This is a genomic window from Methanospirillum stamsii, assembly GCF_003173335.1.
Lineage (GTDB): Archaea > Halobacteriota > Methanomicrobia > Methanomicrobiales > Methanospirillaceae > Methanospirillum > Methanospirillum stamsii.
The window spans coordinates 228,524-285,182 of record NZ_QGMZ01000018.1; the positions used below are offsets into that span (position 1 = coordinate 228,524).

Below are 56,659 nucleotides of genomic sequence, written 5' to 3' on the forward strand. Positions count from 1 at the left end.
CCTGATATAGATATTCAGGTCCGTGACATTGAGGCAAAACCAGGGTCTGCTGTTGCAAGTATCGGTATATCCAATCATTCAGAGAACGGAATACGTGTTGAGGATATGGATATCGGGGCTGGTGGTTTTGGGATACTCCCCGTCGAATTATCTGAACCAACAGACGATGCACCTGAGGTCGTTCTCCCTCTCCGAATACTCATAAGCGGTTCTGAATTCTTAAAGAACATTTCAATACCCTATAATCGTGGTGTTGCCCTTCTTGCCCGTGGAGTTGTAGAAAAAGCATATGAATATTTCAGGACCTTGTTGCAGTCTGACCCGGATAATGTTGAAGCGAATATCAATCAGGCTCAAATCCTTTTAAAATGGGGATTGGAGGAAGAAGCCGCTTTATTGCTGGAAGAAATCCTGAAATCAGATCCCTCAAATGAAGAAATTCTTGAAGCAATAGAGAGGATACGGGAAGCGAATAATCGAAAGAAAAAGAAGGCTGAACCTGAAATAGTGAAAAAAATTCCCGGGTATCCGGATGAATTACTTGACCGATATACTCCTATCCGGGTGCTGGGAGATGATCCTTTTGCTACGGTTATTCTTGTAAGAAGGAATGATACCGGAGAATTACGGGCTTTAAAAATTCCACGAACAACAGAAACAATTAGTTCATCATTGTATACGGAAATTTCACTGCTTTATCAACTAAAGCATCCGTATGTACTCCGGATGTTCAGGGCAGAATTTTCACCGATCGTCATGCTTGAACTGGAGTATGTTGCAGGAGGGTTTTATGACGGAAAACAGAGGATGAATCTGTTTGATCTCCCGGTGCCTCTCCCTGAGGATATCTGGTTTCCCCTTTTAGAGAAAATTTCAGAGGGTCTTTTATATCTACACAAACAGGGTGTTCGCCACTATCATTTATCTCCTAAGCACATTCTCCTTGATGAACCGATGGTGCCTAAAATATCTGGTCTCATCCGGGAATCGCTCAGGGGTGCCGGAGGAAGTGGGAAAGAAGAATTTTTTGCTCGTGCTCCTGAACAAATAGATCCTGAATTTTTTGGAAAACCCGGGAAAAGAACCGATATTTTTTTACTTGGTGCCATATGGTTCTGGTTTGTCAGTGGGAAAATTATCAATCCTGAAGGGGTTGATGTCGATTCCGGAGATGATAAACTTCGTCTGTCATCAATCGATATGCATTATGCCCGGTATGATTATTGTTTTCAGAAACTTGTTGCACGGTATAAACGCGATCGCTATTCTTCTGTTGAAATCTTTTTACGCGATATCCGAGAAATGAATCAGTTGCCGCATGAATCTGATGATTTGTTGATTTCTGGAGACGAGTCATGACCGGAAGTAATGAATGGTCTTATTTATCTCCGATTCTCTTTTTTCTGCTCATTTTTTCAGTCTTAATCTCCGGAGTATGTTCTGATGTTACCGGAGGAATACCTGGTATTTCCTACTATGGAGGTGAGTTCAGTACAGATACTATTCCTCGTACCCTGATCACAGGGCAGGAAATTCAGGTTATGATTGAGTTTCGAAACTCTGGCATGACTGCATGGGAATATGATGTAGAAAAGTTTGGTGTTCAGTATTCAGGAGATAATAGTCTTATCAATGTTGATCCTCTCATCAGTCCTCTTCAGAAAGGTTCACGTGTCCATAGCGGACAGAGTTACCAATTTCCGTTCTTGATAACTGCATATAATCCTGGCCATGTGGATCTTCAGTTTGCTGTTGTAAAAATCCTTCCTTCAGGAAAAACAACTCCTGTCTCCGATTTTACTGTAATCCCAGTGGAGATCAGTGAAGGCGTTGTACAAACAGGTGATTCTGGCACAATACAGGTATCCGGAGGTGATTCACATTTTCCTGTTGCGTTGGATGGGACTCATGTAGGGGTTACCCCACTCACAATCCCTGGTATTTCTGTTGGTTATCATACCATCACGGTTGATGGAAATGAAGGTGTTATGGAGCAAAAAGTTCAGGTCCTTCCGAATTCGATAATCGAAGTTACCTATAGTCCTGAAAGATCATTCATAACCATAGAAACAAAAAAGTCTTTTTTACTTGACAACCCCGACCCCGTTCTGACCCTCATTCTCTCGAATTTTTTTATTATCCTGGGACTTGTCCTGACTCTTACCGCTATAGGTGTATGTGCTGTTGTAGTTATGACCGGGAGGCTTAAGCGGGTGAAATATGTAGTTTCGCAAATAATACCTCCTTCTATCTCAAAAAAAGGGAAAAGGTATGTTTCGATTGTAAAGAAAAGAAACATGAGTAAAGAAGAGGTTAAGTTTGATCCAATAGCCGGTTTGTTTCATCAGGGAGAGAAAAAAATTCTCAAAGTCAAGGTTTTCAATAAAGGATTAAAGGAAATAATCATAGATAATCTTTCTATTCCTCCAGGGGAATTCAGGATCCTAATCCGGGAGTTAATGGATGATGATCCTGGAGATAATGCCACTGAAATTGATTTCACATTCACCGGTGATGATGGAAAAGAGAAAAACCGGGTTGTTCATTTCCAATATCGCATCCTCTCCAAAGTGCCTGATTTATCCTGGATATTTGATAAATTTTACCAAAAAAATGACAAAATAATTGCAGTTATAAAAATAAACAATAAAAACCTCTTTGATCTGACTGCAGATACCACTACGATTAAAGCAGGAGAAGAGGAGCCTGTCGAACTGGAAATGGAGGATCCTGATAACGATGCATCATCAATTTTCAGAAAAATATCTCTCTCTTTTAAAGAGAGGTCATCTCTTATTATTCCTGTCAGGATTCCATATAATAAGGGAATTTATCTCTACTTTTCTCGTCAGTTCACAGAGTCACTGGAATGGTTTAAACAGAGAATAGAGGATGGTGATTCTGATCCGGTACTTCAGAGGTACAAAAATCTGGTAGAGAAAAAATTATCCGACACTAATAACGGAGGCACTTTAAAATCTTCTGTTTCTGATAATGATTCGAAAACTGCGACCATTATAAAAAATCAATCTCCTTCTATTGATGTCACTGGTAGTAATAAGTCTGCTATCCCCACTTTTTCAGAATTCCCTGATTCATTACTTTCCCTGTATCAACCAGTATCACTCGTTAGTACTGACCGGATGGGAACAATTTATCACGCTATAAAATCTTCAGATTCAGAATCTGTAGCTCTTCGTATCCTTAATCCTGGCAATGTCCCCATTTCAAGTGTAGAGTTGCAAATTCAGGCATGGAGGTCACTAAAGCATCAGAATATTCTGCAAATAAAGTATTGGGAACGTGATCCGGTCTATTTTTTGGAATTTGATCTGCCTTCCGGAGCGATTCAGAAAAAAAGACGGGTGTATACTCTTGCAGATCTAAAGGTGCCGATTCCTCCGTCTGCTGCCTTACGGATTGTCCGGGGTCTTGCCCACGGTATTGCCTATACTCATCGTCAGGGAGTTAGGCATTATTTACTAGAGCCTTCTGTAATCCTCCTTGATAAAGGATTGAATCCGAAAATTTCCGGGTTTGATACTTCTGTTTTGATTCAGTCCCGTATCCCTGATAAGTGCTGGATTGCAGCTCCGGAACAGTCTGATCCTGACAATTATGGGAATCCTGGGAAAAAAACAGATATTTATCAGGTAGGGGCCATTTTTTATTACCTTATTACTGGTCTTATGCCTTCAGTTACAAATCCTCTTGCAACATTACCATCGGATCATAAAGCAGGGTATTCAAAATTTGATACCCTCATCTCTAATTGCATGTCTCCTGATAAAAATCAGAGATATGGAGAGATTGATGACCTGATGCAGGAACTTGATCTTTTATATGCGCATTTTTCTCAAAAACAAGAAAAGGTTTCTTACCGTGATGCATAAATCCGGAAGATGGCCGATTATCTATCAGATCAGTCTGATGGTGTTTATTATTATTTTATTGTCCGGGATTGCATCCGGAGTTATCCAAAGTGATTCTGAGGTTAGCCTTACTGAAGGAGTTGTAGCATATAATTCTGGAGATCTTGAGTATTCACTTCAGATTTTTGAGTTAATAGTTCAAAAAGATCCATTGTGGCCAAATGGGTGGTTATGGAAAGGAGAAGTACTATCAGATTTGGGCAGACAGGATGAAGCAGATATAGCATTTAAAACCGGAAGATGTCTACAAAATCCCGGTTCCTGTCAGGTTCCATTGGAAGAAAACACGGTCAAAAATGCAGGTTTCAACGGTCACCATGCAGGAAATACATACTCCTCTCCATCAGTTGAGGATCCGGTTCCTGAATTTATAAGCGGCCATGGAGATCCGATAAGCCATGATGTCAGTTTAAGTCCTTCTAATAGCATCTCACCAGATAATAATCAAAATCCTGCAGAGAGTTATGAAAAACAGGGGGACTATTCTTTTGATAGATCTGAGTGGGATAAAGCCCTTCAGTTCTACAAAATGGCTGAAAAATTGGATCCTGATAACCCGGATTATTCTGATAAAGAAGGAGAAGCACATGCAAAAAAAGGAGACTTAATTTCTGCATTATCTGCATGGAATCGTACTCTTGAGCATGAATCTAACCAAACTCTCCGCGATGAATTGTTTCAAAAGCGAAGTGAGGCATTTTCCAACCTGAATCAATCACTTGAGGCAGCAAAAGAACTGGAAAATATGAGTCCTGCTTCAAGAAATCCACAAAACCTCATCCGGAAGGGAGATCTCTATTCCATGGTCGGTGATCTTCCATCCGCGGAGAAGGCATACCTTGATTCATTATCTTTATTACCCGGGGATGTTGATACTTCACTGAGTCTTGCAAAACTCCGGATACAACAGGGGCGATATCCGGACGCGAAAGATATTCTAAACTCTATTCCGGAAATCTCACTAACGCCACCTCAAAGCAGGTTCCTGAATCAGTTGAAGAAACAGGTTCCTCATGACAGTACTGAAACATCAGATAATCTTTCAGTGCTTTTTTCAAGACCTGAATTTTATATTTTGACTCTGATAGGATTTGGGGTTGTATTTTACTTGAGAAAAAAGATATTCTGATCTTCCTTTTCTCTAAGAACATCCACAATCACTGATGGCTGAACCTGGTTTCGGATGTGTCACCTGAATATTTGTCTTTGCTTTCATTGTGCTGATTACTCCATTACTGCTCTCTTGATCATCCAGGATGAGCCCTATTTCAAGTGAATAAACACCAGGTTGAAGGGAAGGGATGGTAAATGGTATCGTATAGGTTCTTTCTTCCCCTTTTGCCGGAACCGGCCATTCAGCATTTGTGGTAATAAGAGTCCTCGGGCCGAGTGATCCGGTAAACTTTAATGATTCTGCCTGTCCGGGTTTGATATCCCGGTTAACTACAGTTATTATCGGGGAGATATTCATGCCCGGACTCACGATCGTACTATCAGATGGAAGGTTGATACTTGCAATATAAATCTCCGAATTATCTCCCGACACCGGAGAAATAATGGCGATGAATGTGATGCAGAGTGTCAGAAAAAATACTGGATTAAAATATCCTAGCGAACGAGAATGTGTCATATACTCAGATAGTAATTGTTTCGGTTTATATCCTGTCATTGAAATAAAATTCCTGCACATGCACTGACTTTTTATTCCTCTGATAGAATGATACTATGATAATGGATATCATCAGTCTTTCATCACCTGAAAAAACAGGCACGCCATCAGATCTTCAGAGGGAGCTCTATGATGAGGTTCCGACAGCAATTTTCATCAATGGAAAACATGTCTCTACTATCCTTTTAGCGCCCGGAAATCAGGAAGAATATTTCACAGGGTTCTTGTTCACCGAGCAATACATCTCAAAAATTGAAGAGATAGAGTCTATAAGACCTGAAAAAAACCGGATTAGTGTTCTTACAACAAACATCTTCACAAGTCCGGGTCCGAAAAAAACAATCCTCTCCGGGTGTGGAGGAGCAGTTTCATATGTTGACCCCGGAAAACTACCGGTGATTTCATCTGATTTTTCTGTCAGTGTAGAGGATCTGAAAACAGGAATATCCGGATTCAATGCGTTCAATCGTGCAAGTTCCAATAGCCCGTCAATTTCATCTCTCTTTTTGGGGCCGGAGGTTCTTTATCAGCGGTCTGATATCGGTGATGAACAGGTGACTGACCGGATAATCGGTGCTGCTCTTATGGGATCAATCAATTTTTCCACGACCTGGTGTATGAGTACAGTCATCATTACCTCTGAAATTGTGAGAAAATGCCTGATAGTTGGAATTCCCCTCATTCTTACAGCCAGCCACCTAACTAAACTGGCACAGGAGATTGGACAGAAAAACGGAATATGTATTGCCAGTCTCCAAAATGATTCCCTGGTGATATATGCTCATCCGGAACGAATAATCCGCTGATTATTTGGCAATAATCTCTTTTAAAGTTGCGATAAAGAGGTCAATGTCATCTATTGTTGTATAAATACCAAGGCTTACTCTTACGGTTCCGTTCGGAAGACCAAGAGCATACATTAAGGGATGACAACAATGGAGTCCAGACCTGACAAGGATGTCATGTTCATCAAGCTGCTGAGCCATTTCATGAGGGTGCATTCCTTCAACCGTGAATGATACAACACCTATACGGTTTTCTGGAAGAGGAGGCGCAAATACCGTTATTCTGTCCAGAGTTTTCAGGATGCTGATGAGATGGGTGGTAAGGGTTGATTCATGGTCATGGATCTTTTCCATGCCGATTTTCCGAAGATAATCAATTGCAATGCCAAGAGCTATTCCCCCGGAAATATTCGGGGTTCCTGCTTCATACTGCTCATAGCCCTCAAGCACGGTGATATCCTTTTCTGTAACCGATTCAACCATACCTCCCCCCATCATCATTGGTTTCAGGATTGGATCTCTCATCCAGAGAACACCGGTTCCGGTAGGCCCGAGCATTTTATGCCCGGAAAAACAGTAAAAGTCACATCCTATTTTTGCCACATCAACCGGAATATGAGGAGCTCCCTGTGCTCCGTCCACAAGGAGTAATGTCCCGCATTTTCTGCAAATGTCTGCTATCTCTTCTACTGGAAGAAGTGTTCCAAGTACATTTGATGCATGAGTAATTGCGACCAATTTTACCGGAGTTACGAGGGCATTCCTGAACGCTTCCATGTCCAGCATAAAGTCCGGAGTAATGCCAATTACTTCAACGATAACGCCCAGTTTTTCAAGAGCCTTCCAGGGAAGGAAGTTTGAATGATGTTCGAGTATCGTTGTAACAATCCTGTCACCCGGACTCCAGGAAAGACCATAGGCAACCATATTAATTGCTTCGGTGGTATTTTTAGTAAAAACTGTGATACCTGCTGTTCCCCCGATGAATTTCGAAACCTTCTCATGGGCATGCCAGTACCGCTGGGTTGCTATCCGGGTTAGCCGGTGAACTCCCCTCCCTACATTGGACCTGTACTGATGTTCGAATTCCACCAATGCCTGGACAACCGGTTCAGGTGAGCAACTAGTAGCGGCATTATCAAGGTAGATGACATCACCAAGAATCGGAAAATCGTGCTTAATATCCCTGAAAATATCCTGCTCTATTTGTAGAGGCTCTCTTGTAGGGATATTTTGAGCAGAAACCTGTTCTTGTTTCTTTTTTGTTCGCGTCCCCTTTGCAAGGGTAAAGTCATCATGTACCAGGACTCCCATATTCCTACATAATTCCCGCATCTTGGGAGGAAGAGCCCGCCATCGCCAGAGCCCCCAGTCGGTGTATGCATCAGGCATCTGTTTTTTCTCTGCCCATTTATCCAGGAAATCATCCCACCTATCAGTCATCTCCGGATGGGTTTTTTTAATTCCCTCGTATTCACTTTCCAGCATAGCCGGACAGAGGTAACAGCCTATCCGCTCAATTCCTCTTTCATAGAGGGGGTTCATCGGGATTTTTTTCCACCAGAGGTAGAGGAAGACTTCGAATGCTCTCCAACTTCTGATGGGTGAGATATTCAGTTGAAGGGGATTTGCCGGGTTCTGGCTGGTTTCATCAAGACCGGCCCGGTTCCAGGATTCATACCAGCGGTTCCCCTGAATAGTGACGCATGGTCCGACATCAGCAAGATATATCTTCAGGGGATGGAGTTTAAGCAGTTTACAACACCACCGGTTGTCTTTGCCCGGTGGACCTGCTTTCTCCGCTGCCTGAAAAAAATCACCGCCTTTCCGAATAATTTCAGCCCCCTGTTCCTCAATAAACCGGATAGTCTCGGGAAATTCAAGTCCGGTATCGATAAAAAAGGATTTTGTAACTCCTGCTTTTTTTGCCAGATGAAGTATTGCAGTACTGTCTTTTCCCCCTGAAAACGATACATTTGCAGTCGGCCGGTCATTGATATGACTCTTTATGGTCCGGATTGCATTTCTTTCAAGGTTTTTCAGATGATACTGATTCTGTGCAATCACGGCCTCCCAGTCAGGGTCAGGATATGTCCGGGGAGTTACCTGAAGGAGTTCTTTAACCCGGATATATCCTTCTTTTACAACTCCGGTCCCATATTTTCCATTTGCGGTGATAATTACCGTTCCGTCAGAGAGAGGCTCTGATAATTTGAATCTCTTCCCGCCTATCCTCCCCTTTTCGGATTTCAGGTCAACTATTCTGGTAAGATCTACAATCCCTCTCTTGATGTGGGTCAGGAGAAAAGGGAGGGCTTCGGGAGTGATATCCAGGGAAAATTTTCTGGTAACCGGATCAAAGGTAAGCCATCCAAACCTTTCTCCGTTTATAATGACCAGTTCTGCCCGGTCATATCCTCCGGTTTTATTGAGGAGGATGACTTTTGGAAGAGGGATCTCTCCAAACTGTGATGCAATTAATTCGTAGATGAGATTCCGGTCTGCAGAAAGAGCTGGCCGGAGGTCGTATGGCTGAAGAAGAGGGATGGTTTTTCCCTCTCCCCCGCAACTACAACTCCGTGCGATGAGTGGAATATTGCAGTGTTCACACCAATAAAGAGTTTTTTTCACAGCCGGCTCGTGCATTTCACTGAATAATAGGGGTTGTGGGGTAAAAAGGTACAGGCAGATGAAAAACGGTGATGGTTTTTTTTTATTTTCTGGTATTTTGCGTTAGGTATTGTTCAATCTGTTGTAAACGCAACGTGATATCAGAATATCCTGCTTCCTGTCTCTCAATGGTTGCCTTGAGCAGATCAAGTTTTTCTAATATCTCTCGATCAGCCTGAACAATTGGTTCCTCTTCTTTTTTCGATGAAAGAAGTTTATTTGCAATGTATCCGGCAAATGTGGCAAATATCCCTACGCCGGTTGTCATAACCAGGATCCCAATGGCTTTTCCTGCATTGGTCACCGGGTAATGATCCCCATATCCTACGGTTGTAATTGTTACATAGACCCACCAGATGGCATCAGTTGCATTGATAATATTCGCATCTTCTGCTCCTCTTTCAGCCAGGAGAATGAAAAACGATCCAAATTCAATAATGAGAAACACCATCAGAACAAGGATGTAAATGGCTGTTTCAGCACGGTTTTCTAAAAGATGTCGTCTGATATTATGTAATCCAAGGTTGTGTATAATCCGGTATGCTTTAAAAATCCTGAAAAGCCTCAAAAATCTCATAACCGGAACACATGCAAGAAGATCTGCCCAACCCCAGTTCTGAATAAAATACTGTTTCTTTGACCTTGCCGTAATAATCCGGAAAATAAAATCCAATAGGAAAATTGCGGTAAGTCCGGTATTCATGATGAGAATGAGAGAGTGGGTATCTTCATCAAGTCCTGGAATCCAGAGTATTCCCAGGTTAAAAATGGAGATGATGGATACAATTGCGATGAAAATTTCATATCCAGGATCTTTCATTTCGGTTGAAAAAGTATGATTGACCATAGACTATGGTATGATTTCTTCTCCATGACTAATAGGTTAATACAGGTATGACAGGTATTCCTGAAATCAGGTGATATATCATTTGATTTATGAAATCAAATCGGAAATTTCTTTTTTAGAACTAGTGATCTTATTTCTGCATCTTTTTGGATTAGATGCCACGATCGGTGAATTGGATGAAAGTAGGAATAAATAAAAATCAGGTTTACCTGGGCTTTGTCCTGGTAATCCTCCTTCTGATGGTTGGACCTGTTATGGGGTCTGGTGAAATTCTATTTGAAGGTCCGTTGTCATTGTCTGATAATACTGTTGAAATTTCATCATATGTTTCGGATGAATCATATGAAATCCCTGCCAACACCCCTCTTGGAGCTTTGGCAACAGTAGTTGATCTTCCATTGAAGATCACGGACAAATCCTTTGAAAAAAACGGAATATTGATGCTTGATGCAATCGGCTCTTTTGAATATGACAAAGCCCAGGGAAAAACCTGGGTTTGTGTTGTAAATGGAGCAACCCTTGATGATTACGGGAGTCCGGAAACAGACGGACTGAATATTAAAGTTCTTTCTCCAGGTGATGAGGTTTCATTTTTCTATGGGGAGAAACCCGTAAGTGCCGATAATGCAGAAGCTTCAGTATTATTCAGCGATGAGAATTCTGGTTTGGTTCAAGATCTACCGGATAATCAGGATCAAGGTTTAGTATCTGCCGGAGATCAAATTGAGGAAGGAAATTCTTTGCAGATTGATGCAGATGAATGGTCTATCAGCCTTACCGGAGCCATTTCTGATGAAATCAACCAGACCTTCTTTGAAGAATCAGCATCCTGCCATAAAGGCTCCTTTACTGATGAAGACGGGAATGAGTACACCGGGATTCCCCTCTGGAGACTGCTTGGATGGGTAGATGATGAAGTGTCTCATGGCTCTGAAGGATTTAATGATGCTGCTTTCGAATCCGGGTATGTGGTCGTTGTAAAAGCCGGAGACGGATATTCGAGAGAATTTTCAACGAAGGATCTTACAACTTCTGATGAAATTATCATCGCCAACAATATGAATGGAGAACCTCTCGCAGCAGATGGAGAAAAACCTTCATATCCATTGAAACTTGTCGGGCCTACCATCACCGGTGGTAATTCTGTTGGTAATATTGTCGAAATAGAATTAATCGGATTGCCCGTTTTCTCTGAAAAATCCGGTTCAGATAGTACCGAGCAATCTGAACAAAAAGAAATTCCACAGATACATATCGTGAAGTACGAAACGGATGGAAAAACCATCATCAACGAGACAACGGTTGATTATCAATGGATGGAGGATAATCTAGAAGTTATTGGTGATGGAAAAACCACCTATAAATATGAAGGGATTACGAATAATCCTGAAGATCTTTGGAATAGTAACCAGTCATTTTCGAATGGTTTCAAGATTGAATCCGCAGTAAAAGGAACTCTCCTTCGCGACCTGGTAAACCTAGTTGGTGGGATGGAACCGGGAACATTGGTAAAACTGGTTGCTTCGGATGGGTATGAAACAAAACTAGGGTATCCCTCTGTATATCCCAATCCTGCTGCACTTGACCTTGCCGGAGATCCATTTCTGGCCTTCGCAAAAGGTGACAAGGTAGTCCCTGACTTTAAAGAAGGGTACCAGTTATTCTTCACCGGTGGAGATGACCAGGTCTTTTCAAACTGGGATATGCATGAGACCATGGACTCTAACCACTGGCACTATTACTGGGAAAGCGGAGTCCAGTACCCTTCAGCTGGTGGCCTTGCAGCAAAATATATTGAGACTATTGAGGTTTATTCAGAGCCGGAATCGGAATGGGGACTTATTCTTGATGGGACACAGATCGGTGGGGTGAAAACTGATATTTCCAGTGGCTATTTCGATTCAGCTCTCGTCTGCCAGTTTGGCTCTAACCATGTGGCAACATATACCGATTCTGATGGAAAAACCTGGAAAGGTATGCCTCTCTGGTTCCTCTGTGGATTTGTAGATGATGCCGATCAACATTCGAATAATGCATACAATGAGTCTCTTGCAGATAGCGGATATCAGATTGTCATTACCGGAACAGATGGTACATCAATCACCCTTGAGAGTGCTGATGTGAAACGTTCCGGCGATTATATCCTCGCCTCTATCCGGGACGATATACTGATTCCAAAGGACGATGCATCCTGGCCACTCGTTCTCACCGGATCTGGTGTCTCTGATCCGGTTATGGCTGTAGAGAAGATAGAACTCAAATCCCTGCAATAAATGGGTGATGTCTGATTTCGCATACGAATCAGTATCTGACGGGGAAGTGAAATGAAAAATTCAAATCCTCTGTTTTTTTATGAATCGTCCTGATCTTTTTACTTCAGTTTGTATTTTTGCCGGATCTCTTCCGGTTTTGCTCATCATTCTTGGTCTTCTGGTACTGACCGGGCTTCAGGTTGCAGATCCGGAAACATTTATTGATGCGATTTTGGATCCTTCTGTTATTGATTCGATTCTCCTGACCTTTACCGCTGCTGCCTGTTCTACTCTGATATTATTCGCAATTGGTACCCCCCTGGCCTATCTCCTTTCAAGACAGAAGTTTCCTTTAAAATCCGTGGTAGAAGGCCTGATTGATCTTCCTCTTGTCATTCCACATACCGTTGCAGGCATTATTGTGTATCTCCTGTGTATGAGACAGGGACTTTTAGGTCTGCCAGGATCGCTGGTTGGTATCAGGTTTGAGGAGACTATTGCAGGCATAATTATTGCAATGCTCTTTGTTTCAGTCCCGTATTACGTTAATACCGTCCGCGAGGGATTCAGTCGGGTTCCGGTCAGACTGGAACAGGTAGCACGCTCACTTGGGGCAACACCTGGGAGAGCGTTTGTTCAGATTTCACTTCCGCTGACCACTCGTCACATTCTTACCGGAGGGCTCATGGCCTGGGGGAGGGGAGTCAGTGAGTTTGCTGCAGTTGTGATGATTGCTTATCACCCGATGATTATTTCAACTCTGATTTATCAGCGGTTTAATACCGGAGGACTCTATGCTGCAACGGCGGTTGCATTTGTCATGGTAGTCTTTTCTCTCCTTCTTTTTGTGTTTATCCGGATATTGGGCGGACGACTGCTATCGGAGGTCAGATGATAAGAATAAGAGACCTTCTGGTCAGGGTCGGTAGTTTTGAACTACCAGTGAAAAACCTGGATGTTTCAGATAATGATTGGGTAGTGATAACCGGTCGATCAGGTTCTGGAAAAACAGTATTCCTTGAAACAATTGCCGGGTTTTTTAAACCAGAATCCGGATCAATCATTCTGGATGGGGCTGATATAACTTCTCTTCCTCCGGAAAAAAGAGGAATTTCTATTGTATTCCAGGATTATTCCCTCTTCCCTCATATGACTGCCCGGGAAAATATCGGATATGGTCTTAAGCTCAGGAATAATCCTGAAATTCATAGTATTGTTTCAGATTATGCCCGAATGCTGGGGATTGACTCTCTGCTTGATCGTTCTCCGGCACAACTTTCAGGCGGGGAAAAACAACGGGTTGCTATTGCACGGGCACTTGTGGTAAACCCGAAGCTGTTATTGCTTGATGAGCCTGCCAGCGCCCTTGATCATGAGACCCGGAGATCACTTTGGAATGATTTGTGTTCTCTCCATGATCGGGGGGATCTGACCATAATTCATGTAACCCATGACCGGAATGAAGCAGAAGTACTGGGCAATCGCAGAATCATAATTGATGGTGGAAAATTTGTGGAATAAAAAATCTCTAAATTTAGGTGTCGATATGAGTTTTAAGACAAAAAAGCGGGGAAAAAGCCCTTTCCGGATTCATGAAGTCTCATTTCTTGTGATGACATTTTTCCTGCTACTGAATCTGGTTTCTCCTGCCTTTGGGGCCCCTACAACATCTCTGACCATACAGGTAATTGAAAATAACACTACTGCTTTTGAACGAGTGCTTGATTATCAGTGGATGGAACAGAATCTTCCCGTGATTGGTGACGGAACAACACATTATTATCATCAGGGCCCGGTTTTCAAGGGAGACCCCTGGGATCCCAATGAGACAGTGAATCTTCGTGATATGGGAGCGATAAAAGGAACGGCAGTGGTGGATATCTGCAATCTTGCCGGTGGACTTGCAACAGGAGATGAAGTGATGATTAAGGCATCAGACGGATACCATATTCAGTTCACTCCTGATTTTCTCATATCTCCACCTGATCTTGCCGGTCCGCTGACAATTGCCTGGTATAACGGAGCAGAAAGTGGGGCTGGAGAACGTCAGGGGACGGGTTATGTTCCTGAATACTTCACTGGTATGCGTCTTATGATATGTGCATCAGAAAACCCAAAAACCGGAAAACACGTATTTGGTAATACTGATATGAATATTACGCTTCCTGCAAAAGCCCAGTATTTTTATTCTGGTCTTTATCCTTCAACAAGCGGATTGTCATCAAAATGGGTTGATGAGGTGCGTATTTACCGTGGTGGATATACCGGAGATCCAAGTGCCCCGATAAAAAGTATTCCGGAACCAACAAAGACACCTGCATCGGGTTTATCAGTTTTTTCACTCCTTGTTTCAGGTTTAGTCGGAATAACTGCTTTTTATATGAGCCGGAGGGTTTAATGAATCAGAAGACAGGATGGCTGGCAGTCTCTCTTATTGTGCTTTCTCTTTTTATGTCTGGATGCATTACAGACGATACCGATGAGAATACCGGAGATGAAAACTGGAATCTTACTCTTGAATGGGATGGAAATACTCAACACATGAGTCTCTCTGATATCCGAAAAATGCCTTCCTATACCGGGCATGCCTACCTTGTCTCAACTACAGGAATACGGTATGGCCCTTATATCGGGACTGGAGCTTTATTGTCTGATATCATCGGGCCCATGGGCGAATTGAATGAAACCAGTCGTCTGTATCTGTATGGTTCGGATGAGTATCTCTGGGTGCTAGATAATATTCAGTTAAAAGGAGAAGGATACATCACCTTTGATGAAAATCTAAGTGAAACAGAGAATCAGATTATTACTCCGGTCTTGATGTACGAACTTGATGGGAAACCTCTTTCTGAAGAAGATGGAGGGCCGGTCAGGTTTGCTCTCCTCTCAGAAAACCCTGGAGTAATAACAGAAGGAAGCGGGTGGGTGAAATGGGTTTCAAAGCTGGAGTTACATCGTTAGGAAGTATACTCTGCATCTGTCTCATCATTTTTCTATTTTTTTCCGGATGCACCGATGAGAGAGAAGAAAAAACTCAGGTTCGGGTATTAGCAGCCGGAAGTCTCCTTCTCCCTTTCGAGCAGATTGAAAAACGATTTGAAGAGAAATATCCGGAAACTGATGTTCTTGTGGAGGGTCATGGAAGCATCCAGTGTATCAGGCAGGTTACTGATCTCAACCGGCAGTTTGACATAGTCGCAGTTGCGGATGACTCCCTGATCCCCATACTGATGTACAGACCAATGCCAAAGTCGGAAAAAAACTGGACCGATTCTCATGAATTGTTTGGCCGGACAGAAATGGTCCTGGCATACACGAACAAGAGTGCGTATGCCGGTGAAATAAGTACTGAAAACTGGTATGAAATTCTGATGAAACCTGATGTCAGGTTCGGTTGTGCAAACCCGGTTCTTGATGCTTCAGGTTACCGGGCAATTATGGTTCTTGCACTTGCTGACCGGTTTTATAACCGGACTGATATACTGGACACCATCTACACCGGACAATTTTCACCCGGTATTCCTGTCCGAATGGATGAATTGGTAACACAGATTCTTTTGCCGGATGTAATGAAACCCTCCTCGCGGAAAGTCACTATCCGGGACGGCAGTATCTTTCTGTTATCACTCCTTCAAACCGGTGGGATAGATTATGCTCTTGAGTACCGGTGTGTAGCGGAGGGGGAGAATCTTAAATATATCAGTCTTCCTGATGCTATCAACCTTGGGAACACCTCATATGCTGATAATTACAAATCTGCAGTTGTAGATTTAAATTTTAAAAGGTTTTCAACAATTGATCTGACCCGTATTGGTGCTCCTATTGTATATGCTGTCTGTATCCCGGCATTAGCAGAGCATCCGGAAGAAGCGAGGGTATTTATTGCCGAACTGACTGGTGATAATAGTGATGTCTTGGGAATGCCTTATCCAATTTAGGGATAACCCTTCACATTTTTGAAAAATGAAAACGAGAGTTGTATTCTACTCTGACAACTGCACGTGTATTTCTACTACTTTTGCAACAGACAGTCCCTTGGCAGAGGGATATGCAGTATTATCGGCGGTATTCATGAAAAAGTGCCAGTATTCTTCAGGCAGAGTATTTTTCATGTCCGTGTTACTATAAAGACCGTCAGGGGCGTTAAAGTAGATGCGATATCCACTCTCCTCCGGAAGCAGTCCTTCATCTGCATTCCAGTATGCCAGTATTACTTCTCCCTGATCATCTGGAACCGAGAATACATTTTCTACCGGTAGTTTCTTTGAAAACCCATCATCAGCAACAAAGGTAATGTTTTCAATATCTTCTGAAATCCCTGCATACTCGAGAATCTCACGTACCGGAACTCCGATAACGCGTGTTTTTAAATTGTCAACATTGAGTGTTGCGTCCTCATCCCAGAGATTATCCGGTTTGAAGGTAGGCCCCTGGAATGAGAGTTCTACGCCTCCCGGATCTCCAACGGAAGTCATGGTACTATTAATCTCTTCAAATGAAATTTCAGTCTCACTGACTATTTCTTTTCCGTCGAACGAGTAAGTGATTACTACGATACCCTGCTCTGAAGCTCCGGCTGTTGATACAATGACTATACAGAATATGGTTAAAATGGCGCATAAAGCGATGAAATGGATTTTTGGGTGATTCATTCTTTCATTTCTTCCTGCATCACTATTGAAAATGCATATGAGTTTAGGTGATTGATCCGAATATGTTTATATCATTGGACTTCTTCAGGGAATATTCAAGGACCAGTGCCGAATGGTTTTTTAACATTTTCGTGAGAAGAGATGAGGATACTATGGAAATGCTTGGAAAATTCATCAGTTCTGTAAGGGAAAAAACCCCACTCGTTCATCATATTACAAATTACGTCACGGTAAACGATTGTGCAAATATCACTCTCTGCATCGGTGCTTCTCCGGTTATGGCCCATGCTGAGGAAGAGGTTGAAGAGATGGTATCTATGGCCGGAGCCCTTGTCCTGAACATCGGGACTCTTGACAGCCAGCAGATAACCCGGATGTTTCTTGCCGGAAAAGCTGCCGGAAAACTGGGTCTCCCTATCATCCTGGATCCGGTCGGTGCGGGTGCTACAAGTTTTCGGACCAAAACCGCCCAGCGAATGATACAGGAGTTACCAATTTCGGTACTTAAGGGAAATGCCGGAGAAATCGGAACCCTTGCCGGAATACAGGCAGAGGTCCGGGGAGTTGACTCAGGCGGAATGTCCGGGGATCCGGTGGAAATTACCCGGATACTTGCGGAAAGGCTTGGCAGCACCGTTGTAATGAGCGGGGTTATCGATGTTGTCAGCGATGGGAACTGTATTATGCAGTGTGAAAATGGTCATCCTTTCATGGGTCGGTTATCCGGAACCGGATGTATGGCGGCATCTATTATCGGGGCATGTGCTGCAGTCTTTTCTGATTATCTCCGGTCATCAGCCGCCGGAATCACTGCATTTGGAATCGCCGGAGAACGGGCTGCTGCTGATGCTGCTGGTCCGGGTTCCTTTAAATATCGCCTGTTTGATCATATGGCGACAGTTACCGGAGATGATGTCAACCAATACGGAAGGGTCCGTGTTCTGTAAAACCACAAGGCAAAAACTCCGGGATAATTTCACAACCTTCATAGCATGCCGGGTGATATTTACATCCCTTCATGAAGCGGCCGGATATCCCTCTGTATACTTTAATCATCGCACTTTTTTGTGGTTTTCTTACTCCCTTTGATATTTCAGCGGTTAATATTGCCCTGCCTTCCATCGCCGATGAATTTTCTCTTGATGCGGTGTCACTGAGCTGGCTGAATAGTATCTACCTGCTGGCCTCTGCAGCATTTCTGGTTCCTTTTGGAAAAATTGGTGACATATTTGGGAGAAAAAAGGTTCTTCACATCGGAATTACTGTTTTTACCATTGCATCCGGACTTATGATCCTCTCGGTTTCTTCAGAGATGCTCCTCTCCTCACGGTTATTACAGGGAATCGGTGCAGCCATGATCTACGGAACCGCAGTTGCCATCCTGACCTCGGTTACGAATCCCATGAAACGAGGGAAAGTGCTTGGAATCTACACAACATCCGTCTATCTTGGGCTTTCAGCCGGACCATTTCTTGGAGGTATCCTGGTATCGGAGTTTGGATGGCGTAGCATCTTTCTTATCAATATTCCCATAGGTCTTTGTATCATTGCCATGATATCGCTGTTTCTCCGGGGAGAATGGGCAGATGCAGCCGGAGAACGGTTTGACCTGAAAGGAGCCCTCCTTTATGGTATCAGTCTGACCGCAATTATGATCGGATTTTCCGAGCTTCCAAAGATCCATGGATATGCCTCACTGGCCCTTGGTTTCATTATAATGGGATTATTCATTTTCCATGACCATCGGGAAGAATATCCCTTGATTCATTTTTCGTTATTCAGTAAGAACCGGGTCTTTGCCTGTTCCAATCTAGCCGCACTCATCAACTATGGTTCTACCTTTGCGATTACGTTCTTTTTAAGTCTCTATCTTCAGTATATCCGGGGATTTGGATCATTAGAGGCTGGGTTCATCCTGGTCGCACAACCGGTGGTGCAGGCTGCTTTTTCATCATATGCTGGAAGCTTGTCAGACCGGATTGAGCCTGGAAAAATATCCTCTGCAGGAATGGCGGTAATAGCGGTCGGTCTGATAGCACTCAGTTTTCTCTCCCCGGAAACTTCCATGATTGTTTTGATGGTAATTCTCGCTGTTATTGGCCTTGGTTATGCTCTCTTCTCGTCTCCGAATACTAATGCCATCATGAGTTCGGTAGAAAAAAGGTATTACGGGATTGCATCCGGAACTCTTGGAACGATGCGGCTTTTGGGCCAGATGTTCTCGATGGGAATAGCGATGATGATAATCGCCGTTGTCGTTGGAAAAGTAGAGATTACTCCGGAGGTATCCGGACAACTTATGAGTGCTATGAGTATCGGGTTTCAGTTATTCTCCGTGCTCTGTATTCTGGGGATATTCTTCTCCATGGTCCGGGGAAATCTTCGGGATCAGAATATTGGTGACTGATGTCACCGTTAATTTGTCAGGGACACCCGACAACTTTACCCTTGCAATTACTGACTTTCCAGGATGAAAAGTGGTATCAAAAATTGGTTATTCGCCGGATTCATCATCATGACCGTGGGCGTGCCCGGCCTTTTCTTCCCAGGGTGAAAGTCCTTGTTTTATCCGGTAATCATTGATTGCCTGGTGAATCCCGTCTTCTGCAAGCACCGAGCAGTGCACCTTAACTGGTGGTAGTCCTTCAAGAGCCTCAACAACAGCCTTATTGGACATCTCCCAGGCTTCTTCCAGGGTCTTTCCCTTGATAAGTTCGGTTGCCATACTGCTTGATGCAATGGCAGCACCACACCCGAAAGTCTGAAACTTCACATCGGTGATGATATTGTCTTTTACCTTGATGAAAATCCGCATGATATCCCCGCATGACGGGTTTCCAACCTCCCCAACACCATCGGCATCTGGGATTTCTCCCTGGTTGCGGGGGTTCATAAAATGGTCCATTACTTTTTCACTATACATGGTTATGACCTCTTTTTCAGGTAATCAGCATACAGGGGTGATATGGAACGGAGTTTCTCTACTGCTTTTTTAATTTCTTCACTAACATAGTTGATATCATCTTCTGTGTTCTCAATGCCAAGAGTAAGCCTGAGTGACCCATGTGCAATCTCAATCGGGACACCGATTGCCATGAGAACGTGGGATGGTTCAAGTGACCCGGACGAACAGGCACTCCCGGTTGAAGCAGCGATTCCTGCATGGTCTAGAAGAAGAAGCAGGGATTCACCCTCGATAAACTCAAAACATATATTGATGTTTCCCGGAAGTCTCTCTGTTTTATGGCCGTTCAATCTGCAATTCGGGATTTCCGTGAGAATCCGCTCAAGCAATCGGTTCCGTAAGTCCCGTATCCTGCTTGTTTTTAAATCCTGGTCCCGGACTGCCTTTTCTATTGCAGCACCAAGTCCGACAATACCCGGAACATTCTCTGTCCCTGCCCGTTTTCTCTTTTCCTGTGCTCCACCGTGCAGAAAGCTGTCAATCCTGATTCCTTTCCTGATATACAGGGCGCCAGTTCCTTTCGGGCCATAGAACTTGTGTCCGGAAAGAGAGAGCAGGTCAATGTTCATGGTAGCAACATTGATGGGAACATTACCTATTGCCTGGACTGCATCGGTGTGGAAAAGTATGCCTTGCTCCCTGCATAATTTCCCGATTTCCGAAACCGGTTCTATTGTTCCGATCTCATTGTTCGCAAACATCACGGATACCAGGATGGTCCTGTCTGTTATTGCTGCTTTCAGATCCTCCATCCTGACCTGACCATATTCATCAACCGGGAGGTAGGTGATATCAAATCCCTGTTTTTTAAGGTATTCACAGGTGTGCAGAATTGCGTGATGTTCTATCGCCGTGGTAATGATATGGTTTCCTTTTCCCTTGTGTGAAAATGCAGTGCCGATGAGAGCCCAGTTATCTGATTCAGTCCCTCCCGATGTAAAAAAAATCTCATCCGGTTTTGCACCGATGGCTGTTGCAACCTTTGCTCTTGCCTCATCAATTGCTACTCTTGAAATTCCAGCCAACCGGTATATTGATGATGGATTTCCATAGGATTGGGAATACCATGGGAGCATGGCCTGCACCACTTCAGGATCCGTGGCTGTTGTAGCACTATGATCCATGTATACAGTCTTTTCACTGGCCATTGTCTGTCCCTATCTGGTTTGTTCCCTTACCTGATGAGGATCGTTATCTAATGATGGCCTCCGGAGCACCATGCAGACCTGGCAAATTTTTCCTGACCCCGGCCATCCACAACCGGTACATGTCTGGTATGGCTCCCGCCTGAAAGTTCCACCCAGTTTTTCCCGGAGTTCTTCTTCGCAAAGAGCTGCATTTCTCATCGCCCCCGGATGCTCCCGCTCATACCGGTAAAGCAGGGTTCTTACCTCTCCCCGGAGTGATGTTATGGCATAGGGGCATTCCGGAAGATCCCGGAAAAAACCGGTAAGCATGGCATAAAGGGTTACTTCACGTTCACTGACGCGTGCAAATGGTTTTATCCTCCGTGCATACCATGTCGAAGGCCCGTATCCGGCAAAGACTTTCTTCACATCTCCAGTGATTGCATTCATAAGAGCTGTCTGTGCATGATCATCCTGGTTGTGGCCGGTTGCGATAACCCGGATACCTTGTTCACGTGCCAGGATTTCAAGTGCCCGACGCCTGAGTATTCCGCAGATTGTGCAGGCATTCCGGTCAGATTCAGAGACGAGCGTATCCAGTGATGAGCCAAAAATATCCGAAAATGAGATGATATGGTGCTTGACTCCCAGTTTGCTGCATGTATCTTCTGCAGCCCTGATGGTATCCTGCCGGTATCCCTCAATTCCTTCATCCACAGTCAGGGCAATGAACCGGCAGGGAATGTCCGCTTTGATCCTCGAGAAGACGGTGAGTAATGCAGTGCTGTCTTTGCCACCACTGAAAGCTATCCCGATAGTCTCCGGAAGGTCACTGATGGTGTTAAGGTACCTCATGACCTCTTCTTCGACAGATTGGATGAGATGATCTTTACAGAGGTGGGTCTTCTTTTCCCGGTCAAGGAATACTGCCGGGTTGTTACATTGGGAACAGAGGATCTTTTTGTTATCCGCCATGTGATACCTGGATAATTCTTATGGTATCTTCTTCCTCCGGGATGGTATCTTCCGGGATTATCTCATCGCCTCTTGATACCAGGACGGTGAGTGGGGAAATTCCCCTGGTTACCAATAGTGCCTCAATGGAATTTCCATTCACATCAAGAGTTATTTCAGATTTATCCGGAAGGATCAGGATCATTGGTATAAGTTTGGCATTAATTCGACATAGGTTTGATGATAACTGAATTTGAATAAAAAAAGATTTTCACTTCTTGCATAAACCATCATGTAGTTTATTAAATGGTAAAATCCGATAAAACAGAATTTCTCTCTACACCTGTAAGGCCGAAAAAAAGGTAAAAAAAGTGAGAGATTAGTATGTGTGTTACTCATCAGGAGCTGGATGGGTTTATCATAAAGTGCCTTATGAAAAATGGCTGTTTAGATCTCTCAATAATCACCGATAGCAAGGTGGAATGGTGATTGTAGCGGTTACAATTCCTAAAAGCCGGATGTCAAAATTCAGGGGAACCCCTGAAAAAACTCTATAAAAAAGTGATTTATCGTATTTTTATTATTTCTTTCCTGCGAAAGAATACCGGATAACCCCTTCCGGGCAGATATCTGAACAACTGGCACAGAGAATACAATCCGGGTTTTCCATCTTATTTTGCCTGACCATTCCATGTACATCAAGCCCCATAGGACATTCTTGTACACATTTTTTGCAGTCAATACAGAGATCTGCTTCGGCATCAAGCTGAATGGCAGACCACCCAATCATGTTTCTGATTGCACGGCCGGCTACCATAATCCCCGCAATAGGGCAGACAACATGACATACCCCACGCTTTCCAGTGATGAACGCAATTACGAATATGAAAAAGAAGATCATCCCTACCATCATCAGGACTTCCATTGAAGATATGGAGATCCCGTTTACCGTACCAAAGAACGGATCAATACCTTTGATTCCTCCGGCACTCATAAATGCATTTGCAATTGCTGCGAGCCAGAGCACGGAAATGACATATTTGATATAATTACGCCATCCTTCCTTTACCGTTCTCTTCATAACCGGTGAACAAAGTTCCTGCCAGGCTCCCATGGGGCAGAGCCATCCGCACCATAAACGGCCGAGAAACAGGGACAGAATGAATAACAGGACAAAGAGAATCATACTTCCTGATACTATGCCTTCGGAGGCCCCCATCATGATCACCACGGGCGAGACATAAAATATCGTCACCGGAATGAGAAGAAAAGTCAGGATAAGAATTGCTTTCCGAATCTTCTGTCTTGATGACTGGGCTGACTGGTTTTTCTCTACCATACCTGAATATATTAGGGCGGTTTACTTTTTGAAATCGTCTGTGAACCAGGGGTGATATGGTTTCTTAACTCCGGTAAACCTGCCAGGCAAAAAAAAGACTGATTATTTTTTAAACTGTTTTCCATCAGAAAATGCTTTGCCGATTTGTTCTCCGACATCAAAATACGCACTCTGGGCGTATACAATCGGGTTTATTTTGGTAATATCCGGTTTGCCATCGGTGACAACATCCTTGTCTGCATGAATTTCCACGACCTCTCCAATATAGAGCAGATGGCTTCCGCAATCAACACTCTGGAAGAGTTTACACTCCATATTAACCGGGCATTCTTTTGCGAGGGGAGCCGTTTTCAGTTTTCCGTAAAATGATGTGAAAACTCCGGCCTTGTCTTCCTTTGCACCGGAGACAATCCCGCAATAATCACTCTCGATTACCTGCTTTGAAGTAGATATATTTAGGCTGAATGTGTTATTCTGGTCAATACCTTTTGCAGTATGCCTGATTTTGTTGATCGCAACGCATACCATGGGTGGTGCCATACAGGCAACTGTAGCCCATGCAGCGGTCATATAATTTGGTTTTCCATCAACATCTGCCCCGACAAGCAGGGTGGGCATAACACTCATAAACGGCATGGGGCCGAGGGTGACCTTCTCCATATGGTTCACTTCGGGATAGAATTTATGAAAGATGATTCTTAAGAGTATCTTTCCAGACCGGAGGGTTCACAGACTGGTATGTTCATAAAAAAAGGGAGATGCAATAATTACATCAGGTGTTTTTTCTCAAATCAGTTCCTGAACAGTAATGTTCAGGGTGTAGGTTTCCTCACTACCGGTGAGGTTTTCAAAGCTTCGCATGTTCACCGCCGAGAAGGTCTGGTTTCCAACATCAACAGCCTTTAGAATCCACTCATGTATTCCACCAGCACCGGCCATCATCTGGGAAACTGCATCGGGGGTGTATTCATCAGCAAGGATCTCAAGTCCGGATGAGGTGGTTACATTCCACATGTATCCTGTGGTTGGATTTTCATTTAGTGAGATCTGGACGGTTTCGTTCACGGTCATATTAAGTGCAGTAGTGTTCTGATCCGCAGTATAAGTAGCATTCAGGACAACGTCACTTTGTTCCGGAGTGAGAGTAGTGACATCAGCCTCGGAACTTTCTATGGTCAGTTCTGCATAGCATCCGGTTATAACCAGTGTTGCCATAACCAGTAAGATAAGACAAGATTCCAGTTTTACCATAATTCATCATTATAACGAGTCTCTTTTAATGTTTCTGGTAAATTTTCGTGTAAAGTTCATATTACATCGAAAATAGCGAGAAAATTGGGTTTCTTTTTAGCATTGTTCTGGTTTATCAGATCCTGATGGACCTTACAAAAAGTAAGAGGTACTAAACAGGCGCATTATTGTTCATTCCATAATATGATCCTTTTTGTTTCTGCTGATGAGTTAATGAAAAAAGAGAATTTTCCTTTTCAGGAGAGCAATTATCCGGAAATGGAACTTATTGAATAAAGAGAATATGGCTCTGACTGAAGACGAGGTGCAGGCTCGCAGAAAAAACTGGCGTGAATTGTGCCATAATCAGACTGAACATGAGATATTATACTGCATTTCAAGTTTTCCCGATGGTGTCAGGGAGTCGAAAATTAAAACCCAGATGCAGGATGTTTTCAAATATTCATTTCATGGCAACATTGAAACACATCTTAAATCTTTAGAGGCAAATGGCCTGATTTCAAAAGAGACAACCCGGAGTGGTGCCAGGATATGGCATGCAGACCAGTCCTCTGTTATTAAGCTGGTCCGGAAAGAACTTGAAGTATTGAAAGCCCGTGAATTAGAAATGCAAGATTTTCATGCATATCTAGCAGATATGTATGGTGATTGAATTGGTCCGGCTGATGGGTTTTCATAAAAGAATGTCATTCAATTGATATGTCAACCAGCGAGAAACTAAACAACTTAACTAAAATCCTTCGTAGCCATGCTCCTCTCCTCATTGCCTACTCCGGTGGGGTTGATAGTGCACTTCTGGCGGTACTTGCAAAAGAAGCCCTTGGGCCGGATAACATACAGTGTACTCTTGTTGACGGTCCGGAAGTTCCAAGGCGTTTGTTCCATGCAGCAGTAAAACTGGCCGGAGAAATTGGATTGCCGCTCACCGTCCTCACCGGAACTCCGTTTTCTGATGAACTAAAGCGTTTGAATCCTTCCGATAGATGCAGGTTTTGTAAACTCGGAATTTTTAAGATCCTTGATACTGCCCGGAAGAAATACCACTGCAATTATATTGCAGATGGTGCGAATGCATCTGATACTGGAGAAAACCGTCCGGGGATAGATGCATTTAGTTCCTGCGGGGTGATTCACCCGTTTATCATGGCCGGAATTACCAAACAGGATATCAGGACTATCTCAAAGGAGAAGGGATTATCTTTCTGGAACAAGCCATCAGCAGCCTGTTTATATTCCAGGATTCCTTACGGGGATGAGATAACCGAAGAAAAACTGAGGATGATAGAAAAAGGGGAGGATATCCTGTCGGGCCTTGGGATATCCCAGCCAAGGGTCCGGCATCATGGAACCATAGCCCGTCTGGAAGTCCCTCCAGATGAGATGGAGATTATTTTTTCTGCCCGGAACAGGATTCTGGAGGAATTTAAGAGTTTGGGTTTCCTCTATGTTACTCTGGATCTCCAGGGATACCGTTCAGGAAGTATGGACGAGGTTTTAAAATAAGATGGAATTTCCCGTCCAAATGTTATTTTTAAGGATATTTCGAGTCGTACTCCCTGGTTATTCTTTCTCTATGACCAGGTACAGGTCAAGATAAAAATTAATACGCTCTTCAACCCGATTTTTTTCAGTTTTGGGATGGGTTACATAAAGTATGGTGTCGCCGGTCATTCCTTTCATGGTAAGCCATTCTCCTTCATGAAAGGTAAACATCTGAAGTTCACCCAGGGATCTAACAGATAATGTGCCCTGTTTTTTGAGGATTGAGAGGAATTTTGTATCTATCGGATGACTGAACGTAAACTCACTTACCAGATATTCATCTGTGCATTTATTGGTATTCTTTCTTTGTATTACTCGCATATCTGTAAAATCAGTCATACCTGAGACTTTTCCATACGGAAATTATTGTTTATCTGACCTTTTTTAATACACATGATCCAAAAAACCTGCATATCTCTATTAATACAGATCCTACGGCGATAAGAGATATCAGAATGATTGCAAGAGCAACAAGAGACATATTCTCTTTTACAATTGGGATACCCCCCAGGAAATATCCTGCCAGAAGGAATATGCTGACCCAGAGAATGCCCCCCGAGATGTTATATGCCAGGAATGTTCGGTACTGCATTTTACCCATTCCGGCTAGAAAGGGAGCGAAAGTCCTCACAAAAGGTGCAAATCGTGCGATAACAATCGTAATAGATCCATATTTTTCAAAGTACAGGTGTGTTTTATCAAGGTGCTCTTTTCGTATCATTGGGAGGTTCATATCAATGATTTTATGACCGACATATCTACCGATAAAATAATTAACCGAGTCCCCAAGAATTGCCGCAATATACAGGACACCAAGAAGGATTCCAATATTTAATATTCCCATTCCTGCGATTGTGCCGGTGACAAAGAGAAGAGAATCACCCGGGAGGAATGGTGTAATCACAAGACCGGTTTCACAGAAGATGATTACAAACAGAATTCCATATACCAGATTCCCATAGGTTTCAACAAGGCCGGGGAGATAATCATCCAAGTGAATAAAAAAGTCAAGCAATCTTGTGATCATTTCAAACATGAAATTTACGTTTCTGATTATAAGATATTAGCAGTTTTTACTTGTTTCTAAAATTGTCCGTTCAGATGGAGATAAGATGATGATTCCGGTAGGACCTTAAAAAAGGTCACAAAACATGCCAAAAAACGATGAAAATGGCGGCTTTAAATTTAAATAAGAAAAAACTCTGACTAAAAAAAATACTGGTTTATACCAGCATGTTGATTGGATGCTTTTCTGCTTTAACGTCTCCACCGAGTTCACGGAGGGTTTCTGCAAGGACAATGTCACTGAATGCCATTGCGGTTGCAGTTGCCTCACAGTTCTCGATTGGACCGAACATGATAAGGTCAGCACCAAGGGTGGCTGCCATAATGTTACATCCGATATCAGCAGAGGACCAGGCAGCCTGACGGATACCTTCAACACCGCCGAAGTGGTGGTGTCCCATCTGTTCAAGAAGTACTCCTGCATCTTTGTACCGGTCAAGAATACCGCTCTTTCTCCAGCGTTTGAGCCAGGTCCAGGAAACGGTCATGTTGTGGTATGCACCACCGGTTGGCAGACCGTGGATTGCCTTACAGGCAAGGATCTCACGGAATGAACCTCCGGAACCAAGTCCGAGCGGAGTTGCTGCAGTATCAAGAATCGGGCGGGTAATCCCACATTCTTCTGCAATTCCAATCATGGATTTTTCCTGACCTGCAACGCCACCTTCTGCAAGCACTTTCTCACGTCCACGGACGCTTGGGTCACCAGGGTTGAATGCGAGCACAATTGCTGCATTCACATCACTGTTCTTGAGTGCTTCTATGTTCTCCGGTCCGATGGAACCGTTGATGGAGTTATAGACTGCACGGTCTGCAATACCTGCATCGGTCACATACTTACATGCATGTGCCAGTGCTGCAGGTGCAGATGAGTCCATCAGGAATGGGAACTGGTCATCAATGCTACAGAACCAGTCGATGTAACTCTCGAATGCTTCTCCGTATTCACCGATGATCTGACAGAAGTACCAGTTTCCGGTAGCATCATAGAGTTCAAGACAGCGGTTCCAGAGTGCTTCTGCTTTTGCTTTGTCAATCTTTCCAGTGTGGTCATCGAGCACGGTCTCGTGCTTGTTATAGAATATCGATGCACCAAGTGCACGGGGGTATTCTCCCGGCTGTCCTCCAAGCTTGTAGCCGTTGAAGTCGAGGACCGTCTGTTCCTTTTCAAACATGAACATGGCTTATCACCTCTTAATGTGCGAGTATTTCTAGCAATTTTGGCAGTAATTCCGTAACTATTACGTATGTCATAAGTCCGGCGACGATACCGTAGAGAATACCGATATCCCGCCCGACTTTCCGGCCGACACGCTGGGCCATCTCACCCTCGACAAATTCGAGTTTGGTTTCAATTGCATCCAGCTTTGCCTCGATTTCAAGGAACTGCGGGTTTGCAGTTGCACTGGCAGCTCCAGCACCGCCTCCGCCTTCTTCCTTGATCTCAACAACCATTGCTCCACCAGGGAATACTCCGGGGTCACGTGCCGTCAGCTCTTTAATTTTTGCTGAAACGGCTCCGATATCCTCGGCTTCCATGATGTCAACGATCTCGACCTGTTCCTGGAACCTCTTGATGTGGTCTCCGGTGAGGTTCTCAATGAACGGAATTGCTCCTTTAGAACCGACGATCTTACCGCCCTCTATACCATTCTGGTGGAGTGCGATTAAGCTCTGTCCGGAAAGGTGTCCCTTGACTTCAGTACCGCAGGTAATGAGGAACCGGATATTCGGGTTGGAGATGACGTTTGCAATAACCTTCTCCAGACCGAGGTTTTCAGTCTTACATGATCCTGCGATGGCTGCACCTGCACTGCAGATTGCTCCCTCATCAAGGTGGGAACCCATGGTAACGACGGCTACCGGGTTTTTTGGATCACCGGTGTGGAAGTCACCCTGGACAATTGGCCAGCCTGATGCCGGCTCTCCCTTCTCTGCCATCAGAGTCCTCCGAGCAGAATGACTGGTACAACCAGAATCAGGGCAAATGCAAGACCAATCGAGAATCCGATGATACCAGAGTCCATGATACCGGATTCAAGTTTGTTGGTACGTGCAAGGATCTGTCCTTTATATTTCATGTCAGCCATCATGGCATCAATTGCTGCCATGCGTATTGGGCCTGACTTCTTCTCATCTGACACTTAGCTCACCCCGTGTCCAGCAAGCAGGAGTCCAACTATCACAAATGAGACGATAAGTCCAATCATGAGTCCTTCGACTTTACCACCGTATACACCGGCAGCGAATTTGTCGTAGAAACCTAAATTGGTTATCATTCCCTGGATGGTTTTCATCCGTGCATGAATGAGAGCTACTTCGGCAGACATAGGTCTGACTTCAGCACCCTCTTCTACTGCTCCGCCTGATTCATCTGATATTTCAACGACCATGGCGTCGGCGTCGAATGCACCCGGATCTCTGGCAGTCAGTTCATTGATTTTTGCTGAAACTACTCCGAGATCTTCGGCTTCCATGATGTCGACAATCTCGACCTGTTCCTGGAAACGCTTGATATGATCTCCTGAGAGGTTTTCAATAAACGGAATTGCTCCCTTAGATCCGACGATTTTACCGCCGTCTACTCCACCCTTGTGAAGGGCGATAAGGCTCTGGCCGGAAAGGTGTCCTTTAACTTCGGTACCACAGGTGATAACGAACCTGATGTTCGGGTTGGAGATGATGTTTGCAATAACCTTCTCCAGACCAAGGTTTTCAGTTTTACAGGATCCGGCGATGGCTGCTCCTGCACTGCAGATTGCACCCTCATCGAGGTGGGATCCCATGGTAACAACTGCCACCGGGCTGTTTGGGTCACCCGTATGGAAGTCACCCTGAACGATTGGCCATCCACTGGCTGGTGATTTCTTGTTTGCCATTTTTCTCCCCTCACATCAACGCCAGAACGATAACTCCGGCAACCAGGAGTCCTACAGCAAGTCCGTAGAACATCGCTGTAATACCACCTGCGAAAACCAGTGATTTCTCTCGGTGTGGGAATGTTTCAAGGAAACTGCCTTCTCCGGAGAGCATACCGACGATGTCGTCTGTGACTTTCTCAAGTGTGTTTACCTGGTCAAGGACTGGTGCCAGTGATTCGCCCTGCTGGGTAACAAATCCTGTAAATACATCACAACCAAGACCAAAGTCGGGAAGGACTGGAATCCAGGTCATTACTGGTCACCTCCGACTTCACGGATTGGCTTTGAATCAAGCCAGTCATATGCGTCACGCTTTGAGAGTGCAATATACTGCTTGTATGTGTAGATCCATCCAATCAATGAAATGATGATTCCAACGGTTGCGGACATCATGTCAAGGAATGCATAGGACATGACTGCTACAACGAACATGGAAAGGAATCCCACTTCGATTGCAAGCATGAGGGTTCTGTCCTGGGATTCATTCGGTCCAAGACAGGCGTTGAACGGGTGCTGCAGTGCTATTGCTCCAAGGAAGAATATGACTGCAAGTGCTGCTCCGCCAATTAATGAACCTGCAAATTCAGGCAGGACGGTGACCATGAATGTCTGGGCCCCTCCGGCTGCTGCTGCTGCAGGTTCCATTGAAAGAGTCATTCCACCGATAACAAGACCATTGAACATGAAAGTTCCCGTGCACATTGATGCAAATCCGAGCATGGTCATTGCTCCCACAATGGCAAGTTCTACCAGGGACATGATCATGACCGGAATGTTCATGTTAATGATGTTGTTTGCAATGTAACCGATAACTGCACCAATGATTGCTGCAAGGATCAGTGTTACAATGGGTGAAAAAATCCCGAATTTTGTCCCTGCAATCATGGCAATGGCTCCGGCTCCGAATGCAATCATACCGGCTGACGGAACTCCGGTTCCAAGACCATAACTACAGAGGTGCTTGATTGTGTCAGAACCCCACCAGAGTGCAGCAATAGCGCCGATTCCACCAAAGAATGAGAAAACGGCGATTCCTGTCACGACATTAAGGTATGTGAGGTACGTGCCCACAAGGGCGACAATTATTCCGTAGATCATCAGGGTGTTGTGCGGCATGCCCCCTTCAGATGCTTCCATTTTTACTGTCATGGTATACTCCTCACATCCCTATGTTCATCACAATCAGCATCGAAATAAAGCCACAGAAGGCTGATGCGACTGCACATCCGATAACTGCCCGTGGAACACGCTTGAATTTGGGGTCATGCGGTCCCTCGATAGTTCCGGTAATGTTGTATGCTGCCAGTACTGCGTTAACCAGGAAGAACCCGATTGCGAAGATTCCGGCGAGAGAAATTGCCAGTGGTTCAATTGCTGCTGCGTCTGCCTGCATAATCACTGGCAGGTTGGCATGATAGACATCGAGAAGTTCGATGTAAATGAGCGTTCCACCAAGACCGGCAATAAATCCTCCGATAACTCCTCCAACGAATGAGACGAAAGGCAGACCGTGACCTTCAGTTCCCTGTGATTTATATTCTGGGAATGTGTCTCCGGTGATTGGGTCTTTCTCTACCTTACCTGATGCAGCAGGAATACCCATGGCGAAGACATAGGTGGCATTCACCATAAGACAGGTGATGGCCATCATCAGACCTCCACCGACTGCACCGCCGGCAACTGCTACTGCAAAGTCTCCGGTTGCCTCATATGCCCAGGCACCTCCGAAGAGACCTGCAAGACCTGCACCGGCTGCAAGCATGGCGACACCAGTTGCAATACCGGGTGCCTGTCCCATTGCTGCCGGAGCACCACCGACCGGCACAAAGTGAACGCCGAATCCGATGAGTGCTCCGCCTATGATTATTCCGATAAGTGGAACGATTGAAAAACCAAGTGCGTATGTTGCAGCGATCGAGACGAGGAGAATTACAATGCCTACTACGGCCCCGGTTGGATTGATTCCTTCACCACCGGCAGCTGCTCCTCCGAGTGCACTCATGATGAGGCCTCCTCGGTGACATATGGTCCGTATGTCTTGCGGCCCCACACTTCAACCCAGCGGTCAATGAATGTGAAGACCAGAATCAGGATGACTCCCATAATGATTGCTCCCCATCCACTCAGCAGTTTCTCAAAGAGAACCGTACGCCAGAGTTCAAGGAACACAATCAGACCAAAACAGATACCTGAAGCCGGACCGGCGAATTTCGTTGTGAACCATCCGTTGTCAAGGGAGGAACGCTGTCCTGCCTCAGCATACCGGACGATGTTACCGGATGCGGAAATCGGAACACCTGCACCATATTTTTGATTCTGGTACTGACGTTCTTTTCCGTAGAACGGGTTTCCGGTAGCAGATCCTGCGGCACCAAGTGCAATACCCCATACCAGTCCGAGTAGGGGAAGTGCGAACGGATGGTGAAGTGCGGATGCCATCAGGTAACACATCGCGACCGTACAAAAGATCGCGACGAACGCATGTGCCATAGTTACCGGTGTCAATGACTTGATAATGTCAATGTATACCGGTTGCTGGAACTTTGCCAAACTTGCAATACGGCCGAGATACCCGGAAGTACAGTAGATTCCCTGTACAAAAACCGCGATAACCGAACCGAGAATAATTGCAAGTGCCGGGTTGTAGTTAATCTGCATCAATGCCCAGGCAACACCTGCTCCGATGACACACCAGGCTCCGTATGCTGGTGGTTCACCGGAAACTGCCTTGTTAAAGATGCGGTGGATATAACCCATCTGCGGAGCGAGCTGAACCTGTGAGTTCGGGTCACCCTGTGATCCGATATCAGATTCAGTATCTTCCGCAGCACCGGCTACTGTGGCAAGAGCTCCCGCCAATGCAGTAATACCAATGCCTAATACAATCTCTTCCATGTAAACCTATCTCCTGCGTAGCTCAAGATCAGACACAAGAGTGCTCGCGTTGCAATACCACACACATGGCATATCTGACCCGTTGTGGTAATTGATTTGTTCGGTCAGTATTGAATTAAAGGTTTCGAAATTAAGTCGATTTATATGGAATTCCATCGTGTCTGGAAAAAAGAAGGCGTATCCTCTCGATTTCACTCAGCAATTTCTGTCATAATTCAAAAAAAGTTGTTTCCAGATCAACAGAATCTGAGCCGATAGAGGGAGAAAGTATTTCTTCTCGTATGCGTGGCAATGGAGTATATATAGGGTTCGGGTGAAAAAAACGCGTGAATCGATGATTGTGCGCGTGAGGTTCGTCTATCGTCGATTAAAATCGGAAAATCGGTTATCCCCCGGAATAATACTGACGGATAAGTTTTGTTACATTCCGGATATCGGTTCCCTGTTTTCTCGTTTCCTCCAGATATACCTTATACTGGGCATCCTGTGTCATCCGGGGGACTGGTCTGCACATGTCTGCATGAAGCATCAGATCAAAGGCTCTTGCTTCTGCCTCGGTCAGGTGCAGTGCAGCATACTCTCCGGAATGGGGAGTACTAACCAGATCATCTTCAGGATTCATGCCACAGACTACATCTGCCAGAGGTGTTTTTGGTATCGGTTCGGCGATTGAAATGAAGACATCATCAAGGCTAAGTTCCTCCATAAGATCCTTTGTCGCGATGAAATCCTCTTCGCTTTCGCCCGGATATCCGGTAATAAAACTCCCAGCCGGTCTTACTCCAAATTGTCTGCACCGTTCAACAGCATCCCTGACGGTATCAAGAGGGATTCCTTTCTGCATGGCCTTGAGAATATTCTCACTTCCGGATTCGACACCAAAAAAAATCCATCCGATAGTGTTTGCATGGACCGCTTCCAGAACTTCATCGGTAATGCAATCCGCCCTGATATCCGGACATGAAACATTTTTTGGCCCCATTATGGATGATATCCCCTCAAGAAGGCCGATAAATGCAGAAGAATTTACCTCTCCGTCTTTTGATCGGTAGAGGGATCCCGTGCCCCCGATGAGAGCAATTCTCTTGACACCTTTCTTGTGAAACGCTTTTACTTCCCGTAATATTTCATCAAGTTCCCTGCTCCTGATTCTTCTCCCAAACACCCGGGGAACCTGGCAGAATCCGCACCGTCCGAAACAGCCCCGGTGAGTTTCGATATAGGTCTGGGCACCCCTGATGTCCTGACTGCCGATATCATCCGGAATCAAAGGAAGCGGACAGACAAATTCTTCAGATCGCTGCTGCCTGGTAACAATCAGTTTTTCATCTTCAACATATGCACAGTTCGGGCATTCGCTGATCTCCTGCCCGCTCATGATACAGGAGACAGCCTCTTCCCCCTCACCGCAAACAATCAGGTCCGGACTGAGTTCTCCCATAATCATCTCAGGACCGGATGAGACCGGACCTCCGACAATTACCGTTCCTCCTTCCTGTTTGATCTTTTGAACTGTATCTTTCAAAGCCGAATCTAAAAGATGTAAGGTGCTGTATAAACTGAGAAAAACCTTGTCTCCGGAGAGTTTTGTGATGTCACGGGTGATAGTCGGGTGAAATCCTGCGTCACGAATAACTCCTCCGATTCGCATTGCTCCATATGTATAAAGGCCGGGAGCACCGACCATCACCTTTGTCATCCGGTTATTCATGTTCTATATAGATCGTTGGATTATCGCGGATAAATATTCATCAGAATGATTTATTTCCTTCTGATTGTTTTGACAATTATTTCTCATAAGCTCAGAAATATATTAGAGTCACTTCGCCATACTATATACTTACCATATCTGCACCTGGGTTATAGGTCAGAGATGCTTTATGAGGTTTTAGTATGGGACAAACAACATTATCCGGGGTTCCAGGCATCCTGCGGCCCTTCAAGGAATATATTGAAAAAAAATCACTGAGTGAGGGATCTGAGATTGTATTTTATGGTGTGCCGGGTACCTGCACTCCTTTTATTGAATTACTCTGTTTTTCCATCAGATCTCTTCCCTGTACCTGTATCTTTGTTCCCTATAAAGCAGAAGAAAAGGCTCATAAACTGGTTATGAAAGCAGATGTGGGATTTCAGGCCGATTCCCCATGTCCTCCGAAAAACCCGGCTGTTGTCGTCATCATGGGTGGCCTTGCTATGCCGAATATGCCGGTTACTGCTGATGATATGGCAGGGGTATTAGAAAAATGGAAAGGAGCAGCGACCGTCGGGGTATGCTTTATGCAGATGTTTGAAAAAGCTGGTTGGCTCTCAAAGATGCATTTTGATCTGCTCATTGATGCTGATATATCGGTTGTTGTAACTTCAGAGTAACCCACATTTTTTTCATTTTTGGAATTATCATGACTGCTGAAACAAATAAGAATCTACCAAAGCGAGCTGATATTGACGTAAAACATGTAATCATTGTTCTTTCAGGAAAAGGCGGTGTGGGCAAATCAACGGTAGCTGTAAACCTTGCATATGCCCTGTCAATGAAAGGAAAGCAGGTCGGGCTTCTTGACCTTGATATTCACGGGCCAAATGTTCCGAAGATGCTTGGACTTGAAAACCATCAATTACTCTCTGAAAATAATAAAATCATTCCGGTAAAGGTAACTGAAAACCTTCAGGTAATATCCATGGCTTTTCTTCTTCCTCACCGGAACTCTCCGGTAATCTGGAGAGGGCCCATGAAATCCAATGCCATCCGTCAGTTTCTGGAAGATACTACCTGGGAACCGCTTGATTATCTGATAGTTGATCTCCCTCCGGGAACCGGTGACGAGGCTCTGACGATTGCTCAGACTGCGCCAAACATTGCCGGAACGGTAATTGTAACGACTCCACAGTCTGTTTCAACTCTTGACTCATCAAAGGCAATTACCTTTAGCAGGGATCTTGAGATGGATGTCCTGGGTGTCATAGAAAACATGAGCGGGTATATCTGTCCCTCTTGTAAAACAGAGGTGGATATCTTTGGTAAAGGTGGCGGAGAAAAAATCGCCGTTGAAATGGGCGTCCCATACCTCGGGAATATTCCGGTGGATCTCAGTATCCGGCAGTCCGGGGATGAAGGATGGGCATTTGTTGGGAAAAATTCGGACAGCCCGGCTCTTCATGCAATTAATGGAATTATCGACAGACTCATCTCGAAGATTGAATAATATTATTCAGTTTCTTTTTTTCTGAGAACATTTATTGCTCATATGTGCAATAATTATCTGGTATGATAGTAAGTATACCCTCAAGTGGTCCTACTGTAGACTCTCAGATGGATGATCGATTTGGACGTGCACCATATTTTGCATTTTTTGATACCGAAAGTGGAAGTTCACGGGTGGAGGCAAATCCACATGCAGGTGGGTCAGGTGGCGTTGGACCGATGGCAGTACAGTTTCTGGCAAAAAATAATGTGCAGGTTCTTATTGCACCCCGTCTTGGTGGAAATGCTGATGGAGCTCTCAAGGCATCCAGTATTACCGTAGTTATGCAAAATCCTGATGTTACCGTTGAAGCTGCATATTCAGCATGGAAGAAGAATTCTGAAAATTCTTCATAAGGTCATATAATCAACGGAGTTTTTAATGCAGATAGTAATAGCCAGTGGGAAAGGGGGCACGGGAAAGACAACCGTATCTTCAAATTTAGGATATGTTTTATCTCAAAAACAGAAAATTACCCTGGCTGACTGTGATGTAGAAGAACCAAACCTTGGGATTTTTTTTCCCTGTTCTCCTGAAATAAAAGAAGTCCATGTTACTATCCCCGATGTGCTGGAAGATCAGTGTCTCCATTGCGGGGCATGCGGGGAGTTCTGCAGATTCGGGGCACTGACAGTTCTAAAAGACAAGGTATTGTTTTTTCCCCAGTTATGCCACTCCTGTGGAGGATGTTTCCGTGTTTGTCCGGCTGAAGCACTGGAAAAAGTTCCCGCTCTTGTGGGAGAGATCAACACCTGTCATCTCACCGATTCACTGACACTCGTCACCGGAAGGCTGAAAGAGGGTGACGTCAGAACAACAGCGGTTATTGGAGCAGTCAGGGAAACGGTCAAAGATGACCCGATAGTCATCATTGATGCTCCACCAGGGACTGCATGTCCCTTCATTGAGACGGTAGACGATGCTCTCCTTTGTGTGCTGGTTACAGAACCGACTCCTTTTGGTCTCCATGATCTGTCCGTTGCGGTTGACGTGCTGGATGTTCTAAAAGTCCCGGTTGCGGTAGTTATTAACCGGAGCGACGGGAATGATGGTATTATTGAGGAATACTGTTGTGAGCATTCTCTTCCGATTCTTATGAAAATTCCCCTGGATTTTACTCTTTTAAAAAAGCAGAATGCAGGTGTTCTAATCTCCCGGGAAGATCCGGAATGGTCTTTACGCTTCTCCGAACTTGGAGAGAAAATCCTCGCAAAAGCACGGGGTGAAGTATGATCCAGGTTGCTGTCATAAGCGGAAAGGGCGGTACAGGAAAAACAATCCTTACTGCTTCATTTGCCTGTCTTCTTCCCCAGGATAAAGTTCTCATCGATGCAGATGTTGATGCTGCTAACCTCTCTCTCCTCCTTAATCCAAAGGATGTTCATTCTGATGAGTTCAGGGGTATGGACGGGGCAGTTATTGATACCAGTCTCTGCTCCGGTTGCGGAATATGCGAGGAAGCCTGTGTCTATGGGGCTATCCGGAAAACCGGTGATCAGTATGAGGTTGTTCCATACCGGTGTGAGGGGTGTGGGACATGCACGTTGGTCTGTCCTGAAGATGCGGTCAGTATGCAGTCTCGTATTACTGGCATGATTCATTATGCTAAATCCTCTGCCGGACCTTTATTGTATGGATCGCTGACACCAGGGGCAGGAAATTCGGGTTTACTGGTTCATCGGCTCAGGCAGGAAGCAGGAAAGTTGCATCCGGACGCTTCTCTGACTCTGATTGATGGGCCTCCCGGTATCGGATGCCCCTTAATTTCAACAATTACAGGAATTCAGGCAGTGGTTCTTGTTACCGAACCTTCTAAATCAGCCCAATCGGATCTCTCAAGACTCATCACCCTTTGCCGTTCATTTAAGGTCAAAATGTTCCTGGTTGTGAATCGTTATGATGTAAACCTGGATATTTATCAGGAGATAATCAAAATGGCTGATGAGATGAACATCCGGGTGCTTGGAAAGATACCCTATGATATTGCCGTCCTCAATGCAACCCGGAATGGAACCCCGGTCATCAGGACTGAAGGCCCTGCATCGGAAGCAATACATGAGATAGCAAAGAACCTGAATGGTGAATTAGAGAAAATATGATGCCGGTGGAAGATGGTCCCGGGCCACAACGGAGAAGAGGAAGACCCAGAATACAAAGAAGGGTTTCGGATTTAGGGACACTTCGGTGTTATGGGCCACGATGCCAGTTTCCACCAACGGAGGAAAGCGTTCAACTGCTCCCGGAGGAGATTGAAGTATTGCGGCTTATTGACCTGGAAGGATTGGAGCAGGAAGAAGCAGCGGCATTTCTTGGAGTTTCACGAAGAACCGTCTGGAAAGATCTGCATGATGCCAGGCGCAAGGTGGCTGATGCTCTGGTTCATGGTAAGGTTATTGAGGTCATTGGCTGCTTACGCCGCGGAGGCTATGAATGCCCGAAAAATTTTGATTTTTGTCCACGGGATGCCCATCAATTCCCTCCGGAAACTTCTGATGATAGTGAAGATAATTCTTCATAAATTTACAAACTTATTTATATTTTAACGCATATGAGTAATAATGGTGCTGTGCACCAGGAGGTGACAACGATACCTGATATGGATGGCACCGGCCCAAGGTGGCTGGGAGAGAGGAAATTTTCCAGACGGGGCCGGTGGACTTTTCAAGACAATATTACCAATCTGCCAGGTTCATCTGAATCTGTATCTCCAGAGGGGGATAAATCCGGAGATCAAAGGCCGAAATATGGCCTTGGCCAGGGTGGACTTCCTTTTGGAAACAGAAGAAGAATGGGCAGAAGAGGGAATTAATTCATTCAGGTTACTATTCATGAAGATTGCAATAGCGTGTGATGGAAAGAATGTGTCAGCACATTTTGGACACTGTGAAGGATATGCAGTTTATAATGCTACAGATTCTGTGATAGAATATTCAGAAACCCTGCAAAGTCCAGGTCATGAACCAGGGCGGCTTCCGGTTTTTCTGGCAGAACATGGGATAAATCTTATCATTGCCGGAGGAATGGGCGCCCGGGCAGTACAACTCTTTAATGATAACAATATTGAGGTTATTATTGGAGTAAGTGGTCCGGTAGATCTGGCTGCACAGGATTATGTAGCCGGGAAACTGAAATCCACCGGAAGCATCTGTACTCAACATGAGCATGACTGCTCCGGACATTAATAAGACCTGATCGTCATTCCTATTGATTGTAAATCATCTTTTTCTTTAAAAGGGCATGCCTGATATGGCATGCCCTCCCAGGGAAAACTAACGAAATCTCGTAAAAATTCCCTTGACTGGTCAATTATCCGGCCTTTCCCTGGTTTTATGTTTATTCTGATTATTCGCCCTGATTTTTTTATAAAAACCTTTTTTTTATCTGGTTGGATCATTAGAGCAAATGAAAAATATTAGGTATATCGAAATTCATACAGTAGTTTTGGAATCTGATATCCATGATCGTGGCGGTTATTGAACTTCAGGAAGGAAAAAATGGAACCATTACTGAAATCCGGGGTGGATGCGGGGTACAAAACCAGTTACGTTCAATAGGTATACGGGAGAGTAAAGATATTTTTGTTGTTACCCGTCATCCGTTCAGGGGTCCGGTTGTCGTCCGGATTGATGGCAAGATGATAAGTCTTGGAAGAGGTCTTGCCAGCAGAATTATGGTGGAGTTGGCTGATTGAAAAAGATAGTACTGATGGGAAATCCCAATGTCGGGAAGAGTGTTGTGTTTTCCCGTCTGACCGGGACTCATGTGATAACATCCAACTTTCCCGGAACCACGGTTGATTATTCCCAAGGGACTACCTGCCTTGACAAGGAACGGGTTTTCATTATTGATGCGCCCGGAACGTATTCCTTAAACCCTTCTAATCCTGCAGAAGAAGTATCGTCGAGGATCCTAAATGAGGCAGACCTCGTGGTTAACGTCGTTGATGCAACGAACCTTGAGCGAAATCTCATCCTCACTCTTGATCTGATATCCCGTGGCATTCCCCTCCTTGTTGTATTAAATCTCTGGGATGAAGCCAAACACACCGGAGTAGAAATAGATGTCAGGCGTCTTGAAGAATTACTTGGCGTTCCGGTCATACCAACCGTTGCAGTGACCGGGGAAGGGATAGCCGATCTGGCATCGTATTTGTATAAATCAGTGCCTCTTCCCCCTCATGAGTCCTGGACCGAAGATGAGAAATGGGTACGGATTGGGCATATCACCTCAGAAGTCCAGACGATTACCCATCGGCATCATACCCTCCGTGACTTGATCTCTGATGTCACGATAAAGCCGGTTACCGGAATCCCAATCGCCTTCTTTGTAATACTGGTTTCACTCTGGGCGGTAATTTTTGCCGGAGAGAGTATCATTACCTATGTAAGCGATCCCATCTTTGCATATTACCTTCCGTTTATCACCCAGTTTTCTGAATGGCTTGGTCCTGGTTTTGTTCAGCAGGTTCTGATTGGAGAATTAATAGATGGCCAGATAGACTTTGAACAGTCTATGGGTATACTCACTACCGGACTTTTTGTTCCGTTTGGGATTGTACTACCGTATGTCATTGTTTTTTACATTTTGGCAGCTTTACTTGAAGACTCGGGTTATCTTCCCCGTCTTGCCACTCTGACCGATACGTTCTTTCACCGGGTCGGGATGCATGGGTATGGAATAGTGCCGGTTTTTTTGGGTCTTGGATGTAATGTTCCGGGTATTCTTGCTACACGGGTATTAGAGACCAGAAAGCAACGGTTTATTGCAGCTACCCTGATTGCCATATCTGTCCCCTGTATGGCAAAAACTGCGATGATTTTCGGGACACTCGGACAGTATGGTGCACTGTATATTCTGATGGTGATTGTTGTGCTGGCTCTGGTTTATGTTACCATCGGAGCAATACTCAGCAGGATATTACAGGGAGAATGTCCGGAAATATTCCTGGAAATACCGCCATATCGCAAGCCCCGCCTGAATATGGTGCTGAAAAAGACATGGATGCGTCTTGTTGCATTTATTGCAGAGGCAGTGCCTTATCTCTTCCTCGGAGTTTTACTGGTGAATATCCTGTATGCCACCGGGTTTTTGTCATGGTTCGGGGATCTGCTGTCACCGCTTATTGTAGGGTGGCTTGGTCTTCCAAAGGAAGCTTCTGCGGCCCTTCTTACCGGATTTTTACGAAAAGATCTGGCAATTGGTATGTTACTCCCGCTCAACATGACTCCTGGTCAGCTTGTTGTGGCAGTGACCACTCTCACCATGTATTTCCCCTGTGCCGGAGCATTTGCTGTTCTTTACCGGGAGCTCGGGTTTTCCGGACTTGTAAAATCAGTCTTTGTGATGGTATGTGCAGCCTTTTTCGTAGGGGGGATGATGCGGTTTATTCTTATTGGAATGTAAAAAAAGGAATTTGTGGGTATTCTCCACAAATTTTCAGACACCCGTATTTATCCAGTAAAATATTCCCCGCTCGCCACTTTTTGCCTGAACAATACCTTCCTGAACCATGACGGCCAGTTTTTTTCTGACCTCCGGTGCGGTAAGGCCAGTCATGAGTGCGATGTCTTCCGCAGTACAGGGTCTGCGCCGGAGTGTTTCATCAATCAGGGCAATGCTGTTATCATCCGGTGAAAGGAGCGGTATCTGATAGTCCAGACCGATGATGTCAACAGGGATGCCACCTTCAGAAAAGTATTTCTGAATCTCTTTTAACATTGAGTGTCCAGGAGGGTTTACCCATGATTCAGTCCCCGGACGGTCCAGGTAATTGAGTTGGATCCGGTCTGGTCTGATGAGATATATCGTTTCCCGAAGGTTTTCAAGATCCTCAATTGAAGTGTTAATTGTAGGAATAAGAAATACCTCCAGCCATATCTGTCCGGAATACTCATTCCGTAGCGATACCATGCCCTGAATGATGCCTTTAATAGATAGGCCCGGTGTCGGACGGTGTATCTTTTCGAATATCTCCTGTGATGGCGATGTCATCGTAGGGCTAATAAGGTCTGCAGGCAGTAGTTCCTGTCTTACCTCCGGATTCGTGCAAAGACTTCCATTTGTGAGAATCGCTATTTTGTATGAAGGATAGTTCTCTTTCAGATGAGCTAGCACCGGACCGAGTGAAAGGGAAAGGGTGGGTTCACCCGAACCTGCAAACGTGATATAATCAAGTTTTGGAGAAGATGCGAGGGTATTATCCAGTTGCTCAATGATTTTGTCAGTAGGAAAAAATTCTCGTCTTTGTGATGTAAGGTCTGTTGTAGCCCCGCATTCGCAGTACACGCAATTATATGAGCACGTTTTAAAAGGGATCAGATCAATCCCAAGAGATCGTCCAAGTCTTCTTGAGATGACCGGTCCGAATATATGGTGAATCATAGTGGAAACTGGTTTTTATTGGTAAAACCAGGTATGGCATTAGTTTTTCCGGTTGTTAATCTTTCTGGCTGGTATTGAAATAGGTCATAGGAGAGTTTTAGAAGATTTTCTGGTTCGTGTTACCAGAAACATCGGCCTCTTCGTCCGCCACGACCTCCATTACCAAATCCTCTTCCCCCGCCACAGGGTATTCCCCCACGACCAAGTCCGTATACCGGGGCCTGTCCTTGTGCTGGTGATTGGTATACCGGAGCATTTTCATTTGTCATTACGTTCTGGTTTTCTCCGGAAGGGGTAGCTGGTACCCGGGCTTGTTGGTATGCCGGGCGGCAGTTTCCAAATCCTCTTCCTGTCATGGGACCTCGTCCTTGAGGTCCGGTTCCATCAAATCCTGGCATTGTTATTCTCCTGGTACGATACATCGTACCATTATTACTCATATGAGTAAAAATACATAAAGGTATCTCGCATCCATCTCCCTAATTCAGGTGATGATGTGTTCCTTCATTTCTCAACTCATGATTTATCCGCTTAAATTTTCAAAAAAAGGAAAAAAAAGAAGAGGTTAGTTGTATGCCTGCCTGGTTTTTTCGTCTGTCAGGGTTTCGGCGATTAACTCTTTCCATGCGTTGGAATCCCATGTTCCAAGGCTTTTGTGTGTATCATAATAACTCGTGGGAATCGGATGCGTGCCGACAACCACCTCAATTCCGAATTTTTCTGTGATAAACTTTGAAAAATATGCAATTCTTGGGCATGGTGGATATCCGACTACCATCCCGGTCGCTAGGTGGATAATATCTACACCGTTTTTCTTCATCTCTGCAGGGGCATATTCAATGTTGCCACCCGGACATCCATTGCAGGTAGTAAACCCGACAAGTTCAATATCCATTCCCTTATATCGCTCAAATGCACCTTCCCGGTTATGCAGTGATCTCAGGCATTTACCTCCGGCACATGTCCGGTACCGGTCACATATGATAATCCCGATTTTTTTTGGTTTGCTCATATTTATCCTATTTTCTGTGCTTTGTCACGATTAAGTAATTTTTTGTCGGACATTTGCTTGTATTATTTTATGTACGCTGGGCTTGACTTCTCATTTATTTCCTGCAATAATCTGCTAATCTCTTGAAATTCATCTGGATAAGAGATCCCGGTGTTTTCATACCGGGTGATTGCAGTTTCAAGAGCCTTTTTCGCTTCTTCGATCCGGTTTAATGCAAAGCACACTCTTCCTTTTCCAGCATAAAAGGTCCACTCATCTGCAGAGTTGTCTGAATGAGTGATTGCTGTTGCATACGCATCCAATGCGGATAATAATCGTTTCTGGTTTTCAAGAGAAAGTCCAAGTCCGTACCATGCATCCGCTGATGAAGGTTCTCGTATTGTTGCTTGTTTGAATGCACTGTAAGCACTCCGGTAATTTCCTGCATCAAGAGCAGCAAAACCTGCTGAAATATAGTCATCAGCAGTTCCCGCATCTGTTGGAGTTGGAACCGGAGTGATTCCTCTATCAAGAACGGAACTTGTCAGGTTTTGGTCAATCTGTGATAATATCCATGTTGGTGAGCTGAATAGAGCCCCCTCTGACCATCCTGCTTCGTATGGTATCATTCCGGATGGAACAATTTCTGAATCAAATGCTAATCCGGAGTAGTACACTTTTTCTGCTCCGGCAGTGCAAAGAGTGAGTGATAGGACTATCAAAATCATCAGAAGTACCAGGGTGTGAAAAATAATTGACATGAATAATTGATCTCATATGTGAAATAAATAGTTTCCTTCATGTAATTTTAGGTCTCGATTTTTCCTGCATTTGTCTTTCAGCGAGATTCTTGAGTAATTATCAATCGTAATATTTTCAAAAATTTTTATTAAACTATCTCCATAAATTGTATGATGCTATATTCAGGAAATCCATGGTAAAAATGTGGATGTATGATCCGTTTCATCTTTCTGCCCTAAGCAGTTGAAAATGGGGAATATTTTGAAGTGGCATCACTTGTTGGTTCTGGAGACAGAAACGGTCCGGATGGGTTTTTCGAATTGAACGGGGATACATATATCAGTTTTGTCGGATTCTGGAACATAAAGGTTGGTCTTTGATAACCTTCCGGAATTATCATAGGATCCTGGATTACTCCCTGATCAAGAACGGTGCTCATAATGTTTGGATCAATTTGTTTAAGCAACCAGATCGGGGTAGTAAATAGTGATCCCTGAGTCCAGCCATTGTCATCATAGGGTATCATTCCGGATGGGATGATTTCCGGATCATAAGCCTGGCCTGAATAATAGACTTTGTCTGTATCAGCAGATCCAAAAGTACTGAAGATCGTCCCAATAATTATCAGGGTTAATAGAACAGAGATATGTTTTGACATGAGTAATTGATCTCATATGTGAAATAAATAGTTTCTCCCACAAAATACTGTCAGAGATATATATAAGAATAGATGGAACACGAATGAATCTAATCAAAACTCAGATTATTGGTTAATTTTTTAATTGGGGCGTTATATTAAATCCCCTTGAGTGCATTTTCGAAAAAATTCATCATACTTAAACTTGGAATCCCGGTACGAATTGAAATTCTCATCAAATTAAAAAAAGCGAATACTGGTTACCGGTAGAAAAAATTAGAAAAAAGGAGTTTGTCCCGGTTAACGGGCTGGCATGAGGAGAGTTCTTTCTCCACAGGCGACGAACTCGCGGATTGCACCCTTTGCGAACTCCTTCCGTGGCTCGGCAAAGTCGAATGGCAGGGATGGGTCTGCGAAGGTGATCTTGATCATTGGGGACAGACAGAAACCATCGTTTCTGGTGTAGTGTGAAGAACCGACGATAGCTGCGTATTCTCCCTGGTGTCCCACGTTCATTGCGTAGTTCGGGTAGTTTGGACCACGGTATTCACCAATACATCCCTCGTCAGGTCTGACAGAGAGTGAGTTGGTTGAACCACACTGGTCCTGCAGGTCGTATCCGAAGAATCCGAGACGTGACCAGCCTTCCTTGTGCATGAGCATTGAAAGGTACCATCCATTCAGACCGGCGTTGGAGTTTGCAGTTGCAATTGCGGTTGAGAGACCGGATGCTGCTGCGATAACTCCTGCACGCTGGGAACCTCCGAAGTGGTCTTCCATAAGGGTTGGGAACTGTTCGTACTGTTCCATTGCGTTAAGGGTGACCTCTCCGGCAATGTCGTTGACGACTTCCTGAGTTGGTTTGACCTTGTCTGCTGGGTTACATGCCTTCCAGTCGACTTTGTACTTGTCCTTGATGTAGTCCATACCGTAGTAGGTGTACTCATCGAGGATGTTGTCGGTGTATGCTGCGGTTGCATACTGGGTAAATCCGACACCACCAGACATGTAGGAACCGAGCCAGATCTGGTCAAAGAGCATACAACCTGCACCGACGACCTCAAGGGATGCCCGTGCCGGGTCGTTTGGATACTTCCGGTTTGCCTGGATCATGTCAGAGAAGTGTCCGAACATGATACCACCGGGTTCATTTGGACCACGTGCACGACGGGCCGGGAGGTGGCTACCCATCTGGATAACACCAGCGTGCTTTGCTGCAAAGGACAGGTCAGCGACTGCTGCTTCTCCGGCACACATGCGGTATGCAGTAATGAAGGACATACCGATCTGCATGGCAGACCACCGGGAGGTAGTTCCACCATCACAGGTACGGGAGACGATGGTCGGGATGTGGATTGCCTGCCAGAGTGACTTGCCGACAGCTGCGTTGAGTGCTTCTGCCTGCTTTGCCGGGAAGAGCTTGTTGACATCAAGAACAAACTGCTTCTCAATCTGGTCTGCGAGTTCTGAATCTCCGGTAAATACCTTACAGTAACAGTCATCGACAACACTTGGGTGGGTCTCAACCATGTGTTCCTGAACGACTGCACCACCGGGCATTGCGTGGTTTAAGATGTGCAGGTATTCGTTGATGGTTTCAGGGGTGATTTCCTTGCCAAGACGCTTCTGAAGAGTGCTGTGTGCAAGGTCCATGTTGACGATGATGGTACGACGAATATCATCCCACATCTGCTGCATTGCCGGGTTGTTGACAAAGTGCAGGTCGTCACCCTCTACAAAGGTTCCGGTTCCGGATACTTCGTAGGTCATGAGCTGACGCTGACCCATTGGCAGACCACCAAGGTGGCACCGGTTCGGGTCGTACATGGAGATTCCACGGCGAAGTTCTACCTTCTTGGATGCCTCCATGAACTCTTTCTTTCTTGCAGACTGGTTCAGACCACCAAAGTTGTAAAACTCAGTCTTCGTGTCTGCTACGTCTCCCTCGAATTTGGTCTTCAGTGCTTTGAGGAAAAGTTTCTGTGCTCTCTCTATTTTTGCCATATTTAGTACCTCCTTACTCCACCGGCATGAAACCGTATTTTGTTCTCAGGGAGTGGATACGCTTGATATATTCAATGTACTCGGCGTCGCTCCGATAAGAGGTACCAACGAGTGAGTGGAACATGGTAGTGTTTGCCTTGAGCCAGGCAGCGTCCATTGGCTTACCAACATCGACCTTCTTGTCGAGTGGAGTTCCAATCTGGTCCTTTACGTACTTGACTGTGCCGCCTTCAAGGACACACCGCTGAAGCATATCGAACATCATACCATCTTCTGCAAGACGGAGTGAGTGTCCATGCACTGTTGCACCACGGATACCGATTGTTGCCGGATCAAAGAGGTTGGTGTTAATCAGGTCTGCAGAGATTTTTTCAAGGTCACGCTCACGGCATTCGACGATCTGACGGCCGGACAGAGTTCCCGGGTCGATACCACGGTAGCGGTATGCTTCGGTATAGGTTCTCTGGTATGGCTGGGAAGGTGCATTATAGACAGAATCTGCGAACTGGATGTACCGGACACGGTCTCCAGCCTTTGCACCATCGGTTGGGGTGACAATCTTTCTGATTGGACAGTCCGGCTCGCCCTGTTCTGCGAGTGGCGGGTGTGCGGTCGGGTATGCCTGACCTGGAGCACGGTGTCCAAGGATGAGAACAATATCTTCATCGGTGACGTTACGCATTTTTTCGAGCTTTACATTTGGGTTCATCTGCTTGCGCCGGTTTTCGGCGACAACAGACTGGCCCGGACCATACTGTGGAGTATATGCCATATCTTTATCTCTCCAAATCTGAAGTTTTCATAAGTATCATGACTTCGTGAATGACTTCGCTGATCTTCTCACGAGACGGGGTCTGACCTCTCGTAATACCACTGACAATCGCCATTACTGTCCCTTTTGTCCGGACATTCTCTTCAGTTGGCATCACAAACGCCGTTTTCACCCCTTCCTTTGCAAAATCCTCGTAATCGACGGGAGCCTGACAGACCACAACCACCGGTATGTCACAGTCTTTTAAGATAGACCGGACTTTATGGACGATATGTGATCTGACATTTCCATGGTGCAGTACCGCCACTTTATGACGGTTTATCTGGGTAATTTCCTTCTCGTTCAGGCCGAAATATGCTCCCAGCACATGACCGGCACTCTTAGGGGCATCAGGGGGAATCCCGGAGCCTGCGTTGAGAATCATGGTGCTGATACTATATTCAACCCCCTGTGCCCGAAGGGCGGACGTGATATCACAGACTGGTTTTGTAACATGCCGGCGACCGGGGGACATCCCTACGATGATGACGTCAGGATATCGGCATTCGGAGATAGTCCCCCTTTGGGCAAGGGCCCCTCCTTTTCCCATACCCGCACTTTCGCGGCAGTCGACAATTTGTGTTACCCGTCCAATTGGCATTATCTGTTACCCTGAAGAAGTGTCGGTCCGGTTTTATTTTTGGGATCAACAAGACCTAACATGATTTCGTTTGCATTTGGGCCGTACTTCGCATAGTCAACCTGCGTCGGTGTTGATCTCATGAATTTTCCTTCCTTGATTGAAAATGAAAAATTCGTGAAGACTTCCTTACAGGCCTCTTCGACTTGCGAAACGATATCCCTTGTTTCCAGTTCGAGAAGGAATGTTCCAACCTGCACCTTGAGGTCCACATCCGTTTCCCCAACCCGGATAGTTGCCTTTCCTGAGTGGGGGTTATCCAGACCCCTTGCGGGGCCATAGGGGACTTTCTGGGGTATACTCGGGCCGTTAATGACGATTCTACGGATCCCTGGTATGACCGCCAGTTTATTGAGGATTTTCTCAACAGTTTCAGGTTTTAAGAGGCGCTCGGTGACGATCCTGCATTGCGGGAATTCAGCATCAGCCATTGTACGAAACCTTGGGGATTATGCTCCCTGAGCGATGTGCTGAATCGGCTGGGCAAACTCGGGGATCTTACCAAAGGTATCCTGGTAGACCTTTGAGGTGCTCTCCGGGGTGAACATCTGGGTACCTGCATCAAGAGCACAGGCGGCGACGATACATGGGAGACCAACACCGGCTGCGTGACGGGTAACGACGTGGTTACCGTTGAAGATACCCGGACCACCGCCACCATAGATAGAGTGGCTGAAGAATGAGAATCCGACTGCTACACCCATTACACGACCATAGTCACAACCCGGAAGTCCGGTCTCGTGCTCAATGAGGTCGTTGAAGTAAAGCAGGGTTGAGGAAACAGCCTGTGCGAAACGGCCTGCACCACAGTTTACCATGGTTGCTGCCAGTGTTCCAGCTGCAGTGTATGCATTCCAGAGCATTGGGTCCTTGGTTTCGTAGAAGGTGTATCCGGATGGTCCCTTCTTGCCTGGGATGATAACCTTGTCTTCAATTGCTCTCTCAACAAGGGACTGGACAACGGTACCGATGGTTCCGCTTGCGCCGTTCTTCTTTACAAGGTCGTATACCAGGTTGTTTGCGTTCAGACCCTGGTAGGCGTAGAGAAGGAGCTGTGCACGTTCGAATGGGCCGATTGCGGCTCCCATTTCAAACTCTCCTGCCTGTTCAAAGGATGCTGAGAGTGCTGCGCCCTGCATTGCGTTCTTGTTGGTGATCATAACGCAGTGGTTTGCCTGAATGTTACGGAGTGCGTATCCAAGACCTTCGTTGTTCTGTGGGATAGACAGAATAGAAGCACAGGCAGAGCCTGATGGGTCCATTGTCTGTGGGTAAGTTCCCCAGAATGCAGCCTTTACGGTTGAACCGTCAAACATGCCGACATTGAACTGGTCAATGACTGAGTAGGTTGCTGCTGCAGATACAGCGGTCATTGCTGCATCGTAGGTTGCTGCTGCATCGATACGTGCAGTTGGCACTGTACAGAGCAGAAGTTTGCCGCCGCCGAATTCCTTGATCTCGGTGTCGTCACCCTCGGTAACCTGGAGCATCTTGAACATCTTTTCCTTGATTGCACCTGCATTTGCAACAAGGTCAAGGTTGAGTTCACGTCCGGGGATCTGGTTCTTTCCAGCTTTTCCGGTCTTCAGAAATGCTTCTGCACCACCAAGGTTGACTGCAACAGTTCTCTTGGTAAGGCTGATCATTTTCTTGATGCCGGGGTTTGTCAATGGACTGATCTTATCTAAGGCAACGCCGCTTTTCAGCAGTTTACCCTGATCGTCATAAAGATCGATTGTGTCGGAAAATTTTGCCATAATATTCCTCTGATGTTTCTTAAAACCTGTACGATTTTTTCACTGAATACTGGAGGTTATTGGTCACTGTTAAACTGAAATCACTCGTACACGTCCCCTTTACGGGACTGATGATATGTCTGAATTTCCACGTAAAAATGCTCCGGTTTGATTCTCGGAGAAACCTTATATGATCTGTGAAGTTTTCATTAATTAATTGAATAAAATATATATGTGTGATATTTTTTGCAATGATCAATATTACAAATATATCTTTTCGTAATTATCTAATTGTACTCGATATTTCTTTTGTAATATTGGTATGGGCGCTTAATGGGTGATTGATTGGTTCGTACTTATGTATAGCACAATATGGTTTATTCTGCCATTTACTATTATCTCCTGAACATTATTTCAATTGATGAACCTGTGAAAAAATGAGGCTATGAATAATTTATTTTTTCTAACATCCTATTTGGATACTGTAATCACTTGAAAAAAAAGAAAATGACCGAATATGGAATTAACCAAATTGGGGCGGATGCTCTTCTCTTTGAACCGGTCACGTTAGGATTTCCTTCCCGACAGTATCTTGGGACTAAAGATCATCCTGGGGTCATTATTGGTAATAACGCAATACTAAGGCCGGGAACCGTGCTCTATTCCGATGTTGTTATTGGTAATAATTTCTCCACCGGACATAATGTGCTGGTCCGGGAAAATACCACAATAGGAAATTTCGTCTCTCTTGGTACCGGAGTAATCATCGAAGGAAACTGCACAATCGGTGATCATGCAAATCTTCAGAGCATGGTTTATATTCCAACCAATACGATACTGGGAAATCATGTATTCATCGGTCCCAATGCAGTCCTTACCAATGATAAGTATCCTCCCCATGGGGGAAAATCTCTCAAAGGTCCGGTAGTTAAAGATAATGCCTCTATTGGTGCAAATTCTACCCTATTACCCGGAGTAATTATTGGGGAAGGTTCACTGGTTGCAGCAGGTTCCATTGTAACCCATGATGTTCCCCCACATTCACTTGCAGTTGGGTCTCCGGCCAGAATAAAACCTCTCCCTGAAGGAGCCATGAAATGATCCCTATTGCCAGGCCTTCAATCGGGCCGGAAGAAGCAGATGCTGCATCAAAAGTTATCCTCTCCGGTATGCTTGCAAGCGGAAAAGAAGTATCTGCTTTTGAAGAAGAGTTTTCAAAATTTTCAGAAACATCATCCGGAGTTGCAACCAGTAATGGAACAACAGCTCTTCATGCCGCTCAACTGGCACTGAATATTGGTCCGGGTGATGAAGTCATTGTACCATCTTTCACTTTTATTGCAACGGCCACGACGGTAAGTATGTGTGGTGCATCTCCGGTCATGGCAGATATTGAGGAGACTACCTATTGTATTGACCCGGAATCGGTCATGGAACAGATAACTTCAAAGACAAAAGCGATAATCGGCGTACATCTTTTTGGGCAACCCTGTAACATCGGTGCCTTAACTGACATTTGCGAAGATCATTCCTTAATATTCATAGAGGACTGTGCACAGGCACATGGTGCGAAATATCAGGGCCGGAGTGTTGGAAGTTTTGGAACCTGTGGTTGTTTTTCATTTTATCCGACAAAAAACATGACCTGTGGTGAAGGTGGCATGGTGGTAACGAATGATCTGGGATTATCTGACCGGATTCGGAGGCTCGTAAATCATGGGCAGAAAGAAAAATACCTTCACACAGACCTTGGGTATAATTATCGTCTTACTGATGTTGCTGCAGCAATTGGAAGGGTGCAACTCCAGAGGCTCGCTGGTTTGACCTTCTCAAGACAGGAAAATGGCGAATTTTACTCTAACAATATCCAAAGAAAAGGAATAATCACTCCTCATGTGCGCCATGATTCAACTCATGTGTATCATCAGTATGCAATCCGGGTAACCAGGGATGCTGGTATCTCCCGGGATGAACTCGCTGAATACCTGCATAAAAAAGGAATCGGGACCGCGATACATTATCCGGTCCCGGTACATGAACAACCGGTATACAAAGGAAAGGTATCCGGTTCTGACTGTCCGGTTTCTCAACGTCTCTCAAAAGAGATACTGAGTCTCCCGGTATATCCTTCTCTGACTCCTGACCAAAGAGAAACTATATGTCAGGCAGTTAATGAATGTGAATAATGGATGTAGGGGTAATTGGGACCGGTATGATGGGCCGGAACCATGTCCGGGTTTATTCTGAGTTAAAGCCGGTTAGTTCACTATACATATATGATGTAAACCCGAAACAGGCTGCATTGATTGCAGAACAACATGAGGCTGAAGTCGCATTATCGATCCCTGATCTTTTAAAAAAGGTAGATGCAGTCAGTTTATGTGTTCCGACTCCGCTTCATTACAAAACTGCCTGCGAAATCATCAAAACCGGTACCCACACACTTATTGAAAAGCCAATATGCTTTACCGCATCCGAGGGTCATGAACTGGTCAGAAAAATTCCGGAAGATATGGTTCTCGGAGTGGGTCATATTGAACGGTTTAATCCGATAGTTCCGGAAATCTCCCGGATTATCTCCAATCCTTTGTATGTAGAATTCAAGCGCCACAATCCGACATCATCAAGAATCACTGCCAGTTCGGTTGTGGAAGATTTGATGATACACGATATTGATATCGTCCTCCACTCGCTGTTTAATGATCCAATTGATGTATTTGCACGGGGGACTGTTGATGTTGCCATGGCGCTTTGTCAATGTGGAAGAACTCCTGTATATCTTTCTGCAAGCCGGAAAGCATCGAAAAAAATCCGGATGATTCATATCGAACAGGAGGATATGACCATTGAAGGGGATTTCATGACACAGGAGGTATACATATACCGTAAACCTGATCTTTATTCTGTTGAAAATGAACGATATGTTCAGGAAAATATTGTCGAAAAGGTTCAGGTAACAAAAAAAGAACCTCTTCGTGATGAACTTTTAGCATTTCTTTCTGCTGTCAGGAAAGGCGGAGGATTTTTAATTTCACCGGCTGAAGCGGTGCAAAACCTGGAAGTATGTGAAAGTATTGTCCGGGAGTTAACCTATGGCAACTGATTTATCTGATCTAATACGTGAAAGAGGGCATATCCGGAAAATTGGTGTTATCGGAATGGGGTATGTAGGAATCCCATCCGCTGTTCTCTTTGCAAAAGTCCCTGGGATTGAGAAAGTCTATGGATTTCAGAGAAATTCATCATCTTCCGGTTATAAAATCCGGATGCTGAACGAGGGGACAAATCCTCTGAAAGGAGAAGAACCAGGCCTTGATGATCTCCTTGCTGATGTTGTCAGCCAGAAAATTTTTGAGTGCACTGATGATTTTTCAAAAATTTCAGAATGTGATGCCATTACTATCGCAATCCAGACTCCTTTTAAAGACCCACGGGATCTTATTCCTGACCTTTCAGCTCTTGAAGATGGAATTCGTCAGACTGGAAAAAACCTGATACCCGGAATGCTGGTTGTACTTGAGTCTACCATCACACCAGGCACTACAGTTGGGAGAGCACGTGAGATTTTAGAAGAGTCTGGTCTGATTGCGGGTCAGGATTTTGCTCTTGCACATGCACCGGAACGGGTGATGGTTGGAAGGCTGATTCAGAATATCCAGGAGCATGACCGGGTGGTAGGAGGGATTGACGAGATTTCAACCAAGCGTGCAATAGAGTTATATCAGCCGATCCTGACAAAAGGGAAGATCATCCCCATGTCTGCAACTGCTGCAGAGGTTACAAAAACTGCTGAAAATACATTCCGGGATCTTCAGATTGCAGCCGCAAACCAACTGGCGCTTTATTGTGAAGCAATGGGAGTAAATTTTTATGATGTTCGTTCAGGTATAGATTCTCTGAAAGGTGATGGTATTACCCGTGCTATTCTCTGGCCCGGTGCAGGAGTCGGGGGTCATTGCCTTACCAAGGATACCTATCATCTTGAACGGGGAATCGAACTGGCAGGTATCTCCACACTTGATTTTCCCAAGGATCACGAGTCTTTATTTACTCTTGCACGACATGTAAATGATTTCATGCCTTGTCATATGTTACATCTGGTCAGTCAGGGTCTGAAATGTGTTGGTAAAAAGGTATCCGGGTCCAGGATTGCAATACTGGGTTTTTCATTTCTTCCAAATACCGATGATGCACGAAATACTCCAACAGAACAATTCTACAAGATGTGTGTGGAGCACGGTGCAGTTGCAAGGATTCATGACCCTTGGGTTCGTGAATATCCCGGGATTAGTTTGTCATCTGATATTGAACCGGTGCTTGAGGATGCAGATGTTCTTGTGCTTATGACCGCTCACCGGATGTATTATTCATTGGATTATAATTGGGTAAAGAAGGTAATGCGACCTTTTCCTGTATTGGTTGATGGAAGGAATATTGTTGATCCGGATGTTCTCATCCAGGCAGGATTTGTGTACGAGGGTATAGGGAGAGGAGATAAAAACAGTTATCAGAGCGATGTGTAAAAACCCTGGTTTTCTCCTTAAGTTTCATATTGTGAGTAAAACGATTTCATGTACATCATGGGCTGCTTTATACAAGGCAGTATCTGCTGTAATGAAAATTTTTTCCTCCTTCATTGCAGCAGTAAGATATAATGCATCATATACGGTTATTTTGTGAGTTATTGCACATTCAAATGCTTCTTCAATTAGTTCAGATGCTTTGAGTATGAAACATGCATCATTGAGAAATTCATAAGATGTCTTTAGTGTTTTATATACTTAATGGATGACCTCTACTACGTTACAAGAGAATTTGCATTTTCACTGAGGTACACTACTTGTCAGACTTACATGTATTCAAATCTGAATAATGATACAATTAATACTGGATTGTAGTATTGGTACAAGCATGAATAAGCGTTATCTTGTCACGGGTGGTGCAGGCTTTATCGGTTCACATCTCTGTCATGCACTGGTTGCCAGGGGGGACCAGGTAATCATCCTTGACTCACTTGATTCTGGAAATTTGGGTAATATCTCCGACATTCTTGATGATGAACATGTTGAGTTTATTGAGGATACAATTTTAAATTGTCCCCGGCTCATTTCACTCTGTAATGATGTTGACGGGATTTTCCATCTTGCTGCCCTGGTGTCAGTCCAGCGTTCAATTGATGATCCCCGGCTGAATCATCAGATGAATATTGATGGTCTTTTTGAAGTATTCGAGGCTGCCAGACTGGTCGGGGTTCCAAAAATTGTGCTTGCATCATCTGCAGCCCTCTATGGAAATGACTATCTTCCGCCCCATGAAGAAACATTCGTTTCAGTACCTCTTTCGCCATACGCAGTTGGAAAATGTCTTTCTGAATTATACGCTGCCGTTTATACCGAGTTATATGGTGTTCAATCGGTTTGTTTACGTTTTTTTAATGTATATGGTCCGAAGCAGGATCCTTCATCTCCCTATTCAGGGGTGATATCCAAATTCATGGATGCCATCTCCCGGGATGATGAGTTTACTATATTTGGGGATGGAGAACAGACTCGGGATTTTGTGTATGTTCTGGATGTCGTTCAGGCTTTAATTCTGTCAATGGAAAAGAGTGTTTCTGGCGTTTTCAATGTTGGTACGGGCCTGAGTGTATCGATAAATCAACTTGCCAGGACAATTATGGATATTTCAGGAAAAAATGAAGGGATACGATATTTGGGTGCCCGTGAAGGCGAGGTCAGGCATTCGTGTGCAGATATTTCAAAGATATCAGAGGGACTGGGGTATAAACCGAAATACTCTCTGAAAGAGGGGATTAATGAGATTTTCCAGTGGTGGATAGAGAAACAGGGTTAATCTCTGATTTTTCTTGTGAATAATGATCTGATATTCTGACATATAGATCATTCAATGTTACATATTCACCAGAAGCTACTTCACCCCTAAATTTTTGTATCTCTTCTCTTTCTTCTGTAGAAATATCTTCCATTCCTAAATAATTGTCAATTTTTTCATTGAGTTGAATAATTTAAGTCTCCAGATTCTCAATTTTTTGAAGGAGTAATTCTTCGCTCATATTGATACATCCAATTATTTATGCTATCGATAATCCCGTTGTGTTTTTGGGAGTCTCGTTTTGATATTCATATCAAGGCTCATCGGTTTTGCACAGGATTTATTACCTCAATAGATTTGACATGCTGAAAGGCCTTATCGTTAGTCATGAGGTATTTAATCTGGAAAACCTCCATCGATGCGATAATTGTAGCATCTCTCCCTCCGATTCCAAATGATGAATATTGGTGTAATATTTGAATGGCATGATGAACCGTTTTTATATCTAACTCAAAAAAGTGGAATGGATATGACAAAAATGTATCCAGAAAAACCTCTGCATACAAAGGTGTTTGTCTAAACAGGTAATGAGCAACTTCCATAACAACAACAGAGTTTATCGCAATCTCTCCCGTTGATAAAATCTGTTCAACAGCTAGACAAACATCTTCATGTTCCTTTGATGATTTGTTGAAGTAATAGCACCAGATATTAGAGGCTGTTGCATAGATGGTAAAAAAAAATCGTTTGTGATCCATTAGACTTTTGTGTATGA

Annotated in this window: 62 protein-coding genes (1 of these 62 only partly in view); 29 read left to right on the top strand and 33 right to left on the bottom strand. The window is 44.6% G+C overall.

Going from position 1 to position 56,659, the window contains the following annotated elements:
* The 3 genes in view from DLD82_RS10195 to DLD82_RS10205 are tightly spaced (each overlapping or abutting the next) and all read left to right on the top strand, a layout consistent with a single transcriptional unit that may run on beyond the window.
* A protein-coding gene (locus DLD82_RS10195; protein WP_181391366.1) for a protein kinase domain-containing protein crosses the window boundary here: on the top strand, positions 1-1,359 show its 3' portion. It extends 1,053 nt beyond the left edge of the window; 1,359 of the gene's 2,412 nt are visible here — the last part of the coding sequence; its start codon lies beyond the left edge, outside the window; its stop codon occupies positions 1,357-1,359.
* Positions 1,356-3,893: a protein kinase domain-containing protein gene (locus tag DLD82_RS10200; protein ID WP_109941002.1), complete on the top strand. Its 2,538-nt coding sequence runs from the start codon at positions 1,356-1,358 to the stop codon at positions 3,891-3,893. Before DLD82_RS10195 ends, DLD82_RS10200 begins: the two co-directional genes overlap by 4 nt.
* On the top strand, positions 3,844-5,061 hold the full coding sequence (locus tag DLD82_RS10205; protein WP_109941003.1) for a tetratricopeptide repeat protein: 1,218 nt from the start codon (positions 3,844-3,846) through the stop codon (positions 5,059-5,061). The genes DLD82_RS10200 and DLD82_RS10205 overlap by 50 nt, the downstream gene beginning before the upstream one ends.
* A gap of 12 nt (positions 5,062-5,073) precedes the next feature.
* Here the strand turns inward: DLD82_RS10205 and DLD82_RS10210 are convergent, their stop codons facing one another.
* Positions 5,074-5,562, bottom strand: a complete 489-nt coding sequence (locus DLD82_RS10210) for a hypothetical protein (protein ID WP_219968327.1) — start codon at positions 5,560-5,562, stop codon at positions 5,074-5,076.
* Between the two features lie 101 nt (positions 5,563-5,663).
* Here DLD82_RS10210 and DLD82_RS10215 point away from each other — a divergent pair, with 101 nt between their 5' ends.
* Complete coding sequence (locus DLD82_RS10215; RefSeq protein WP_219968328.1) at positions 5,664-6,407, top strand: formate dehydrogenase accessory sulfurtransferase FdhD; 744 nt, start codon at positions 5,664-5,666, stop codon at positions 6,405-6,407.
* On the opposite strand, the gene DLD82_RS10220 is transcribed toward DLD82_RS10215, so the two are convergent.
* A complete protein-coding gene (locus tag DLD82_RS10220; protein ID WP_109941006.1) occupies positions 6,408-9,032 on the bottom strand; it encodes an aminotransferase class V-fold PLP-dependent enzyme in 2,625 nt (874 codons plus the stop codon). It abuts the gene before it with no gap.
* Positions 9,033-9,099: 67 nt separating this feature from the next.
* A complete protein-coding gene (locus DLD82_RS10225; protein ID WP_109941007.1) occupies positions 9,100-9,903 on the bottom strand; it encodes an ion transporter in 804 nt (267 codons plus the stop codon).
* A 176-nt stretch (positions 9,904-10,079) separates the two neighbouring features.
* Between DLD82_RS10225 and DLD82_RS10230 the strand changes: the two genes are divergently transcribed.
* The 6 genes from DLD82_RS10230 (at position 10,080) to wtpA (ending at position 16,093) form a co-directional block, all read left to right on the top strand.
* Positions 10,080-12,176, top strand: coding sequence for a molybdopterin-dependent oxidoreductase (locus DLD82_RS10230; RefSeq protein WP_109941008.1), 2,097 nt, complete (start codon positions 10,080-10,082; stop codon positions 12,174-12,176).
* 79 nt (positions 12,177-12,255) lie between these two features.
* Positions 12,256-13,050 carry an ABC transporter permease gene (locus DLD82_RS10235; RefSeq protein WP_109941009.1) on the top strand — a complete coding sequence of 265 codons (795 nt, stop codon included), beginning with the start codon at positions 12,256-12,258 and terminating at the stop codon, positions 13,048-13,050.
* Positions 13,047-13,676, top strand: a complete 630-nt coding sequence (locus DLD82_RS10240) for an ATP-binding cassette domain-containing protein (protein ID WP_109941010.1) — start codon at positions 13,047-13,049, stop codon at positions 13,674-13,676. Before DLD82_RS10235 ends, DLD82_RS10240 begins: the two co-directional genes overlap by 4 nt.
* 25 nt (positions 13,677-13,701) lie before the next feature.
* Complete coding sequence (locus DLD82_RS10245) at positions 13,702-14,553, top strand: argininosuccinate synthase (RefSeq protein ID WP_109941078.1); 852 nt, start codon at positions 13,702-13,704, stop codon at positions 14,551-14,553.
* Entirely contained in the window at positions 14,553-15,116 is a 564-nt protein-coding gene (locus tag DLD82_RS10250; RefSeq protein WP_109941011.1) for a molybdopterin-dependent oxidoreductase, read from the top strand. The genes DLD82_RS10245 and DLD82_RS10250 overlap by 1 nt, the downstream gene beginning before the upstream one ends.
* Positions 15,086-16,093: a tungstate ABC transporter substrate-binding protein WtpA gene (wtpA, locus tag DLD82_RS10255; protein WP_109941012.1), complete on the top strand. Its 1,008-nt coding sequence runs from the start codon at positions 15,086-15,088 to the stop codon at positions 16,091-16,093. The genes DLD82_RS10250 and wtpA overlap by 31 nt, the downstream gene beginning before the upstream one ends.
* Before the next feature lie 45 nt (positions 16,094-16,138).
* On the opposite strand, the gene DLD82_RS10260 is transcribed toward wtpA, so the two are convergent.
* On the bottom strand, positions 16,139-16,807 hold the full coding sequence (locus tag DLD82_RS10260; RefSeq protein WP_109941013.1) for a molybdopterin-binding protein: 669 nt from the start codon (positions 16,805-16,807) through the stop codon (positions 16,139-16,141).
* Between the two features lie 152 nt (positions 16,808-16,959).
* On the opposite strand from DLD82_RS10260, the gene thiM reads away from it, so the two are divergent.
* Positions 16,960-17,754: a hydroxyethylthiazole kinase gene (gene thiM / locus DLD82_RS10265; RefSeq protein WP_109941079.1), complete on the top strand. Its 795-nt coding sequence runs from the start codon at positions 16,960-16,962 to the stop codon at positions 17,752-17,754.
* A gap of 71 nt (positions 17,755-17,825) precedes the next feature.
* Positions 17,826-19,214: an MFS transporter gene (locus DLD82_RS10270; RefSeq protein ID WP_109941014.1), complete on the top strand. Its 1,389-nt coding sequence runs from the start codon at positions 17,826-17,828 to the stop codon at positions 19,212-19,214.
* An 87-nt stretch (positions 19,215-19,301) separates the two neighbouring features.
* Here the strand turns inward: DLD82_RS10270 and nifU are convergent, their stop codons facing one another.
* The 7 genes from nifU to DLD82_RS10305 all read right to left on the bottom strand — a co-directional run bounded on the left by nifU (position 19,302) and on the right by DLD82_RS10305 (position 24,443).
* Entirely contained in the window at positions 19,302-19,730 is a 429-nt protein-coding gene (gene nifU, locus DLD82_RS10275) for a Fe-S cluster assembly scaffold protein NifU (RefSeq protein ID WP_109941015.1), read from the bottom strand.
* Between the two features lie 2 nt (positions 19,731-19,732).
* A complete protein-coding gene (nifS, locus tag DLD82_RS10280) occupies positions 19,733-20,920 on the bottom strand; it encodes a cysteine desulfurase NifS (RefSeq protein ID WP_109941016.1) in 1,188 nt (395 codons plus the stop codon).
* A 9-nt stretch (positions 20,921-20,929) separates the two neighbouring features.
* The gene (locus DLD82_RS10285; protein WP_109941017.1) at positions 20,930-21,874 is read right to left on the bottom strand and encodes a TIGR00269 family protein; all 945 of its coding nucleotides are present in this window, start codon (positions 21,872-21,874) and stop codon (positions 20,930-20,932) included.
* Positions 21,864-22,058 (bottom strand): ubiquitin family protein, encoded by a 195-nt coding sequence (locus DLD82_RS10290; protein WP_109941018.1) that lies wholly within the window; start codon positions 22,056-22,058, stop codon positions 21,864-21,866. The genes DLD82_RS10285 and DLD82_RS10290 overlap by 11 nt, the downstream gene beginning before the upstream one ends.
* A gap of 375 nt (positions 22,059-22,433) precedes the next feature.
* The gene (locus DLD82_RS10295; protein WP_109941019.1) at positions 22,434-23,192 is read right to left on the bottom strand and encodes a 4Fe-4S binding protein; all 759 of its coding nucleotides are present in this window, start codon (positions 23,190-23,192) and stop codon (positions 22,434-22,436) included.
* Positions 23,193-23,294: 102 nt separating this feature from the next.
* On the bottom strand, positions 23,295-23,852 hold the full coding sequence (locus DLD82_RS10300; protein ID WP_109941020.1) for a flavin reductase family protein: 558 nt from the start codon (positions 23,850-23,852) through the stop codon (positions 23,295-23,297).
* 126 nt (positions 23,853-23,978) lie between these two features.
* Positions 23,979-24,443: a protease inhibitor I42 family protein gene (locus DLD82_RS10305; RefSeq protein ID WP_109941021.1), complete on the bottom strand. Its 465-nt coding sequence runs from the start codon at positions 24,441-24,443 to the stop codon at positions 23,979-23,981.
* Between the two features lie 268 nt (positions 24,444-24,711).
* Here DLD82_RS10305 and DLD82_RS10310 point away from each other — a divergent pair, with 268 nt between their 5' ends.
* A complete protein-coding gene (locus DLD82_RS10310) occupies positions 24,712-25,095 on the top strand; it encodes a hypothetical protein (protein ID WP_109941022.1) in 384 nt (127 codons plus the stop codon).
* A gap of 47 nt (positions 25,096-25,142) precedes the next feature.
* A complete protein-coding gene (gene larE / locus DLD82_RS10315; protein ID WP_109941023.1) occupies positions 25,143-25,946 on the top strand; it encodes an ATP-dependent sacrificial sulfur transferase LarE in 804 nt (267 codons plus the stop codon).
* A 57-nt stretch (positions 25,947-26,003) separates the two neighbouring features.
* Here larE and DLD82_RS10320 read toward each other — a convergent pair whose 3' ends face one another.
* From DLD82_RS10320 to DLD82_RS10370, 11 genes are all read right to left on the bottom strand, one after another.
* On the bottom strand, positions 26,004-26,324 hold the full coding sequence (locus DLD82_RS10320; RefSeq protein ID WP_146199755.1) for a hypothetical protein: 321 nt from the start codon (positions 26,322-26,324) through the stop codon (positions 26,004-26,006).
* 31 nt (positions 26,325-26,355) lie between these two features.
* Positions 26,356-27,021 carry a VTT domain-containing protein gene (locus DLD82_RS10325; protein ID WP_109941025.1) on the bottom strand — a complete coding sequence of 222 codons (666 nt, stop codon included), beginning with the start codon at positions 27,019-27,021 and terminating at the stop codon, positions 26,356-26,358.
* A gap of 187 nt (positions 27,022-27,208) precedes the next feature.
* Complete coding sequence (gene mtrH, locus DLD82_RS10330; RefSeq protein ID WP_109941026.1) at positions 27,209-28,231, bottom strand: tetrahydromethanopterin S-methyltransferase subunit H; 1,023 nt, start codon at positions 28,229-28,231, stop codon at positions 27,209-27,211.
* Between the two features lie 13 nt (positions 28,232-28,244).
* Complete coding sequence (gene mtrA, locus DLD82_RS10335; RefSeq protein WP_109941027.1) at positions 28,245-28,991, bottom strand: tetrahydromethanopterin S-methyltransferase subunit A; 747 nt, start codon at positions 28,989-28,991, stop codon at positions 28,245-28,247.
* Positions 28,991-29,194, bottom strand: coding sequence for a tetrahydromethanopterin S-methyltransferase subunit F (locus tag DLD82_RS10340; RefSeq protein WP_109941028.1), 204 nt, complete (start codon positions 29,192-29,194; stop codon positions 28,991-28,993). Before DLD82_RS10340 ends, mtrA (DLD82_RS10335) begins: the two co-directional genes overlap by 1 nt.
* Positions 29,195-29,929, bottom strand: a complete 735-nt coding sequence (gene mtrA / locus DLD82_RS10345) for a tetrahydromethanopterin S-methyltransferase subunit A (protein WP_109941029.1) — start codon at positions 29,927-29,929, stop codon at positions 29,195-29,197.
* A 10-nt stretch (positions 29,930-29,939) separates the two neighbouring features.
* Positions 29,940-30,224, bottom strand: a complete 285-nt coding sequence (mtrB, locus tag DLD82_RS10350; protein WP_109941030.1) for a tetrahydromethanopterin S-methyltransferase subunit MtrB — start codon at positions 30,222-30,224, stop codon at positions 29,940-29,942.
* Positions 30,224-31,120, bottom strand: coding sequence for a tetrahydromethanopterin S-methyltransferase subunit MtrC (gene mtrC, locus DLD82_RS10355; RefSeq protein ID WP_109941031.1), 897 nt, complete (start codon positions 31,118-31,120; stop codon positions 30,224-30,226). The genes mtrB and mtrC overlap by 1 nt, the downstream gene beginning before the upstream one ends.
* Positions 31,121-31,130: 10 nt before the next feature.
* The gene (gene mtrD / locus DLD82_RS10360) at positions 31,131-31,973 is read right to left on the bottom strand and encodes a tetrahydromethanopterin S-methyltransferase subunit D (RefSeq protein WP_109941032.1); all 843 of its coding nucleotides are present in this window, start codon (positions 31,971-31,973) and stop codon (positions 31,131-31,133) included.
* Positions 31,970-32,866 (bottom strand): tetrahydromethanopterin S-methyltransferase subunit E, encoded by an 897-nt coding sequence (gene mtrE, locus DLD82_RS10365; RefSeq protein ID WP_109941033.1) that lies wholly within the window; start codon positions 32,864-32,866, stop codon positions 31,970-31,972. Before mtrE ends, mtrD begins: the two co-directional genes overlap by 4 nt.
* A 385-nt stretch (positions 32,867-33,251) precedes the next feature.
* Positions 33,252-34,565 (bottom strand): methyl-coenzyme M reductase glutamine C-methyltransferase, encoded by a 1,314-nt coding sequence (locus DLD82_RS10370; protein WP_245920416.1) that lies wholly within the window; start codon positions 34,563-34,565, stop codon positions 33,252-33,254.
* Between the two features lie 194 nt (positions 34,566-34,759).
* On the opposite strand from DLD82_RS10370, the gene DLD82_RS10375 reads away from it, so the two are divergent.
* The 10 genes from DLD82_RS10375 (at position 34,760) to DLD82_RS10420 (ending at position 41,514) form a co-directional block, all read left to right on the top strand.
* Positions 34,760-35,239 (top strand): DUF2124 domain-containing protein, encoded by a 480-nt coding sequence (locus tag DLD82_RS10375; protein WP_109941035.1) that lies wholly within the window; start codon positions 34,760-34,762, stop codon positions 35,237-35,239.
* A 29-nt stretch (positions 35,240-35,268) separates the two neighbouring features.
* Entirely contained in the window at positions 35,269-36,072 is an 804-nt protein-coding gene (locus DLD82_RS10380; protein WP_109941036.1) for an Mrp/NBP35 family ATP-binding protein, read from the top strand.
* Between the two features lie 62 nt (positions 36,073-36,134).
* Entirely contained in the window at positions 36,135-36,467 is a 333-nt protein-coding gene (locus DLD82_RS10385) for a NifB/NifX family molybdenum-iron cluster-binding protein (RefSeq protein ID WP_109941037.1), read from the top strand.
* A gap of 25 nt (positions 36,468-36,492) precedes the next feature.
* Positions 36,493-37,344, top strand: coding sequence for a P-loop NTPase (locus tag DLD82_RS10390; RefSeq protein ID WP_109941038.1), 852 nt, complete (start codon positions 36,493-36,495; stop codon positions 37,342-37,344).
* Positions 37,341-38,210, top strand: a complete 870-nt coding sequence (locus DLD82_RS10395; protein WP_109941039.1) for an ATP-binding protein — start codon at positions 37,341-37,343, stop codon at positions 38,208-38,210. The genes DLD82_RS10390 and DLD82_RS10395 overlap by 4 nt, the downstream gene beginning before the upstream one ends.
* Positions 38,207-38,629, top strand: a complete 423-nt coding sequence (locus tag DLD82_RS10400; protein ID WP_181391367.1) for a DUF134 domain-containing protein — start codon at positions 38,207-38,209, stop codon at positions 38,627-38,629. The genes DLD82_RS10395 and DLD82_RS10400 overlap by 4 nt, the downstream gene beginning before the upstream one ends.
* A gap of 30 nt (positions 38,630-38,659) precedes the next feature.
* Positions 38,660-38,920 carry a hypothetical protein gene (locus DLD82_RS18580; RefSeq protein WP_181391368.1) on the top strand — a complete coding sequence of 87 codons (261 nt, stop codon included), beginning with the start codon at positions 38,660-38,662 and terminating at the stop codon, positions 38,918-38,920.
* Positions 38,883-39,293 (top strand): NifB/NifX family molybdenum-iron cluster-binding protein, encoded by a 411-nt coding sequence (locus DLD82_RS10405; protein WP_245920417.1) that lies wholly within the window; start codon positions 38,883-38,885, stop codon positions 39,291-39,293. The genes DLD82_RS18580 and DLD82_RS10405 overlap by 38 nt, the downstream gene beginning before the upstream one ends.
* A 275-nt stretch (positions 39,294-39,568) precedes the next feature.
* Positions 39,569-39,802: a FeoA family protein gene (locus tag DLD82_RS10415; protein WP_109941042.1), complete on the top strand. Its 234-nt coding sequence runs from the start codon at positions 39,569-39,571 to the stop codon at positions 39,800-39,802.
* Positions 39,799-41,514: a ferrous iron transporter B gene (locus tag DLD82_RS10420; protein ID WP_109941043.1), complete on the top strand. Its 1,716-nt coding sequence runs from the start codon at positions 39,799-39,801 to the stop codon at positions 41,512-41,514. Before DLD82_RS10415 ends, DLD82_RS10420 begins: the two co-directional genes overlap by 4 nt.
* 33 nt (positions 41,515-41,547) lie before the next feature.
* Here DLD82_RS10420 and DLD82_RS10425 read toward each other — a convergent pair whose 3' ends face one another.
* The 10 genes from DLD82_RS10425 to mcrB form a co-directional block, all read right to left on the bottom strand.
* Positions 41,548-42,492, bottom strand: coding sequence for a radical SAM protein (locus tag DLD82_RS10425; RefSeq protein ID WP_109941044.1), 945 nt, complete (start codon positions 42,490-42,492; stop codon positions 41,548-41,550).
* A gap of 119 nt (positions 42,493-42,611) precedes the next feature.
* Positions 42,612-42,890 (bottom strand): DUF5320 domain-containing protein, encoded by a 279-nt coding sequence (locus tag DLD82_RS10430; RefSeq protein ID WP_109941045.1) that lies wholly within the window; start codon positions 42,888-42,890, stop codon positions 42,612-42,614.
* Between the two features lie 167 nt (positions 42,891-43,057).
* Complete coding sequence (locus DLD82_RS10435) at positions 43,058-43,504, bottom strand: CGGC domain-containing protein (RefSeq protein WP_109941046.1); 447 nt, start codon at positions 43,502-43,504, stop codon at positions 43,058-43,060.
* Positions 43,505-43,566: 62 nt separating this feature from the next.
* Positions 43,567-44,244, bottom strand: a complete 678-nt coding sequence (locus DLD82_RS10440; RefSeq protein ID WP_109941047.1) for a tetratricopeptide repeat protein — start codon at positions 44,242-44,244, stop codon at positions 43,567-43,569.
* A gap of 215 nt (positions 44,245-44,459) precedes the next feature.
* Positions 44,460-44,882 carry a hypothetical protein gene (locus DLD82_RS10445; protein WP_109941048.1) on the bottom strand — a complete coding sequence of 141 codons (423 nt, stop codon included), beginning with the start codon at positions 44,880-44,882 and terminating at the stop codon, positions 44,460-44,462.
* A gap of 279 nt (positions 44,883-45,161) precedes the next feature.
* Positions 45,162-46,865, bottom strand: coding sequence for a coenzyme-B sulfoethylthiotransferase subunit alpha (gene mcrA / locus DLD82_RS10450; protein WP_109941049.1), 1,704 nt, complete (start codon positions 46,863-46,865; stop codon positions 45,162-45,164).
* Positions 46,866-46,878: 13 nt separating this feature from the next.
* Entirely contained in the window at positions 46,879-47,637 is a 759-nt protein-coding gene (mcrG, locus tag DLD82_RS10455; RefSeq protein WP_109941050.1) for a coenzyme-B sulfoethylthiotransferase subunit gamma, read from the bottom strand.
* 4 nt (positions 47,638-47,641) lie between these two features.
* Complete coding sequence (gene mcrC / locus DLD82_RS10460; RefSeq protein WP_109941051.1) at positions 47,642-48,277, bottom strand: methyl-coenzyme M reductase I operon protein C; 636 nt, start codon at positions 48,275-48,277, stop codon at positions 47,642-47,644.
* A complete protein-coding gene (mcrD, locus tag DLD82_RS10465; RefSeq protein ID WP_109941052.1) occupies positions 48,277-48,747 on the bottom strand; it encodes a methyl-coenzyme M reductase operon protein D in 471 nt (156 codons plus the stop codon). The genes mcrC and mcrD overlap by 1 nt, the downstream gene beginning before the upstream one ends.
* A gap of 18 nt (positions 48,748-48,765) precedes the next feature.
* Positions 48,766-50,073 (bottom strand): coenzyme-B sulfoethylthiotransferase subunit beta, encoded by a 1,308-nt coding sequence (mcrB, locus tag DLD82_RS10470; protein ID WP_109941053.1) that lies wholly within the window; start codon positions 50,071-50,073, stop codon positions 48,766-48,768.
* A 486-nt stretch (positions 50,074-50,559) separates the two neighbouring features.
* Here mcrB and DLD82_RS10475 point away from each other — a divergent pair, with 486 nt between their 5' ends.
* The 5 genes from DLD82_RS10475 (at position 50,560) to DLD82_RS10495 (ending at position 55,905) form a co-directional block, all read left to right on the top strand.
* Entirely contained in the window at positions 50,560-51,153 is a 594-nt protein-coding gene (locus DLD82_RS10475) for an acyltransferase (RefSeq protein ID WP_109941054.1), read from the top strand.
* Positions 51,150-52,238, top strand: a complete 1,089-nt coding sequence (locus DLD82_RS10480; RefSeq protein WP_109941055.1) for a DegT/DnrJ/EryC1/StrS family aminotransferase — start codon at positions 51,150-51,152, stop codon at positions 52,236-52,238. Before DLD82_RS10475 ends, DLD82_RS10480 begins: the two co-directional genes overlap by 4 nt.
* Positions 52,238-53,155: a Gfo/Idh/MocA family protein gene (locus DLD82_RS10485; RefSeq protein ID WP_109941056.1), complete on the top strand. Its 918-nt coding sequence runs from the start codon at positions 52,238-52,240 to the stop codon at positions 53,153-53,155. Before DLD82_RS10480 ends, DLD82_RS10485 begins: the two co-directional genes overlap by 1 nt.
* Positions 53,145-54,575, top strand: a complete 1,431-nt coding sequence (locus DLD82_RS10490) for a nucleotide sugar dehydrogenase (protein ID WP_109941057.1) — start codon at positions 53,145-53,147, stop codon at positions 54,573-54,575. Before DLD82_RS10485 ends, DLD82_RS10490 begins: the two co-directional genes overlap by 11 nt.
* 388 nt (positions 54,576-54,963) lie before the next feature.
* On the top strand, positions 54,964-55,905 hold the full coding sequence (locus tag DLD82_RS10495; RefSeq protein ID WP_181391369.1) for a GDP-mannose 4,6-dehydratase: 942 nt from the start codon (positions 54,964-54,966) through the stop codon (positions 55,903-55,905).
* 299 nt (positions 55,906-56,204) lie between these two features.
* Here the strand turns inward: DLD82_RS10495 and DLD82_RS10500 are convergent.
* The coding region (locus tag DLD82_RS10500; protein ID WP_181391370.1) for a type II toxin-antitoxin system VapC family toxin at positions 56,205-56,659 on the bottom strand (455 nt) is incomplete at its 5' end.

What these genes read in the sequence shown, in the direction of transcription:
- DLD82_RS10215 (WP_219968328.1), top strand. Translation starts at nt 5,664, where the DNA reads ATGGATATCATCAGTCTTTCATCACCTGAAAAAACAGGCACGCCATCA.
- DLD82_RS10300 (WP_109941020.1), bottom strand. Translation starts at nt 23,852, where the DNA reads ATGGAGAAGGTCACCCTCGGCCCCATGCCGTTTATGAGTGTTATGCCC.
- mtrE (WP_109941033.1), bottom strand. Translation starts at nt 32,866, where the DNA reads ATGGAAGAGATTGTATTAGGCATTGGTATTACTGCATTGGCGGGAGCT.
- DLD82_RS10260 (WP_109941013.1), bottom strand. Translation starts at nt 16,807, where the DNA reads ATGAATCACCCAAAAATCCATTTCATCGCTTTATGCGCCATTTTAACC.
- DLD82_RS10385 (WP_109941037.1), top strand. Translation starts at nt 36,135, where the DNA reads ATGATAGTAAGTATACCCTCAAGTGGTCCTACTGTAGACTCTCAGATG.
- mcrB (WP_109941053.1), bottom strand. Translation starts at nt 50,073, where the DNA reads ATGGCAAAATTTTCCGACACAATCGATCTTTATGACGATCAGGGTAAA.
- DLD82_RS10250 (WP_109941011.1), top strand. Translation starts at nt 14,553, where the DNA reads ATGAATCAGAAGACAGGATGGCTGGCAGTCTCTCTTATTGTGCTTTCT.
- mtrD (WP_109941032.1), bottom strand. Translation starts at nt 31,973, where the DNA reads ATGAGTGCACTCGGAGGAGCAGCTGCCGGTGGTGAAGGAATCAATCCA.
- DLD82_RS10445 (WP_109941048.1), bottom strand. Translation starts at nt 44,882, where the DNA reads ATGTCAAAACATATCTCTGTTCTATTAACCCTGATAATTATTGGGACG.
- wtpA (WP_109941012.1), top strand. Translation starts at nt 15,086, where the DNA reads ATGGGTTTCAAAGCTGGAGTTACATCGTTAGGAAGTATACTCTGCATC.
- DLD82_RS10235 (WP_109941009.1), top strand. Translation starts at nt 12,256, where the DNA reads ATGAATCGTCCTGATCTTTTTACTTCAGTTTGTATTTTTGCCGGATCT.
- DLD82_RS10230 (WP_109941008.1), top strand. Translation starts at nt 10,080, where the DNA reads ATGAAAGTAGGAATAAATAAAAATCAGGTTTACCTGGGCTTTGTCCTG.
- mtrH (WP_109941026.1), bottom strand. Translation starts at nt 28,231, where the DNA reads ATGTTCATGTTTGAAAAGGAACAGACGGTCCTCGACTTCAACGGCTAC.
- DLD82_RS18580 (WP_181391368.1), top strand. Translation starts at nt 38,660, where the DNA reads ATGAGTAATAATGGTGCTGTGCACCAGGAGGTGACAACGATACCTGAT.
- thiM (WP_109941079.1), top strand. Translation starts at nt 16,960, where the DNA reads ATGGAAATGCTTGGAAAATTCATCAGTTCTGTAAGGGAAAAAACCCCA.
- DLD82_RS10430 (WP_109941045.1), bottom strand. Translation starts at nt 42,890, where the DNA reads ATGCCAGGATTTGATGGAACCGGACCTCAAGGACGAGGTCCCATGACA.
- DLD82_RS10370 (WP_245920416.1), bottom strand. Translation starts at nt 34,565, where the DNA reads ATGACAAAGGTGATGGTCGGTGCTCCCGGCCTTTATACATATGGAGCA.
- DLD82_RS10295 (WP_109941019.1), bottom strand. Translation starts at nt 23,192, where the DNA reads ATGGTAGAGAAAAACCAGTCAGCCCAGTCATCAAGACAGAAGATTCGG.
- DLD82_RS10320 (WP_146199755.1), bottom strand. Translation starts at nt 26,324, where the DNA reads ATGACTGATTTTACAGATATGCGAGTAATACAAAGAAAGAATACCAAT.
- DLD82_RS10205 (WP_109941003.1), top strand. Translation starts at nt 3,844, where the DNA reads ATGCGCATTTTTCTCAAAAACAAGAAAAGGTTTCTTACCGTGATGCAT.
- DLD82_RS10220 (WP_109941006.1), bottom strand. Translation starts at nt 9,032, where the DNA reads ATGCACGAGCCGGCTGTGAAAAAAACTCTTTATTGGTGTGAACACTGC.
- DLD82_RS10210 (WP_219968327.1), bottom strand. Translation starts at nt 5,562, where the DNA reads ATGACACATTCTCGTTCGCTAGGATATTTTAATCCAGTATTTTTTCTG.
- mcrD (WP_109941052.1), bottom strand. Translation starts at nt 48,747, where the DNA reads ATGGCTGATGCTGAATTCCCGCAATGCAGGATCGTCACCGAGCGCCTC.
- mtrA (WP_109941027.1), bottom strand. Translation starts at nt 28,991, where the DNA reads ATGGCAGAGAAGGGAGAGCCGGCATCAGGCTGGCCAATTGTCCAGGGT.
- DLD82_RS10380 (WP_109941036.1), top strand. Translation starts at nt 35,269, where the DNA reads ATGACTGCTGAAACAAATAAGAATCTACCAAAGCGAGCTGATATTGAC.
- nifU (WP_109941015.1), bottom strand. Translation starts at nt 19,730, where the DNA reads ATGTATAGTGAAAAAGTAATGGACCATTTTATGAACCCCCGCAACCAG.
- mtrA (WP_109941029.1), bottom strand. Translation starts at nt 29,929, where the DNA reads ATGGCAAACAAGAAATCACCAGCCAGTGGATGGCCAATCGTTCAGGGT.
- DLD82_RS10395 (WP_109941039.1), top strand. Translation starts at nt 37,341, where the DNA reads ATGATCCAGGTTGCTGTCATAAGCGGAAAGGGCGGTACAGGAAAAACA.
- DLD82_RS10475 (WP_109941054.1), top strand. Translation starts at nt 50,560, where the DNA reads ATGACCGAATATGGAATTAACCAAATTGGGGCGGATGCTCTTCTCTTT.
- DLD82_RS10245 (WP_109941078.1), top strand. Translation starts at nt 13,702, where the DNA reads ATGAGTTTTAAGACAAAAAAGCGGGGAAAAAGCCCTTTCCGGATTCAT.
- mtrB (WP_109941030.1), bottom strand. Translation starts at nt 30,224, where the DNA reads ATGACCTGGATTCCAGTCCTTCCCGACTTTGGTCTTGGTTGTGATGTA.
- DLD82_RS10305 (WP_109941021.1), bottom strand. Translation starts at nt 24,443, where the DNA reads ATGGTAAAACTGGAATCTTGTCTTATCTTACTGGTTATGGCAACACTG.
- DLD82_RS10325 (WP_109941025.1), bottom strand. Translation starts at nt 27,021, where the DNA reads ATGTTTGAAATGATCACAAGATTGCTTGACTTTTTTATTCACTTGGAT.
- larE (WP_109941023.1), top strand. Translation starts at nt 25,143, where the DNA reads ATGTCAACCAGCGAGAAACTAAACAACTTAACTAAAATCCTTCGTAGC.
- DLD82_RS10440 (WP_109941047.1), bottom strand. Translation starts at nt 44,244, where the DNA reads ATGTCAATTATTTTTCACACCCTGGTACTTCTGATGATTTTGATAGTC.
- DLD82_RS10480 (WP_109941055.1), top strand. Translation starts at nt 51,150, where the DNA reads ATGATCCCTATTGCCAGGCCTTCAATCGGGCCGGAAGAAGCAGATGCT.
- DLD82_RS10375 (WP_109941035.1), top strand. Translation starts at nt 34,760, where the DNA reads ATGGGACAAACAACATTATCCGGGGTTCCAGGCATCCTGCGGCCCTTC.
- DLD82_RS10485 (WP_109941056.1), top strand. Translation starts at nt 52,238, where the DNA reads ATGGATGTAGGGGTAATTGGGACCGGTATGATGGGCCGGAACCATGTC.
- DLD82_RS10270 (WP_109941014.1), top strand. Translation starts at nt 17,826, where the DNA reads ATGAAGCGGCCGGATATCCCTCTGTATACTTTAATCATCGCACTTTTT.
- mtrC (WP_109941031.1), bottom strand. Translation starts at nt 31,120, where the DNA reads ATGACAGTAAAAATGGAAGCATCTGAAGGGGGCATGCCGCACAACACC.
- mcrG (WP_109941050.1), bottom strand. Translation starts at nt 47,637, where the DNA reads ATGGCATATACTCCACAGTATGGTCCGGGCCAGTCTGTTGTCGCCGAA.
- DLD82_RS10290 (WP_109941018.1), bottom strand. Translation starts at nt 22,058, where the DNA reads ATGATCCTGATCCTTCCGGATAAATCTGAAATAACTCTTGATGTGAAT.
- DLD82_RS10490 (WP_109941057.1), top strand. Translation starts at nt 53,145, where the DNA reads ATGGCAACTGATTTATCTGATCTAATACGTGAAAGAGGGCATATCCGG.
- DLD82_RS10415 (WP_109941042.1), top strand. Translation starts at nt 39,569, where the DNA reads ATGATCGTGGCGGTTATTGAACTTCAGGAAGGAAAAAATGGAACCATT.
- DLD82_RS10225 (WP_109941007.1), bottom strand. Translation starts at nt 9,903, where the DNA reads ATGGTCAATCATACTTTTTCAACCGAAATGAAAGATCCTGGATATGAA.
- mcrC (WP_109941051.1), bottom strand. Translation starts at nt 48,277, where the DNA reads ATGCCAATTGGACGGGTAACACAAATTGTCGACTGCCGCGAAAGTGCG.
- DLD82_RS10285 (WP_109941017.1), bottom strand. Translation starts at nt 21,874, where the DNA reads ATGGCGGATAACAAAAAGATCCTCTGTTCCCAATGTAACAACCCGGCA.
- DLD82_RS10240 (WP_109941010.1), top strand. Translation starts at nt 13,047, where the DNA reads ATGATAAGAATAAGAGACCTTCTGGTCAGGGTCGGTAGTTTTGAACTA.
- nifS (WP_109941016.1), bottom strand. Translation starts at nt 20,920, where the DNA reads ATGGCCAGTGAAAAGACTGTATACATGGATCATAGTGCTACAACAGCC.
- mcrA (WP_109941049.1), bottom strand. Translation starts at nt 46,865, where the DNA reads ATGGCAAAAATAGAGAGAGCACAGAAACTTTTCCTCAAAGCACTGAAG.
- DLD82_RS10390 (WP_109941038.1), top strand. Translation starts at nt 36,493, where the DNA reads ATGCAGATAGTAATAGCCAGTGGGAAAGGGGGCACGGGAAAGACAACC.
- DLD82_RS10200 (WP_109941002.1), top strand. Translation starts at nt 1,356, where the DNA reads ATGACCGGAAGTAATGAATGGTCTTATTTATCTCCGATTCTCTTTTTT.
- DLD82_RS10435 (WP_109941046.1), bottom strand. Translation starts at nt 43,504, where the DNA reads ATGAGCAAACCAAAAAAAATCGGGATTATCATATGTGACCGGTACCGG.
- DLD82_RS10495 (WP_181391369.1), top strand. Translation starts at nt 54,964, where the DNA reads ATGAATAAGCGTTATCTTGTCACGGGTGGTGCAGGCTTTATCGGTTCA.
- DLD82_RS10425 (WP_109941044.1), bottom strand. Translation starts at nt 42,492, where the DNA reads ATGATTCACCATATATTCGGACCGGTCATCTCAAGAAGACTTGGACGA.
- DLD82_RS10400 (WP_181391367.1), top strand. Translation starts at nt 38,207, where the DNA reads ATGATGCCGGTGGAAGATGGTCCCGGGCCACAACGGAGAAGAGGAAGA.